Source organism: Dyadobacter crusticola DSM 16708 (genome assembly GCF_000701505.1).
Classification (GTDB): Bacteria; Bacteroidota; Bacteroidia; order Cytophagales; family Spirosomataceae; genus Dyadobacter; species Dyadobacter crusticola.
The window spans coordinates 1-57,076 of sequence record NZ_JNJB01000001.1 but is presented as its reverse complement, the minus strand read 5'-3'; the positions used below and the strand labels follow the sequence as shown (position 1 = coordinate 57,076).

Annotated in this window: 58 protein-coding genes and 2 tRNA genes (1 of these 60 cut by a window edge); 30 read left to right on the top strand and 30 right to left on the bottom strand. The window is 45.4% G+C overall.

Going from position 1 to position 57,076, the window contains the following annotated elements; translation table 11 throughout:
- Positions 1–2,619, bottom strand: the 5' portion of a protein-coding gene (locus Q369_RS0100320) for a SusC/RagA family TonB-linked outer membrane protein (RefSeq protein ID WP_051663852.1). Its footprint begins 363 nt before the window's first position; the window shows 2,619 of its 2,982 coding nt (coding positions 1–2,619); its start codon is at positions 2,617–2,619; the stop codon falls past the left edge of the window.
- 932 nt (positions 2,620–3,551) lie between these two features.
- Here Q369_RS0100320 and Q369_RS0100310 point away from each other — a divergent pair.
- The 6 genes from Q369_RS0100310 to Q369_RS0100285 all read left to right on the top strand — a co-directional run bounded on the left by Q369_RS0100310 (position 3,552) and on the right by Q369_RS0100285 (position 6,592).
- Entirely contained in the window at positions 3,552–4,022 is a 471-nt protein-coding gene (locus Q369_RS0100310; protein ID WP_031525482.1) for an Lrp/AsnC ligand binding domain-containing protein, read from the top strand.
- A 96-nt stretch (positions 4,023–4,118) separates the two neighbouring features.
- The gene (locus Q369_RS0100305; RefSeq protein WP_031525481.1) at positions 4,119–4,472 is read left to right on the top strand and encodes a PadR family transcriptional regulator; all 354 of its coding nucleotides are present in this window, start codon (positions 4,119–4,121) and stop codon (positions 4,470–4,472) included.
- Positions 4,473–4,509: 37 nt separating this feature from the next.
- Complete coding sequence (locus tag Q369_RS0100300) at positions 4,510–5,532, top strand: energy transducer TonB (RefSeq protein WP_051663851.1); 1,023 nt, start codon at positions 4,510–4,512, stop codon at positions 5,530–5,532.
- A 95-nt stretch (positions 5,533–5,627) separates the two neighbouring features.
- A complete protein-coding gene (locus Q369_RS0100295; protein ID WP_031525479.1) occupies positions 5,628–6,152 on the top strand; it encodes a 3'-5' exonuclease in 525 nt (174 codons plus the stop codon).
- Between the two features lie 77 nt (positions 6,153–6,229).
- The gene (locus Q369_RS29230) at positions 6,230–6,406 is read left to right on the top strand and encodes a hypothetical protein (protein WP_169739226.1); all 177 of its coding nucleotides are present in this window, start codon (positions 6,230–6,232) and stop codon (positions 6,404–6,406) included.
- Between the two features lie 112 nt (positions 6,407–6,518).
- Positions 6,519–6,592 (top strand) — tRNA-Ala (locus Q369_RS0100285).
- Between the two features lie 165 nt (positions 6,593–6,757).
- Here the strand turns inward: Q369_RS0100285 and Q369_RS0100280 are convergent.
- Positions 6,758–8,413, bottom strand: coding sequence for a sensor histidine kinase (locus Q369_RS0100280; protein WP_051663850.1), 1,656 nt, complete (start codon positions 8,411–8,413; stop codon positions 6,758–6,760).
- A gap of 354 nt (positions 8,414–8,767) precedes the next feature.
- Between Q369_RS0100280 and Q369_RS0100275 the strand changes: the two genes are divergently transcribed.
- Positions 8,768–9,892, top strand: coding sequence for an alpha/beta fold hydrolase (locus Q369_RS0100275; RefSeq protein ID WP_031525477.1), 1,125 nt, complete (start codon positions 8,768–8,770; stop codon positions 9,890–9,892).
- Between the two features lie 118 nt (positions 9,893–10,010).
- On the opposite strand, the gene Q369_RS28165 is transcribed toward Q369_RS0100275, so the two are convergent.
- The 3 genes from Q369_RS28165 to Q369_RS0100260 are packed head-to-tail and all read right to left on the bottom strand — an operon-like array spanning position 10,011 to position 13,644.
- Entirely contained in the window at positions 10,011–11,891 is a 1,881-nt protein-coding gene (locus tag Q369_RS28165) for a PAS domain-containing sensor histidine kinase (protein ID WP_051663849.1), read from the bottom strand.
- Positions 11,892–11,897: 6 nt separating this feature from the next.
- Positions 11,898–13,052: an acyl-CoA dehydrogenase family protein gene (locus Q369_RS0100265; protein WP_031525474.1), complete on the bottom strand. Its 1,155-nt coding sequence runs from the start codon at positions 13,050–13,052 to the stop codon at positions 11,898–11,900.
- A 16-nt stretch (positions 13,053–13,068) separates the two neighbouring features.
- The gene (locus Q369_RS0100260; RefSeq protein ID WP_157487992.1) at positions 13,069–13,644 is read right to left on the bottom strand and encodes a response regulator; all 576 of its coding nucleotides are present in this window, start codon (positions 13,642–13,644) and stop codon (positions 13,069–13,071) included.
- A 52-nt stretch (positions 13,645–13,696) separates the two neighbouring features.
- On the opposite strand from Q369_RS0100260, the gene Q369_RS0100255 reads away from it, so the two are divergent.
- The 4 genes from Q369_RS0100255 to Q369_RS0100240 all read left to right on the top strand — a co-directional run bounded on the left by Q369_RS0100255 (position 13,697) and on the right by Q369_RS0100240 (position 15,617).
- Entirely contained in the window at positions 13,697–14,122 is a 426-nt protein-coding gene (locus Q369_RS0100255; RefSeq protein ID WP_031525470.1) for a DUF4345 domain-containing protein, read from the top strand.
- Between the two features lie 125 nt (positions 14,123–14,247).
- The gene (locus Q369_RS29630) at positions 14,248–14,889 is read left to right on the top strand and encodes a collagen-like triple helix repeat-containing protein (RefSeq protein WP_157487990.1); all 642 of its coding nucleotides are present in this window, start codon (positions 14,248–14,250) and stop codon (positions 14,887–14,889) included.
- A 111-nt stretch (positions 14,890–15,000) separates the two neighbouring features.
- Positions 15,001–15,306 carry a cupin domain-containing protein gene (locus tag Q369_RS0100245; protein WP_205624295.1) on the top strand — a complete coding sequence of 102 codons (306 nt, stop codon included), beginning with the start codon at positions 15,001–15,003 and terminating at the stop codon, positions 15,304–15,306.
- A gap of 113 nt (positions 15,307–15,419) precedes the next feature.
- Complete coding sequence (locus Q369_RS0100240) at positions 15,420–15,617, top strand: hypothetical protein (protein WP_031525465.1); 198 nt, start codon at positions 15,420–15,422, stop codon at positions 15,615–15,617.
- A 67-nt stretch (positions 15,618–15,684) separates the two neighbouring features.
- Here the strand turns inward: Q369_RS0100240 and Q369_RS0100235 are convergent, their stop codons facing one another.
- A complete protein-coding gene (locus tag Q369_RS0100235; RefSeq protein WP_031525463.1) occupies positions 15,685–16,332 on the bottom strand; it encodes a DUF4919 domain-containing protein in 648 nt (215 codons plus the stop codon).
- Between the two features lie 75 nt (positions 16,333–16,407).
- The gene (locus Q369_RS0100230) at positions 16,408–16,644 is read right to left on the bottom strand and encodes a hypothetical protein (RefSeq protein ID WP_157487988.1); all 237 of its coding nucleotides are present in this window, start codon (positions 16,642–16,644) and stop codon (positions 16,408–16,410) included.
- A 462-nt stretch (positions 16,645–17,106) separates the two neighbouring features.
- Between Q369_RS0100230 and Q369_RS0100220 the strand changes: the two genes are divergently transcribed.
- The 10 genes from Q369_RS0100220 (at position 17,107) to Q369_RS0100175 (ending at position 26,233) form a co-directional block, all read left to right on the top strand.
- On the top strand, positions 17,107–17,511 hold the full coding sequence (locus tag Q369_RS0100220; RefSeq protein WP_031525458.1) for a response regulator: 405 nt from the start codon (positions 17,107–17,109) through the stop codon (positions 17,509–17,511).
- 29 nt (positions 17,512–17,540) lie between these two features.
- Positions 17,541–19,238 carry a circadian clock protein KaiC gene (kaiC, locus tag Q369_RS0100215; protein WP_031525456.1) on the top strand — a complete coding sequence of 566 codons (1,698 nt, stop codon included), beginning with the start codon at positions 17,541–17,543 and terminating at the stop codon, positions 19,236–19,238.
- Positions 19,238–19,558: a circadian clock KaiB family protein gene (locus Q369_RS0100210; RefSeq protein ID WP_031525455.1), complete on the top strand. Its 321-nt coding sequence runs from the start codon at positions 19,238–19,240 to the stop codon at positions 19,556–19,558. The genes kaiC and Q369_RS0100210 overlap by 1 nt, the downstream gene beginning before the upstream one ends.
- A complete protein-coding gene (locus Q369_RS0100205; protein WP_031525453.1) occupies positions 19,555–19,884 on the top strand; it encodes a circadian clock KaiB family protein in 330 nt (109 codons plus the stop codon). The genes Q369_RS0100210 and Q369_RS0100205 overlap by 4 nt, the downstream gene beginning before the upstream one ends.
- On the top strand, positions 19,877–21,160 hold the full coding sequence (locus Q369_RS0100200) for an ATP-binding protein (RefSeq protein WP_031525452.1): 1,284 nt from the start codon (positions 19,877–19,879) through the stop codon (positions 21,158–21,160). Before Q369_RS0100205 ends, Q369_RS0100200 begins: the two co-directional genes overlap by 8 nt.
- A gap of 236 nt (positions 21,161–21,396) precedes the next feature.
- Positions 21,397–22,809 (top strand): NADP-dependent phosphogluconate dehydrogenase, encoded by a 1,413-nt coding sequence (gene gnd, locus Q369_RS0100195; protein WP_031525450.1) that lies wholly within the window; start codon positions 21,397–21,399, stop codon positions 22,807–22,809.
- Positions 22,810–22,821: 12 nt separating this feature from the next.
- Positions 22,822–24,330, top strand: coding sequence for a glucose-6-phosphate dehydrogenase (zwf, locus tag Q369_RS0100190; protein ID WP_031525449.1), 1,509 nt, complete (start codon positions 22,822–22,824; stop codon positions 24,328–24,330).
- Positions 24,331–24,333: 3 nt separating this feature from the next.
- Positions 24,334–25,056, top strand: coding sequence for a 6-phosphogluconolactonase (gene pgl / locus Q369_RS0100185; RefSeq protein ID WP_031525448.1), 723 nt, complete (start codon positions 24,334–24,336; stop codon positions 25,054–25,056).
- Positions 25,057–25,217: 161 nt separating this feature from the next.
- Positions 25,218–25,394 (top strand): hypothetical protein, encoded by a 177-nt coding sequence (locus Q369_RS29225; RefSeq protein WP_169739225.1) that lies wholly within the window; start codon positions 25,218–25,220, stop codon positions 25,392–25,394.
- 5 nt (positions 25,395–25,399) lie between these two features.
- Positions 25,400–26,233, top strand: a complete 834-nt coding sequence (locus Q369_RS0100175; RefSeq protein ID WP_031525447.1) for an SPFH domain-containing protein — start codon at positions 25,400–25,402, stop codon at positions 26,231–26,233.
- Between the two features lie 54 nt (positions 26,234–26,287).
- Here the strand turns inward: Q369_RS0100175 and Q369_RS0100170 are convergent, their stop codons facing one another.
- The 7 genes from Q369_RS0100170 to Q369_RS0100140 all read right to left on the bottom strand — a co-directional run bounded on the left by Q369_RS0100170 (position 26,288) and on the right by Q369_RS0100140 (position 32,087).
- Positions 26,288–26,965: a hypothetical protein gene (locus Q369_RS0100170; RefSeq protein WP_031525445.1), complete on the bottom strand. Its 678-nt coding sequence runs from the start codon at positions 26,963–26,965 to the stop codon at positions 26,288–26,290.
- 9 nt (positions 26,966–26,974) lie between these two features.
- Positions 26,975–27,355, bottom strand: a complete 381-nt coding sequence (locus Q369_RS0100165; protein WP_031525443.1) for a GntR family transcriptional regulator — start codon at positions 27,353–27,355, stop codon at positions 26,975–26,977.
- Positions 27,356–27,366: 11 nt separating this feature from the next.
- Positions 27,367–28,140 carry a hypothetical protein gene (locus Q369_RS0100160; RefSeq protein ID WP_157487986.1) on the bottom strand — a complete coding sequence of 258 codons (774 nt, stop codon included), beginning with the start codon at positions 28,138–28,140 and terminating at the stop codon, positions 27,367–27,369.
- A 57-nt stretch (positions 28,141–28,197) separates the two neighbouring features.
- Entirely contained in the window at positions 28,198–29,034 is an 837-nt protein-coding gene (locus Q369_RS0100155) for an ABC transporter ATP-binding protein (protein WP_031525440.1), read from the bottom strand.
- A 104-nt stretch (positions 29,035–29,138) separates the two neighbouring features.
- Positions 29,139–29,741: a nucleotidyltransferase family protein gene (locus tag Q369_RS0100150; RefSeq protein WP_031525438.1), complete on the bottom strand. Its 603-nt coding sequence runs from the start codon at positions 29,739–29,741 to the stop codon at positions 29,139–29,141.
- Positions 29,741–30,943, bottom strand: coding sequence for an XdhC family protein (locus Q369_RS0100145; RefSeq protein ID WP_031525437.1), 1,203 nt, complete (start codon positions 30,941–30,943; stop codon positions 29,741–29,743). Before Q369_RS0100145 ends, Q369_RS0100150 begins: the two co-directional genes overlap by 1 nt.
- Entirely contained in the window at positions 30,927–32,087 is a 1,161-nt protein-coding gene (locus Q369_RS0100140) for a cysteine desulfurase family protein (RefSeq protein WP_031525435.1), read from the bottom strand. Before Q369_RS0100140 ends, Q369_RS0100145 begins: the two co-directional genes overlap by 17 nt.
- 212 nt (positions 32,088–32,299) lie before the next feature.
- Here Q369_RS0100140 and Q369_RS0100135 point away from each other — a divergent pair, with 212 nt between their 5' ends.
- Positions 32,300–32,935, top strand: a complete 636-nt coding sequence (locus Q369_RS0100135) for a peroxiredoxin (protein WP_031525434.1) — start codon at positions 32,300–32,302, stop codon at positions 32,933–32,935.
- A 74-nt stretch (positions 32,936–33,009) separates the two neighbouring features.
- Here the strand turns inward: Q369_RS0100135 and Q369_RS0100130 are convergent, their stop codons facing one another.
- Entirely contained in the window at positions 33,010–33,738 is a 729-nt protein-coding gene (locus Q369_RS0100130) for a DUF6962 family protein (RefSeq protein WP_031525432.1), read from the bottom strand.
- Positions 33,739–34,065: 327 nt separating this feature from the next.
- On the opposite strand from Q369_RS0100130, the gene Q369_RS0100125 reads away from it, so the two are divergent.
- Together Q369_RS0100125 and Q369_RS0100120 are read left to right on the top strand one after the other, a co-directional pair.
- Positions 34,066–36,579, top strand: a complete 2,514-nt coding sequence (locus Q369_RS0100125; RefSeq protein WP_051663847.1) for a TonB-dependent receptor — start codon at positions 34,066–34,068, stop codon at positions 36,577–36,579.
- Positions 36,580–36,747: 168 nt separating this feature from the next.
- Complete coding sequence (locus tag Q369_RS0100120; protein ID WP_031525429.1) at positions 36,748–37,446, top strand: MCP four helix bundle domain-containing protein; 699 nt, start codon at positions 36,748–36,750, stop codon at positions 37,444–37,446.
- Positions 37,447–37,507: 61 nt separating this feature from the next.
- Here Q369_RS0100120 and Q369_RS0100115 read toward each other — a convergent pair whose 3' ends face one another.
- A complete protein-coding gene (locus Q369_RS0100115) occupies positions 37,508–38,059 on the bottom strand; it encodes a hypothetical protein (RefSeq protein ID WP_031525427.1) in 552 nt (183 codons plus the stop codon).
- A gap of 236 nt (positions 38,060–38,295) precedes the next feature.
- On the opposite strand from Q369_RS0100115, the gene htpG reads away from it, so the two are divergent.
- A complete protein-coding gene (gene htpG / locus Q369_RS0100110; RefSeq protein ID WP_031525426.1) occupies positions 38,296–40,134 on the top strand; it encodes a molecular chaperone HtpG in 1,839 nt (612 codons plus the stop codon).
- An 80-nt stretch (positions 40,135–40,214) separates the two neighbouring features.
- Here htpG and Q369_RS27450 read toward each other — a convergent pair whose 3' ends face one another.
- Positions 40,215–40,547 carry a helix-hairpin-helix domain-containing protein gene (locus tag Q369_RS27450; protein WP_051663846.1) on the bottom strand — a complete coding sequence of 111 codons (333 nt, stop codon included), beginning with the start codon at positions 40,545–40,547 and terminating at the stop codon, positions 40,215–40,217.
- Positions 40,548–40,640: 93 nt separating this feature from the next.
- Complete coding sequence (gene rho, locus Q369_RS0100095) at positions 40,641–42,398, bottom strand: transcription termination factor Rho (protein ID WP_031525422.1); 1,758 nt, start codon at positions 42,396–42,398, stop codon at positions 40,641–40,643.
- A 499-nt stretch (positions 42,399–42,897) separates the two neighbouring features.
- Between rho and Q369_RS0100085 the strand changes: the two genes are divergently transcribed.
- Genes Q369_RS0100085 through lptC form a run of 3 tightly spaced genes read left to right on the top strand, consistent with a single transcriptional unit; the run spans position 42,898 to position 45,482 of the window.
- Positions 42,898–43,620, top strand: a complete 723-nt coding sequence (locus Q369_RS0100085; protein ID WP_031525420.1) for a type III pantothenate kinase — start codon at positions 42,898–42,900, stop codon at positions 43,618–43,620.
- Positions 43,604–44,896, top strand: coding sequence for a BamG family beta-barrel-assembly machinery protein (gene bamG, locus Q369_RS0100080; RefSeq protein WP_229206697.1), 1,293 nt, complete (start codon positions 43,604–43,606; stop codon positions 44,894–44,896). The genes Q369_RS0100085 and bamG overlap by 17 nt, the downstream gene beginning before the upstream one ends.
- A 7-nt stretch (positions 44,897–44,903) precedes the next feature.
- Positions 44,904–45,482: an LPS export ABC transporter periplasmic protein LptC gene (gene lptC, locus Q369_RS0100075; RefSeq protein WP_084165614.1), complete on the top strand. Its 579-nt coding sequence runs from the start codon at positions 44,904–44,906 to the stop codon at positions 45,480–45,482.
- Here lptC and Q369_RS0100070 read toward each other — a convergent pair.
- The 11 genes from Q369_RS0100070 to Q369_RS0100020 form a co-directional block, all read right to left on the bottom strand.
- Positions 45,479–45,904 carry a c-type cytochrome gene (locus tag Q369_RS0100070; protein WP_229206696.1) on the bottom strand — a complete coding sequence of 142 codons (426 nt, stop codon included), beginning with the start codon at positions 45,902–45,904 and terminating at the stop codon, positions 45,479–45,481. The two genes, lptC and Q369_RS0100070, sit on opposite strands and share 4 nt — an antisense overlap.
- A gap of 7 nt (positions 45,905–45,911) precedes the next feature.
- On the bottom strand, positions 45,912–46,571 hold the full coding sequence (locus Q369_RS0100065) for an SCO family protein (protein WP_031525415.1): 660 nt from the start codon (positions 46,569–46,571) through the stop codon (positions 45,912–45,914).
- Positions 46,572–46,578: 7 nt separating this feature from the next.
- The gene (locus tag Q369_RS0100060; protein WP_031525413.1) at positions 46,579–47,013 is read right to left on the bottom strand and encodes a hypothetical protein; all 435 of its coding nucleotides are present in this window, start codon (positions 47,011–47,013) and stop codon (positions 46,579–46,581) included.
- A gap of 37 nt (positions 47,014–47,050) precedes the next feature.
- Positions 47,051–48,706, bottom strand: a complete 1,656-nt coding sequence (gene recN / locus Q369_RS0100055; protein WP_031525412.1) for a DNA repair protein RecN — start codon at positions 48,704–48,706, stop codon at positions 47,051–47,053.
- A gap of 51 nt (positions 48,707–48,757) precedes the next feature.
- Positions 48,758–48,997: an LSM domain-containing protein gene (locus tag Q369_RS0100050; protein WP_031525410.1), complete on the bottom strand. Its 240-nt coding sequence runs from the start codon at positions 48,995–48,997 to the stop codon at positions 48,758–48,760.
- A gap of 1 nt (position 48,998) precedes the next feature.
- A complete protein-coding gene (gene porD / locus Q369_RS0100045) occupies positions 48,999–49,928 on the bottom strand; it encodes a type IX secretion system protein PorD (RefSeq protein WP_031525408.1) in 930 nt (309 codons plus the stop codon).
- On the bottom strand, positions 49,913–51,118 hold the full coding sequence (coaBC, locus tag Q369_RS0100040) for a bifunctional phosphopantothenoylcysteine decarboxylase/phosphopantothenate--cysteine ligase CoaBC (protein ID WP_031525407.1): 1,206 nt from the start codon (positions 51,116–51,118) through the stop codon (positions 49,913–49,915). The genes porD and coaBC overlap by 16 nt, the downstream gene beginning before the upstream one ends.
- A gap of 127 nt (positions 51,119–51,245) precedes the next feature.
- The gene (locus Q369_RS0100035) at positions 51,246–51,560 is read right to left on the bottom strand and encodes a DNA-directed RNA polymerase subunit omega (protein WP_031525405.1); all 315 of its coding nucleotides are present in this window, start codon (positions 51,558–51,560) and stop codon (positions 51,246–51,248) included.
- A 42-nt stretch (positions 51,561–51,602) separates the two neighbouring features.
- Positions 51,603–52,529, bottom strand: a complete 927-nt coding sequence (locus tag Q369_RS0100030; RefSeq protein ID WP_031525404.1) for an outer membrane protein assembly factor BamD — start codon at positions 52,527–52,529, stop codon at positions 51,603–51,605.
- Between the two features lie 75 nt (positions 52,530–52,604).
- On the bottom strand, positions 52,605–53,225 hold the full coding sequence (locus Q369_RS0100025) for a T9SS type A sorting domain-containing protein (RefSeq protein WP_031525402.1): 621 nt from the start codon (positions 53,223–53,225) through the stop codon (positions 52,605–52,607).
- Positions 53,226–53,400: 175 nt separating this feature from the next.
- Complete coding sequence (locus Q369_RS0100020) at positions 53,401–55,011, bottom strand: OstA-like protein (protein WP_035332774.1); 1,611 nt, start codon at positions 55,009–55,011, stop codon at positions 53,401–53,403.
- A gap of 120 nt (positions 55,012–55,131) precedes the next feature.
- Between Q369_RS0100020 and tilS the strand changes: the two genes are divergently transcribed.
- Together tilS and Q369_RS0100010 are read left to right on the top strand one after the other, a co-directional pair.
- Positions 55,132–56,490, top strand: coding sequence for a tRNA lysidine(34) synthetase TilS (gene tilS, locus Q369_RS0100015; protein ID WP_051663845.1), 1,359 nt, complete (start codon positions 55,132–55,134; stop codon positions 56,488–56,490).
- Between the two features lie 78 nt (positions 56,491–56,568).
- Positions 56,569–56,653 (top strand) — tRNA-Ser (locus Q369_RS0100010).
- Between the two features lie 91 nt (positions 56,654–56,744).
- Here the strand turns inward: Q369_RS0100010 and Q369_RS0100005 are convergent.
- On the bottom strand, positions 56,745–57,076 hold a 332-nt coding region (locus Q369_RS0100005; RefSeq protein WP_031525397.1), incomplete at its 5' end, for an integrase core domain-containing protein.

Genomic DNA, 57,076 nt, shown 5'->3' with positions numbered 1-57,076 from the left:
TACGGTCTGGTACCTGCCTGTGTAGTAAGCAAGGCTTTTTGTAAAACCATTCAGCTGTGTTTCAAGACTAAATCGTTTGAAGGCGAAGTTCAAATTGGCAAAGTAACTTCCTTGCGGATTCGGGTTGCCCATGATCAGCTTGTCTTCCTTGTCTATATTTCCGTCTTCATTAATATCCAGGTATTTGATATCGCCGATCTGCTGGCCAGCCAAAAGTGGTACACCGGATTCAATGTCAGCCTGCGTTAGCAGTCCATCCGTTTTGTGCAGATAATAGCTGTTAATCGGCTTGCCAACCGCATTGATTTCCAATCCGCTTGAACTCACATATGGACCGCCCCGCAGTGACTGAATCTTGTTATTGTAGTAGGAAAAACCCGCGCTCCCGCTGATTTCAAAATCTTTTCCCAGCGACTTGGAATAGTTGACCATAAACTCCCAGCCTTTGTTGGAAACCGAACCTGAATTGACCGGAAGTGAATTGACGCCCGATGAAAGTGACAGCGGCGGCGAAAGAAGGATATCGTCCGTGGTTTTACTAAACCAGTCAATGGTAATGCCAAGATTGTCAAACAGGCGGATATCTGTTCCTATATCAAGCATTTTAACCGTTTCCCAGGTAATTTCCGGATTTCCGATGGTGGTCTCCACGCCGTTACCTCCGTCAATCAGGCTCTGGTATCGGTAGCGTTCCACATTCCCGTTATTTCCCATTAATCCATAGGACGCGCGCAGCTTGAAGCTGGTCAGAAAATCAATGTCTTTCAGAAAGCTTTCGTTATGAATATTCCATCCCACTGCAACAGAGGGGAAAGTGCCCCATTTCCTGTTTGGGCCAAACTTTGAAGATCCGTCCGCGCGTACTGTACTTTCAAGCAGGAATCTGTTGTCAAATACATAATTGAACTTAACGAAATAGGACGCGAGGGTCATTTGATCAAAGTTGGAAGGATTGTCAGCTTCCCTCGACAAACCGGCTATCGCATAAACGAAGTGCTTTCCATAGGTTTGAGAAAATTCAAGGTTGGAGGCGAGGTAATTATAGGTGCTTCTTCCAACAGTGGAGCCTTTTGAATTACCATAAGTAAACACCAGGTTTCCGGTATAGTAATCTAAAAAGTTGTAAGAGTTCCGGTTATCTAGGTATCCATTGGAATTAATGCGGTAGAGGTACTGACCACGGATTTTCAATTCAGGGGTAATTTGCCAGGTAGGCTGAAAATTGATATTGATCTGGTCGGATTTGTTCTGCGCGTAGCCGCCTCGTTCCAGTTCAGCCATCGGGTTCATCATTTCTCCGAAATTCCCGTAAGCCTGATAACCATTATCTTTAACCGGATACTTCGGTACAATGTTGGGTGGAGTTGAATAGACTAAGTGCAGTGAATTTCCAAAGCGGACCAGCTCGGACCTGTTCCTGCCGCGGTTCGCTACAAGGTCCAGTAACATAGATACATTTTTGGTGAGCGTTACGCCCGTATTTGCCCGGAAAGAAAATCTTTCATAGTCACGCTTCGGCGTCAAACCGTCCTGATACAAATAGTTGCCGCTCACTGCAAAGCGGGCCAGCTCATTTCCGCCCGAGATACTTACGGAGTGACTCTGGATGATCGGATTTTTGTTCAGCATTAATTCCGACCAGTTTGTATTGGGATAAGCGATGGGATCGTTGCCCTCTCTGGTTTTTTGAATGGTTTCGCGGCTATACGGTTCGAGCCCGCCGATGTTCGCGTAAGCTTCATTCACCATTTCCATATACTTGGGTGCATCCACGAATTTGGGCAGGTAAGTGGCATTCTGTACGCCGCCGTAACCGTCGTACGTAACCGAGAGCTTGCCGGGAATCCCTCTTTTGGTTGTCACCAGAATAACTCCGTTTGCCGCCCGGGCACCGTAAATGGAAGCGGCAGCTGCATCTTTCAGTACGGTAATGCTCTCAACGGTCGTTGGATCGACGGAATTAATATCAAATGGAACACCGTCGACCAGTACAAGAGGGGAGGAGTTACCGATTGTCGAGATTCCCCGGATCAAAATATTAGAACGGTCCTCACCAGCCATTCCGCTTCCCTGCAACACGGTAAGTCCGGTTACGCCGCCTTGTAAAGCCTGAGAGAGTTGGGTGATCGGTTTATTCGCAACCGCTGCCTTCACGTCAAGCTTTCCGATCGCATTGGCCAGGTTACGGGCTTTTTGTTCCGAATATCCCGTGACTACCACTTCATTCAGGGCAGTGTTCTTTTCTTTTAGTGAAACGACCATGTTCTTTGAGCTCAAAACAGGGAGCTCTTTCGGGTCGAGGCCAACGAATGTGAAAACAAGTGTATCGCCAATGTTGGCTTGTATTTCAAAATTCCCGTTGGGATCAGTTGTTACGCCACGATCCATCTTTTTAACCTGGACAGTTACGCCAGGCAATGCAATCGGCGGCTCACTCCCATCGAATACCTGACCTTTGATGTTGATTGTGTCAGCAAGGATGGTTAGATCGGGATTTTTATTAAATGGAAATGGTTTGGAGCGGGCGTTAACTGTACCTGTAAGAAATATAATCAGGCACAAAGCGGGAGTTATACCCGGCAGCAAGCCAGGCAGACTCAGCAGTCGCAGTTTTTTCATACTTTTGATTAAAGGATTGAGCTTGTTTCACAGTGAGTAATTCCTTGTGCAGCTCGGGCCGGTTTACCAGACCGGAAATATCCGAGTATGCAATTCTGACGGTGATGTTACCAGCATCACCGTTTTTTTATTTGTCGATGTGTTTATTTCATAGGCAAGTGGTTTGGCAGGAGACAATGCTTAGTAGCATCAGTGAATTGGACCTGAGTTTGTAAACGATGAGTATTAACTCTACAAAAAGTACCCACGGTTACATGAAAATTTTTAGTTTTTTCTTGCTTAATCTTAGTTGCGGGGGAAAAGGAAGTATTTGAATGGGGCATTAAGTACTAATGCCCGGCGCGGCACAATTTTTCTTGTAAAGCTGATCTGAGGAAGTCAACCTGAAAGAAATGGGGAGAAAAGCGGATTGGCTGCTAAGCGCTGCGGAGGTTTGAGGTGAAGCTTAAAAGGTGTAGAAAAGGCCGATTTGAAACTGATTTGGCCTAAAATGAAAACACGCAGGTTTCAAAATGAACCCGCGTGTCAAATTACACTTCATCAACAAACTAAAAACCAAATAAAACTAATACGAAAAAATTCGCTTGTCAAGTTTTTTTTGCTGTAGGAGGGGGATTCGAACCACCCACGGTGCGGTTAGCTACGGTACAAATACTGTTGGTGGTCCACCCCAGTCGACTTGCGTCGGCATTATGCCGCGTTTATCCCTTATTCACCACCCCCGAGACAGGAGGGCATGGCTGCCAATTTCATCACCCTACAATGTGATCTTCAAACATTCCTGAAATTTTAAAGTTCCATTCCCGTTTGGTTTTGCAAAATTATAGCTTCCAGATTTAATATAAAATATTTTCATTAAAAATTGTCAAAATTTACAATAATCTCATAAATTAGGTCCTTGTATTGCGAAAAATTCAAACATTCAGATAGAAATGCAGAAGTATTCAGATATTGACAGTACCGATCTTCGTATTTTATCCCTTTTGATTGAAAATGCTGCGTTGCCGTACACGGAGATCGGTAAGCGGGTTTTTGTATCTGGCGGTACCGTCCACGTCCGGATGAAAAAGCTGGAACAAATGGGTATCGTTAAAGGATCACAACTCGTGATCGACCCGGCAAAGCTGGGCTGGGATATCAGCGCTTTTCTCGGAATTTATCTTGATAAAAGTTCACTGTACGAACAAGTTGCCACTGAACTGGAAAATATTCCGGAAGTAGTGAACATCCATTATACAACAGGCATATACAGCATTTTTTTAAAGATCGTTTGCCGAGATACCGGCCACTTGCGCGAAATTCTGCACGACAAGATTCAGAAAGTGAACGGTATCCAGCGAACGGAGACATTTATTTCACTTGAAGAGCGCATTAACCGGTCCATTCCCCTTACAGAAAGCTAAATGTTCCCCAGGTATTGACTTCGGAAAACATTTATCCTACATTTGTATTGTATATATAAAAAACTTATATATATTCGCTTAATCAAATTTTAACTCATGGATAACAACACAACAAGTAACGAATATGTCCGGGGCACTTTAAAAACCATCGTGTTGAATTTGTTAGCCGAGCACGACAGGATGTACGGATATGAAATTACGCAGGAAGTAAAGGAAAGAACAGGCGGCGCGATCGCGCTGACGTTCGGAGCGCTTTATCCGGTGTTGCACAAGCTGGAACAGGAGGGATTTCTCATCACAGAGTCTGTGGAGGTGGATGGCCGGCTTAGAAAATATTATTCACTTACCAGTCCAGGAAATGAGGCTGCCCGTAATAAAACCAATGATCTTGAACGTTTTATAGACGCAGTTCGACTATTACTCGCTCCTAAAAATCTGGCCACCGAATAAACGAGTTACATGGTTAAAATCTAAAACAGATTGTCCTATGAAACGCCTTCAGGAACACCGCATTGATTTGATTAAATCATATTTGAAGTCGAGCAAGCTGAATCCGGAATTGCTCCCGGAGATCCTCGATCATTTGGCTTGTGAGGCTGAGGAGCGTCTATGGGACGGAAAACCGTTTGAGCAGATATTCGAGAATATCGTAGAAACAGCGGATACCAGGACACTTCTTGATTTGAGTGTTGACCATAAAAATCTGTTAGCCATGGAAAAATCTTTAAATGACATCGTATTTGAAGGTCGCAACAAGCTTTACGGCGCCTATGATCTGAGGAAGTCTTATAAACAAACGATTCAGAAGTCCGTCATAATGGGCGTGACGCTCTTCGGATTGATCGTTTTCTTTCCCAATCTCTATGCAAGACTGGTGCCTGATCCCAAGCCGGACGACATTGCTTACATTGTTGAAGCAAAGCCGATCGACATTCTCCGGGAGTTGCCTAAGCCGCCGGTGGAAGTAAAAGAGCCTGCGCCGGTTGCCAAAACGGTACGAATGTTGCCACCGGTTGTGATGCAGGATGATCAGGTTTCAATGGAAAACCTTCCTCCTGCGATTGAAGAGCTGGAAAATGCAGTTCCGGCTGAGAAAACCCTGGCGGGCATCGAAGATCTGGACATTATTGTCCCGCCGGCAGCAGAAATCGGTAATGCGAAGACAGCGGCGGCGGGAGTCAAAACGAGAGAGGAAAGCATCTTTTTACATGTAGAACAAGCGCCGGAATTCCAGGGCGGAATGCAGGGGATGGCTGCGTTTTTACAAAAACACCTTAGATACCCTGCTGCCGCGTCAAAGGCGGGAATCGAGGGAAGAGTGTTCGTGCAATTTACAGTTGGATCTGATGGAAAAATTGAAGATGTATCTGCAATCAAGGGGATAGGATTTGGCTGTGATGAAGAAGCGGTACGGGTTGTGAAATTGATGCCAGGCTGGACTCCGGGTCGTCAGGCGGGAAATCCGGTACGTGTGAAGTTCACATTGCCGATCGCATTTCAGTTAAATTAACCGTCTTCTGGCATTGCGTAAATGCCTCCTGTTATTCAGAAAATCCTCGCTTCGGTGAGGATTTTTTTGTTTTTTTGTAGTTCGAAAATGACTTGATGTACGCAATTGTTGATATAGAAACCACCGGAGGAGGGAACGCCGCGCGAATTACCGAGATAGCAGTTTTCAGGCACGATGGCCTGAAAGTGGTTGACTTCTTCCATTCCCTCATTAATCCCGGAGTTTATATTCCACCGTTCATCACCCGCCTCACAGGCATTGACAATGCGATGGTGAAAGACTCGCCTACATTTTACGAGGTGCAGGATGCAGTACGTGCGGTTACCAAAGATGCGTGGTTTGTGGCGCACAACGTCCGGTTTGATTATGGCTTTATCAAAAGAGAATTCGGCGCATTAGATGAGTACTTTCAGCGCGATGTATTGTGTACCGTTCAATTAAGCAGGAAAATTTTCCCCGGCCTCAAATCTTATAGTCTCGGCAATCTTTGTCAGAGCCTCGAAATAGGTATTGAAAACCGCCACCGGGCTCACGGTGACGCAGAAGCGACTGTCCGTCTGTTCGAAAAGCTCCTTGTTCACGATCGCCACAAGCTGATCCCACTTGACGTTTTCGTATAGCTATTATTTTGCCAGACCGTTTTGGAATGATTTTTTAAAGTACAGGTTAAAAGTTTTTAACCTAAAAATCCTTTCCAATGAAAGCCTATTTGAATTACCTAATAGTTCTCCTGCTATCATTTACACTAGCAAGCTGCGAAGTGGTTGGTGATATTTTCAAAACAGGTATGTGGACAGGAGTGATCTTGGTTGTCGCAGTTATTGCGGTGGTCATCTGGCTGCTTGCCCGGGTATTTGGCGGCGGCAGGCGATAGTCCCTGCATTAAAAGCGTAATTAACTGCCGCGATATAAATTGCCTTACGGGCTTGTTTATAAAGATTCTCCGTTTCATCTTTGCACTCCCTGAACGTTTGCTCAGGTAAAGCGGGGGATTAGCTCAGTTGGCTAGAGCGCTTGCATGGCATGCAAGAGGTCGTCGGTTCGAATCCGATATTCTCCACATTGAGGTTGATAATCAATAAGCTATGAGATATCAACGATTTGTTACACTCAGAAGGGCGTTCAGCATTATTGTTGAGCGCCTTTTTTTGTACTGTTTAGTATTCCTTTTTAGATAGGCCATTTATCAAACTACATCATTCGGCTCGCGTGACAGCAATGGATTTCAATCATCAACCGGAAAGAAAAGGCTAAATGTTGCGCCATGTCCGGGTGTGCTGCTGGCAGTAATGGCGCCACCATGGTTGGCAACCACTTTCTCGCAAATCGCTAATCCTATGCCCGTTCCGGAATATTCGCTCTTTCCATGCAGACGTTGAAATACCTGAAAGATGCGATCTGCGTATTTTTGGTCAAAACCGATCCCATTGTCAGCTACGTCGATTTGATAATACACAGGAGATTCTCTGACAAGGTTGATTGAAGCAGGCAAGTTGCGGGCTGGAATAGTCACTGACGAAATGCGGATCAAAGGCGGAACTTCGGCGTTTCTAAACTTTAAAGCATTGCCAATCAGATTCTGAAATAATTGACCCAGCTGCGTTTTATCGCCATCAATTGTGGGCAGCGGCCCAATGATAATCTCTGCATCTGTCTCTTGGACAGCTAGGTCCAGGTCGCCTAAGACACCTTGTACAACCGCTTCTATCGCTACGGGCATAGTAGTTTGCTGTCGGGTGGAAATCTTGGCAAAGGCCAGGAGGTCCTGAATCAGAGCAGACATGCGGGCAGCGGCGGAATGCATTCGATGAAGGTAAGTCATACCCTCGCCCAACTGGCCCGCATACCGTTTTGTTAAAAGATCACAAAACGCCTGGATTTTTCGAAGCGGCTCCTGCAAGTCGTGTGAGGCTACGTAGCCAAACTGTTGCAGGTTGTCGTTGGAGCGCTCCAGGTCGGCAATAGTTTGTTTTAACGCAGCTTCATTGTTTTTATAGGAGTCGATATCCATAAATACCCCTCTGATGTGGGTCATTTTTCCGTGCTGGTCATAGAACGGCTCCCCGTGAGAGCGTACCCATTTTCTGTTTTGCCTTCCTGTAATCAGCTGGAGTTCGATGTCCCATCCTTTACCTTCGCTGTAAGCACCATGAAGTGCATCTTCCATTATCTTTTTATAGGGCCCCGGGAAAAATTCCATGGCTTCCTGCGGTCTGATCTGATAGTCATATGGGACTTCATATATTTCGTAAATAGTTTTTGACCAGGATGACTGCTTTGTCTCTACATCAAGTTCCCATCCACCCACACGTGCTATCCGGCCCGCCTCAGAAAGCAAAAACTCACTTTCGGCCAGTTTCTGTTCCACAAGCTTTCGTTCATTGATCTCTTTTTCAAGCTCATCTACCGATCGAAGGGATAAAATCTGAGGTAAGATATTATAGAGGCTGAACACCGTAAATATGGAAACCAGGGCGGTCAACAATCTTATCAGCACATTAAGCCGGTAAGCGGGCCACCAGAACATGGCTGCATCAGTTAAATGAGTCAGCCCGCACAGAATGATAAATGCCCCGAAAAGCCAAATGATTTTAGAGAAAGGCAAGTCCTTTCTTTTAACGACCACCCGTATTAGTAGTAGCGGTATAGCAAAGTAAGCGGCCCAAATAAAAAGATCGGATACAATATAAGTCCAGCCATGCAGATCTGACCAGGTTCCGCAGTTCCAGCGTGCAGGCCAGTTTGCGGTTGACAGCAGGTCGCCAAAAAATTCAGTTGCCTGGTGAGCTACTGTGGCAGTTTGTTTCTGGTGCAAGTGAGGCTTGGCGCCGCATACCGGGCCGCACTCGGCCGTGGCATTGAGGATCTGTCTAGGTTCCAATGGTCTATATTATATAACCTGCCAATATTAAGTAACATTTACACAAAGTTAGATCTAATACTCCTGACATTTTTGTGGTTACCACCTGCTTGTGTAAGGTTGCATTGATTACGCTGCAGATTCGAGATTTTCAAAGTCCTTATGCTCCTAAATGTGGTTTTAGAAGCATCGTTTCGTTTACCGGGTTAGCCGTAAGTCTTTTATACAAAACCCTGCTCGCCGGGTTGCAGGCCATGCATCATGTACCAGATTATAAATCATAACGCAATGATAATTTCGATCCGCTAGCCATGGAATGATATTAGTTGGTTTGACAGTCATCATCAGCCGAGAAGCGGCTTAACCTGGTTCCATATGCCAATACTATTACTTGCCCTGACTGTTGCCAATTTTTTTACGATCGCTTTTTTAGGCCTTGAAGTTTACTTATGGCGACAATGGTATTTACATAAAGATGTGGTTGGCGATCACGACTATGCCCAAAGGTGTTTGATTGGAGCCCTGGCCCTGCTTGTCTTCCTGTCATTTGGGAAGAGCCTCATTCGCATTCTGTTCAGTAAGGGCGGCAAGGGGACGGAAGAGCCCGATGCAGAGCGTTTTGAAGATCAGATAAAGCTTTCCAGGCCGGATGGAAGCGTGATCAACATTGAGCAGGGAGGTGTTAAAGGCAATCAGACCATTGTTTTTATTCATGGCTGGAATTCCAACAGCATGCAGTGGTTTTATCAGAAAAAATACTTCAGCAGTAAGTATCACCTTGTGCTAATGGATCACCCCGGTCTGGGTAAGTCAAAACGCGCCCGAAACAAAGATTTTAGCCTGGAAAAGTTGGCGGCCGACTTGGATGCAGTCATCGATAAGTCCGGTGCGAAAGATCCGGTACTGTGGGGACATAGCATGGGCGGCATGACCATCCTGACCTTCTGTAAGCTTTACAAACATAAAATGGCCAACATCAAAGGGATTGTTTTGGAACATACCACTTTTACCAACCCTACCAGGACATCTATTCTAAGCAAATTATTGACGACTATACAAAACCCGGTACTGAAACCAATCTGTTGGATCATGATCATCTTTTCTCCATTACTGTGGCTGAGCAGATGGATCAGTTATTTTAACGGTAACTTGTTAATCATGACCAGGTTTTTGACGTTTGCAGGGACACAGACGGGCAAGCAACTGGACTTTGCCAGCAGGCTTGCAGCCATGGCGCCGCCGTCAGTTACTGGAAGAGGAGTTCTGGCTATGTTCGAATATGATGCTACTTCTGCTTTTAGTCAGATCGGAATACCTACCCTGATCATAGCGGCTAATAAGGACCGGCTGACCAAGCCGGAAGCAAGCATTAAAATGAACCAGGCGATATCTGGCTCGAAGCTGGTTACCTTAGCGCCGGCAGGGCACATGGGATTTGTAGAACGTCATGGGGAAGTAAATCAAGCAGTAAGCCAATTCATTATCGCAGAAGCTACGTGAACCATACGCCGCAAGAGATCCTGCTTCTGACGGATCATTAGTTTACAACAGGTATACAGATTGCTGGATTTAAGCGCTGACTGGCTGGTGAAGCAATATAGTTTCCAAGATACCACGGCTAAGCGGGCAGGATGATAGTGAACCGGCTGCCGATTCCTGGTTCAGAGTCAACAGAGATCAATCCACCATGGTTTGAGACCACTTTCTTACATATCGCAAGTCCAATCCCTGTCCCTTCGTAACTAGTGGCTGTATGAAGCCGTTGAAATACTGAAAATATCTGCTCGGCATATTTCTGTTCGAAGCCAATCCCGTTATCCCTGATTTCGATTTGAGCGTAAGATTTAAAAGCGTCAAGTTCTGGATAGTCAACAATCTGGTGGGCTGCCAACGGTTTTGATATTATGGAAATAACAGCCGCCTGGTCTGCTTTTGAAAATTTAAGTGCATTGTTAAGCAAATTATAAAAAAGCTGTCGCATTTGGGAAGGCGCTGCCGCCAGGACCGGGAGCTCAGAAACGTGTATGGAAGCCGCTTTTTCACTAATTACTAGCTCTAAATCCTCAATCACTTCGGCAACAACCTTTTTCAGGTCAACCATTTCAAACTCTTCGGTTTTGTCTAGATGGGCAAAGCTCAGGAGGTCGCGCAAAATCTGGGCCATCCGTGTGGCAGTGCCTATAACTTTGTCCAGGTATTTTAAAGCACTTTCATCAAGACTTTCCAGGCTTTGATCTCTGACCAGTTTAGCGAAAATGCTGATTTTGCGGAGTGGCTCTTGAAGGTCATGGCTGGCAACACGCGCATACTGTTCCAATTCGATGTTGCTTGCCAACAGTTGCTGAGTTCTTTGAGCAACCTTGTGTTCCAATGCTTGGGTCAATGAGACCTGGTCATGTATATCTGTTAAAGAGCCTGTCCATAGCTGGACCTGCCCATGCTGCTTATCCACTGCTACCAGTCGAAAAAGGTGCCATCGGTATTGGCCCGCCGCACTGCGGACCCGCGCAGTATCCTGAAAGCCCTGCCCGGTCCCATACCCTTGGCGCCATTTGACCTTTAAACGCCCTGCGTCCTCGGAATGGATGCACTCCAGCCAACCACTCCCGAGTGAAGCGGGTGCAGACTGGCCTGTGTAAGCATACCAGGTCTGAGTGAAGAAGTTAGCTTCTCCTTTAACATCAAGAGTCAACGCCATTTGCGGCAGGGATTCAAGAACAGTCCTTATTTTCCGTTGCTCGTCTTTTTGACTGCTTATATCCGAAATGAAAAGCATGATGTACTTGCCATTTCCTTCGTCAGCTGTTTGCGAAGCTGTCACCTCAATGGTTTGGCTCGGGCTTTCTAGTTCGACGGGCTCATTGGTTGGATTGTCAAGCACATCTTGTATTCTATCAAAAGCAAATCCTTGAAAGAGCGTCGGAAGCGTCATTATATTTAGATCCTTTTCCTCTGCCCTCAATATGTGCCTCGCCTTAGCGTTCAAAGCCTCGATTTTACTACTTTGAGGGTTGATAAGCACTACACCGAGTGGTGCCTGATCTAAAAAGCTACCCAAATGGACGCCCTTTACAGCAGCAAAAGGCTGTCTCACAACCAGGCTTTGCATAGAAAGGCCTATTTTGCGAAAGCTTCTTTTCTGCCTTGTCCGCAATGCTGCGTTTAGAACGACAGGGGTTAAATCCAGCGAGTTGGTGTAAGAAATAACAGTGGTATTGACTCCAACCTGGGCAGCGAACTGTATTGATTGCTTTACGCTACTAAATTGCGAAGGATCTGCAAGCAGGAGCACTGATAACAAAGGCTCAGAAGAGGATATCTTTTGCACCAACCGGACAGGCTGCGGCTCGGCAGGTCCTATAATGAGTACTTCTGCACGTGCAAGCTCAGTGCCAGTCTCTTCGTAGGCCGCCAAAAATATATCGCCGTTGGCACCAAGCTCACCTTTGATCGGCCCTTCGTACGTACCTAATCCGGTATAGATCACCAAGTCGGCCATTTGTCGTTATTCAGAGAGCAGCGGGAGCTCCAACAAGGAACGTCCTATCCAGGTATAAAGCAAGTCCGTAGTAGGCGACATCACATCAGCCGCCCTGGCGTCTCTTAAAAGAAGGCCCAGCCTGCCGTTTTGCTGATATCCAATCCCTCCTGCAATGGTCATGGCTTCATTCACAGTATCTACCGCACATTTTGCTACTTCTGCCTTTGCAGCAAGGATATTTAAAACAGCGTCTGCCGCACCACTGTCCCCGGCCATAGCGGCATGGTATATAAGTCGGCGCGTACTTTCCACTTTGGCCCATAAAGTTCCAAGGCGGTGCTGCAAGATCGAAACATGCGACAGGCTGCTGCCATTGTATGTGTAATATCTTGTAAGCAGAACGCTCTTAGCCTCCTGAATTGCACTTTCAGCAATGCCAAGATAAGTCCCGGCCATTGCCATCAAAAAATAAGGGGCCACTACATTGAATATATACCAAAGCTGATCTCCTTTTTCTCCAAGGATGTGCTTACTGGTAATATGAATGTTGTTTAAGTTTAATGCGATAGAAGAATTCCCTCTCATTCCCAGGCCGTCCCATTGTTTGCCCCACTGCATTCCCGGACTATTTTCATCCAGGACAGCGCATGAAAATTGCCCGGGACCAGCGTCGTCACTTGCAGCCATTGTTGATATTACATACGAATGCGCTTTACCTCCATTTGTTACAAATGACTTTGCGCCCGTAATTAGAAATTCGTCATTCGTAAGGGAAAGCAGCGCTGTTTGGGGAAAATAGAAATGAGAGCCAGTTCCTGGTTCGCTTAATGCCAATGTCGTCAGGTGCTTCCCTTCGGCAATCGGCCGCAGATAATTATCTTTTTGCCATGGTGTTGCCTTCGCAGCTATTACAGCAGTACCTACACAATGCATCCCGAAGCATAGGCCGGCAGAAGCATAGGCTTTTCCCAGTTCCTCACAAACGCGTGTCAATGCAAACAAGCCTTGCCCCATCCCTCCAAGCTCACTCGGAACGACCAACCCAGTAAGTCTGGATTGCATGAGGGCTTCAATTGTGTTTTGTACCCATGTCCCGTTCGCATCCGCAAGAGCTGCCTCATTTAAGGTCACTTCAAGGGCTATCTCACGGGCTTTGTTTATAACCGCATTTACATCCATTTGTAAGAGTTGTATTTCACTTGTCTCTGCAATTGTCAATCATCTTGTCCAGGCAAATGACCAACTCATCGAAGGAGTATGGTTTGACAATATAATCCTTGGCACCGCCAGCCAGACTTCTTGCTTTATAATCTGCACTATCCGAGGTGGAAAAAATTACTTTTGGTATTTGCTGGCACCTATCCTGAGCGTTCATCAGTTCAAGCGTTTGCAGACCATTGAGTACAGGCATGTTCATATCCAGAATAGTCATACAGGGCAATTGCTCATCAGTTAAACCACTAAGGTAGTCTAGCGCCTGCTGACCATTTTCTACCATTTTAACTGCGATATCGGCGTTAATGTGACCAAGTGCCAGCTGGATCATTTCCTGATCATCCTGATCATCCTCGGCAATTAGTATATGCATGAAAAATGTGGGCTGGTAATTGTAGCTGTAATTAACAAAAATTTTTCCAATTGCCGGTTGCAAGCTCTGATCCTTATGGCGCGATGGATTTAACACCTTCCGTGTTTTTAATTGAGGCGACACCCTCCCCATTTCAGCAAATTGCCAAACAGCATCAAATCTTAAAATGTTGGTAAATACCAATATGCGTGACCATTGTACATCCCAATTTTGCAACGTACTAAACAACAGTTACATGCAAACGCAATCTATCTTCAAAAAAGCAGCGCAGGGTTTTATTCTTGTATCTGCGCTTGCCCTGCTTTCAGTCAGCATCATGGCATTTGGCGATCCGCAATCGGTCATGGACCTGGTTCGTGTCAAGCTGACCAATACAGACGCATTCAGCTCTATCCGGGGTGTTTACGGAGGTGTAGGAATGAGTCTGTTTATCACGCTGATCTATTTGATGTTCCGTGACATTGTCGGCGGTTTGGCTTTTCTAAGCTTGTTGTGGGGCTTTTATGCATTGTCCCGAATCGTTACCATTATTTCAGAAGGCGACCTCGGTCCGTTTGGCCAGCAGTGGCTGGTTATTGAGTCGAGTTTGTTCTTACTGGCCGTACTACTATTGTGGGTTAACAGGAAAACGCTAACACATTCCGTGAATGATATCAAATGATAAGCGCCAATGGCTGCCGGTCTGAAATCCGTCGAAAGTCAAGGACGGGCAAAAAGGAATATGCAATCGGGAATTTAATGGCTTGTCACCAGTGAGAAAAAATGTTAAACTATAATTACTTGAATATGAAAATGAGTTTGATGGCGCTTGTACTTTTTTTAAGCTTGCTTTTGTCTTGTGCCAAGGATGGAGAAATCGGTCCACAGGGGCCGAAAGGTGATACGGGAGCCACTGGTCAAAATGGCCAGGACGGACAAGATGGTGCAGATGGTGCGCCAGGCACTCCGGGAGCTCCCGGTACATCAGCCAATGTCTGGACCTACATTTACAACAATCAGCGGATCAGCGCACAAACCGCTGGTCATTTGGATCCTGCAACCGGCAAATACATATTTTCCGGAGTAAAAAAATATGCTCCCGAAAACTATGAAAGAGTTCAAAATAGCGGTGTCGTCTTAGTCTATTTCAGGATGAGTGGCATTGGAACCTGGAAATTAGGCTCATATCAAATCAATGTGGGAAGTGAAGGTACAGGCAATAGCGGGGACGTACGCATGACATACGCTCAGGATCTTCAATCTCTAACTGTCCGGAGTGAATATGCAGCCTCAAAAGATAATGGCGCTGAAATGCAGCAGGCACAATTTGATTTGAAGATTATCCTGATAGAATCCAGTACAGTAAACATGTCTGCCCTGAGAAAAAGCGCACCCAACCTGGAAATCACTGCGGTCGAACAATACTTGAAAGCAGTGAAAATCAACTGAGTTTGCTCTGATAACGCCATGAAAACTTACCAGTCATTTTTTACGACAATCTTTCTTGTTCATATGTGGTGCTCATCAAGTGCTCAAATCGGCCCGTCGCGCAAAGCGTTGATGAACGTTATGCTATCCAATCAGCAACTATCTCAAATAGAAGTCAAAGAAATAACGATGGCCGCGGGGCAGGCAGCGCCCAGGCATAGCCATCCTTGCACAGTAGTGGGCTACGTGTCTTCCGGCCGGGTGTTGTTTCAAATTGAGGGCGAAGAGAAGCGGATCATAGAAGCAGGAGAAGCCTTTTACGAACCTAAAGACAAGGTGATCCTGCACTTTGATAATGGATCTTCGGAGCAGCCGCTGACATTCATTGCCTTCTACTTAAAGCAAGCTGACGAAGAGTTGGTGAAGATCATCAAGTAGGTCTTACTAGTTCGTTCCGCTACATGCCTCATTTGGCAGGCAGATAGTGTCACCTAAATACACAACCTACTCGGAATGGCATTGGTTGTGCATAAATAAGGTTACCTTAGAGGATGAAAATCAAAATATTAGCAAAAGAAGATCTCCCGCCGCCAAATTCTACATTGAAGTTCCGGATTAAAAATACAACCAACTGGCGCGTTGGTTTTACCGACAGCAAAGCCGGTGATTTTGTCCAAGAAGTAGGAGGAATTACTTATAGCTATTCCTGGAACCAGATTGACGAGTATTACTTGACTACGCCCATTTGATGATCAACTAACGGTATTTACCTGCCGTTCTGGACACGGATGTTTTATAGAAATGTCGTGTCACCTTTTACTTAGGGAAAACAAACTTTTCCGCATTGTAAAGAACCTCAAAATACAATGTGGAATTGTTCTCCCCTGATTCCCAGATATCAAAAACGGAACTCTCCATCTGTTTCGATGTGCGGGTCTTGCGCTTCCAGTTGTTCTTATCCATTATGACATATTCATCAGTTACAGAAATAACCTTGTACGCCTTCTCGGCACTGCTACCATCGCCGCTTGATTCAATTGCACGGATAAGAACGGCTGCCATCTCTCTTGTAAGTGTCTCTTTTTCAGGTTGTTTACTTTGCTTGTAGCAGAATCCCAGTCTCAACAACAAACCAAGATTGACCGGATTTTCCTTGAAGAGCTCTTCGCCTACGAGAATTGCTTTTTTCAAACGACCTTTCTCAACAAGCGGCGCGAACATCGTTATAGTCTTGAAATCTAAACTTTTATAATCTGGTGAGTAAAGATTGCCATAGTACAGGTAAATTCCTTTTTCCATGGAAAAGTACTGTGGCTGGCTGACAAACTCTGCAATCAGCTTTGGATAATGATATTGATGAGCTGTATCGTTGATCACAGTTTTGATGCGATTTATATCAACATCCTGCGCGTGACAAATCTTAAAAGTCACTATCAGCAAGGCCAGTAATTTTGCTTTCAGCATACAACTATTTTTTGGGTAAAAGTAAGGCAAATTCTAAACCGATTTACCTCTCTTTCGTCGCAAATAACCGGGGCTTCATTCTTTCTTCTTGAAATAGTACCGCATAACCGGCCAGTTCTTGTTCTCGTATGTCAAAAGCGAATTCAGGTAGGTCCAGCCATTGTTTTCCATGTGATTCAACAGCTGGGCAATGGAGCGAAACTCGATGGCCACATTGCTCGAATCCTTGATGATCCGCTGGTTCTTCGCATTGGTCCCATATTCCAGAAAAACGTCCAGCTTCGTCGACAGACCACGTTCCTCAACTTTCACTTCACAAATTTTGACCGCCGGCATTTTGTTAATGTTTGCTTCGCCGACGAATATCTGGGCCTGAAGTTGTTGGCAGGAAAGTAGAAGCGCAATCGTAAGTAGTTGTTTCAGAAATGTTTAAACTTATTTGTGGTAAAGATCCGGTTAAAGTATCGCAGCATTTAGTGCCATTTCATTATAATATACAGAGCGAAAACTTTACTATGATATTAGTCGCTCACACATTTCGCAGCAGGCTTTTATTTTTGGTAAAATGCATTTGTCAAAATCCAGAACCGGCTTTTTTTCGTAAACTTGGGATCGACAGTTTGACTGTGTGTACGGGCAGGTTCAATGCCGCACATTCCGTTGATAGCAAAGGTTGGTTCAAATAAAGAGATTAAGTTTGCACTAATGCGGCGACTTGTACCTGCCGATAGAATTTTTTAATCAAATAAGCAGCAGCATTTCGCAGGTAAAGTGATGAGTGATCCAACTTCCAGTAAGGCAATTTTCATAGCGGACGACGACAGTGACGACAGGTTTTTTATTAAACATGCCATTGTTTCGTCAAAAATAAATGCAGAGCTCATCGAGGCCGAGGACGGACTGTATCTTATTGAGCTGCTTAAAAATACTGCATTAGAAGTATCTCTGATCATCGTCGATATGAACATGCCGAAGATGAATGGAATAGAGACAGTTTCACACGTTCAGAAGCTTCCCGCTGCAAATGGAGCTCCGATTGTGATCATGTCGACTTCGCCGAGTGAGCAGCTTGCCAGCGACGCGGAACGCGCAGGCGTGGCCGCTGTTTACAAAAAACCTGATTCCATTGAAGAATTTGAGCAGCTCATTCAACAACTTCAAAGAAAATATCTACTTTAAGCTACTAAACACTCCCATCAACAGGCATAATGAGTCTTGATCCCACCAAAATAACCGCACATAAGTTGCCGAAAGCACCGACCGGCATCAATGGTCTTGACCAGATCACATTAGGTGGGTTCCCCAAAGGAAGACCTACGCTGATCTGCGGCGGGGCCGGATCCGGAAAAACATTGATGGCAATGGAGTTTCTGGTGCACGGTGCGCAGAAATTCAATGAGCCGGGTGTTTTTGTAGCTTTCGAAGAGAAATCCGAAGAACTGGCGCAGAACGTCATCTCTCTTGGATACGACCTCAAACAACTGGAACAGGATAGGCTGATCAAAATAGATCATGTGCATGTAGAGCGGCATGAAATCGAGGAAACCGGCGAGTACAACCTGGAAGGACTTTTTATAAGACTCGGCTACGCAATCGACAGCATCGGCGCAAAAAGGATCGTCTTGGATACACTGGAAAGTCTTTTCTCGGGACTGGGTAACCAGGCGATATTGCGGGCCGAACTTAGGAGATTGTTTCAATGGCTCAAAGAAAAGCAGGTGACCGCGGTGATCACCGGAGAGCAGGGCGACGCAAACCTGACGCGGCAGGGATTAGAAGAGTATGTGTCTGATTGCGTGATCTTGCTTGATCACCGCATTGAAAATAAGGTATCTACCCGCATTCTGCGCATTGTTAAATACCGGGGTACCGTACACGGTACAAATGAATACCCTTTCCTGATTGACGAAGAAGGTATTTCTGTGCTGCCGGTTACTTCTCTCATGCTTAACAATGATGTTTCTTCCAATAGAATATCCTCCGGCATACCTACGCTGGATAAAATGCTGGGCGGCACCGGATTTTACGAAGGAAGCAGCATTCTGGTATCTGGAACAGCGGGTACCGGCAAGACGAGTATTGCGGCCAATTTTGCAAATCAGGCCTGCAAAGATGGACTGAGGTGTATTTTCTTTGCATTCGAGGAGTCGCCACAGCAAATCATCCGGAACATGCGCTCTATTAACATGGATTTGCAAAAACATGTGGATGATGGGCTGCTTTATTTCAAGGCATCGCGCCCAACGCTCAATGGTCTTGAACTGCATTTGCTTGCGATGACGAAGATGATAGAAGAGGTGAAGCCTCAGGTCATTGTCATGGACCCGATCACGAATCTTATCACAGTTGGCTCTACGAGCGAGGTAAAAAGCCTGCTGATCAGGCTCATTGATTACTTGCAGTCTAAACAAATAACGGTGATGTTTACGGCCCTGGCGCTGAAAGATAACCGGTCGGAGCAATCTGACGAGGGAATTTCTTCTTTGGTGGATACCTGGCTGCTGGTGCGGGATATTGAATCGAATGGAGAGCGGAACAGGGGAATGTATGTGATGAAATCACGCGGTACAAGGCATTCTAATCAGGTCAGGGAATTTTTGATATCGGACACGGGCATCCAGTTAGTGGATGTATTTCTTGGGCCGGGCGGCGTACTGACTGGCTCCGCGAGGGAAGAGCAACAGTTGCTTGAAAAAACAGGTATCGCCCTGCGTGATCACGCTGTTACGAGAAAGGATCGTGAAATTGAGCGGAAGAAACTTGTACTTGAATCAAAAATTGCCTCCCTTAGGGAAGAATTTGAGTCGATTCAGGAAGAACTAAACAAGACTTATATTGAAGAAGAGCTTAAAAAAAATATCCTCGATGAAAACCGACAAGAGCTCACTCAAAAAAGAGATAAGTAATGATTTCTGATCAAGTGAATACAGAACCCACGGAAGGAGTTTGGGAGCTAAGACTTTACATTGCCGGCCAGACACCCAGATCTGTGGCGGCACTTACCAATTTGAAAAAGTACTGCGAAGAACACCTGAAAGGTAAATACACCATAGAAGTCGTCGATTTGCTCCAACATCCGCAACTGGCGGAAGGTGACCAGATTCTCGCGATTCCTACCCTGGTCAAAAAAGTGCCTGAACCGATCCGTAAGATCATCGGGGACTTGTCGAATGAAGAAAAAGTGCTTGTTGGTCTGGATATTCGTTCGACTGGCAAGCAACAATGAGCGAAAACCAATCGAATATACCGGAAACAGGGGACGAAAGCATTGAACCGTATGTGCTGCGGCTCTATGTTGCAGGTGCATCGCCCAATTCTACGCGGGCAATCGTCAACACCCGGGAAATATGTGACCGGTACCTCAAAGGAAATTACAGCTTGCAGATCATTGATGTGTATCAGGACAAATCACTCGCTTCGCAGCAGCAACTGCTGGCGCTACCTCTGCTTGTAAAAATCAGTCCTTATCCTGAAAGGAAATTCATCGGGGATATGTCCGATACGGCAAAATTATTACACGGCCTCGGACTATCTCCGGAAAGCAATGGATAACAGGAAAACATACGAGGAGCTCCTCGCAGAAGTGCAGCAGCTTTCCAGGCAACTGCAGGAATCAAATGACACGATCCATGCGATCAGAACTGGCCAGGTTGATGCCATTATCGTGAACGATCCCGAGGCAGGCGACCAGCTTTACACATTGAAGTCAGCCGACCATACCTACCGGATTTTCATAGAAAAAATGAACGAAGGCGCGGTTACGCTCAACCGGGAAGGGACTGTGCTGTACTGTAATTCCATGTTTGCCGAAATGGTGGGAATGCCTCTGTCTAGTGTCGTGGGTTCCTCATTGCATGTATTTATCGCAGCAGATTTTCAGGAAGCTTTTGAAAATCTCATCAGCAACGGGTGGAAAGAGGATACCAAAATGGAACTCTGCATTCAGCAAAATGATAAAAGCATTCCGTGCCAGTTATCCGTTGCCACGCTTGACCTCGATGGGCGCGAATCACTCAGCGTGATCGTAACCGATCTTTCCTTTCAAAAGCATACACAAAAACAGCTGAAAGAAAATTATAAAAGGCTGGAAGAAACGAATGCGCAACTGGAAGCAAGTAATCACGACCTACAACAATTTGCTTCCGTAGCTTCGCACGATTTGCAGGAACCACTGCGTAAAATCCTTATTTTCTCCAATCTGCTCGCGACTACTTACGGGAAAGAAGCCAACCCGGAAGCAAAACAATATCTCGAAAAGATCTCGGCGTCTTCGTTGCGAATGCGGAATATGGTCAATGATATCCTCAAATATTCACGGCTTTCCAGTGCCCAGATTAATCCGGAGCTATTTGAGCTGCGGGAGTTGATCAGGGAAATTGAGGATGATTATGAGATTTTGATTGAAGAAAAAAAGGTTAGGCTGGTAGTCGGAGAACTGCCGGCTATTGAAGGTAACCGGGCCCAGATCAAGCAGGTTTTTCAAAATCTGATCAGTAACTCCATCAAATTTGCCAACCCTGCCGCAACGCCGGTCATTAAAATAAGCGCCACTTCGGAAATAAATAGTAGCACTCCCGACCAAGCCGAAATACCTGTTTGCTGCATAGTTGTTGAGGATAATGGGATTGGATTTGATATGCAGTACCAGGAGAAGATATTCTCTCTTTTTGAGCGACTTAACACCAAAGAGAGCTACGAAGGATCAGGTATCGGGTTATCAGTGACAAAGAAAATCATCGAAAAGCACGGCGGCCAGATTTCAGCAGAAAGCAAAGAAGGGGCAGGCGCCAGGTTTACTATTGTGCTGCCTCAGCGGCAGAGTTCTTAGGTTCGTTTCTCATTCGTATTCACTTCCTTTAAAATCCTATCCTAGTCGTGCCATAGGCAACTACTTTCTTGTGGTACATCCGACTGCTAAGGATACATTTCATTCCATTACTCCGCATTCAAACGCATTTGTACGGGTAAGTAACAAAAACGTCAGTCAACAAAACTGCATAAAAGCTCACCCCGCAGGCTATTTTCACTTAATATTGCAGGGACTTTATATTAGACGAATTTATCATGGCAGAAAACATATTCGATTTTGGAATGATCGGGTTGGGCGTTATGGGCCGCAACTTCTTGCTGAATATGGCCGACCACGGCTTCTCGGTTATCGGTTTTGACAAAGATGCGGTGAAAAACTCCGCGCTGGAAGGAGCTGCTACGCCCGGAACTACTGTAAAAGGTGTTTCAGAGCTTGCAGAAATGATCAGCCTTTTGAAGCGCCCGCGCAATGTAATGATGCTCGTGCCTGCTGGCCAGCCTGTGGACGATGTGATAGCTTCTTTGCTGCCTCTGCTTGAAAAAGGAGATGTGATTATCGACGGAGGAAATTCGCATTACACCGATACACTCCGCCGCGTGAAATACCTGCGTGAAAAAGAGATCCACTTCATGGGAATCGGGGTTTCCGGTGGTGAAGAGGGCGCACGCCGCGGACCAAGTATTATGCCGGGTGGTGATTTGCTGGCGTATGAGAACGTAAGGCCGATGCTCGAAGCAGTAGCAGCGAAAGTGGATGGTACTCCCTGCGTAGCTTATCTTGGGAAAGAAGGCGCGGGGCATTATGTCAAAATGGTGCATAACGGTATAGAATACGCCATTATGCAGCTGATCAGTGAATCCTATGCTATTCTTAAAGCAGCCGGTTTGAGCAACCAGAAGATCCAGGAGACTTTTAAAACCTGGAATGAAGGCAAGCTTAAATCATTCCTCGTTGAAATCACTGCTGATATTTTCCTGCAAAAAGACGATAAGACTGACGCTTACCTGGTAGATGTGATCTCTGACAAAGCGGGTTCAAAAGGAACCGGTAAGTGGACTTCGCAAGATTCGATGGAGCTTCCTGTAGCAGTGCCGGTGATCGATACCGCAGTAGCAATGCGTACTTTGTCGGGTTATAAAGATGAGCGTGTGCAGGCAGCTGCGTTATACAGCCAGTCGGCAGCGGTGGAACTACCCGAGCAGGAATTGGTTGACCTGGTTTACGATGCCTTGTATTTTGCTACTATCCTGAGCTACGCACAGGGATTGGCGATGTTGTTCCAGGCTTCGAAAGACCTGCAAATGGATATCCCGCTTCCTGAGGTTGTAAGTGTGTGGCGCGGCGGTTGCATTATCCGCTCCTCGTTGCTGCCGGTATTTGTAGATGCTTACAAGCAGAACCCGGAATTGTCCAATATATTACTGAACCAAGAGGTCGCTGCACTCGTTAAGTCAGCAGAAGGTAAGACGCGTGAATTGATTGCGTATGCGGTGAAAGCGGGTATTCCGGCGGCAGGTCTGATGTCAGCGCTGGGCTACTTCGATGCATATAAATCTGAACGGATGCCGACCAACTTAATCCAGGCACAACGCGACTATTTCGGCGCGCACACTTACCAACGTATCGATATCCCCGGTACTTTTCATACAGAGTGGGGTCAACAATAAAATCGAAGTTTTATGCAAAGCAATAAACGTCCTCCTGCCTCGGTACTCTTCATTTTCGGCGGAAGCGGAGATTTGAATTACAGGAAGTTAACTCCGGCACTTTACAATTTGTTTCTGGACAACTGGATGCCGGATCAGTTCGCGATCGCGGGAATCGGAAGAAGTCCGTATACAAACGAAGCTTATCACGCGCATTTGCTGGATGGTGTAACCAAGTTTTCCCGCAGGAAAGGAAAGCAGAATGGTCACTGGACGGAATTCAGTCAGCATGTTTCGTATCTGCAAATGGACGGCGACGATGCCGCCGCTTACCACAAGATCACGGACCTGGTAAAGCAGAAAGAAGAAGAATGGGGTGTTCATCCCAATGTAATTTTCTACCTGGCAGTCGCTCCGCAGCTTGTACCATCAATCGCACAGAAGCTTGGCGCGTTGAAAATTTGCTCTGAGAAAAGTACAACAAGGATTGTAGTTGAAAAGCCATTTGGTCACGACCTGGCAAGTGCACACGAGCTGAATATCTTGCTTTCTGAAATGTTCGCTGAGGAACAGATTTTCAGGATTGACCATTATCTGGGAAAAGAAACCGTTCAGAATATCCTCGCATTGCGTTTTGCGAATGCATTGTTCGAGCCGATCTGGAACCGCAATTACATTGACCACATACAAATTACCGCCGCCGAAAGTGTGGGCCTTGAAGGCCGCGGCGGGTATTTTGAGCATGCAGGTGCATTGCGTGATATGGTGCAAAACCACATCCTGCAAATCATGTGTATGATTGCGATGGAACCGCCCGTTTCATTTGACGCAAACGAAATCCGTAACAAAAAAGTAGATGTACTGAATGCGATCCGACGGATTACGAAGGAGCAGGTACACGACTACGCTGTCCGCGGACAATATTCCGGCGGCTGGAAAAAAGGTGAGAGGGTAGTAGGGTACCGTGAAGAGCACGGGGTTAACCCGCAATCCAATATCGATACCTTTGCCGCTGCCAAATTTTACATTGATAACTGGCGCTGGCAGGGAGTACCATTCTACGTAAGGACTGGTAAGTACCTCAACCAAAAAGCCACGCATATTACGCTGCAGTTCAAGCCTGCGCCGCACTATGCATTTCCTTCGGAAGCAGCAGAGACCTGGCGTGCCAACCGGCTGACCATCAGTATCCAGCCCAATATGGATATCAGCATTCGTTTCCAGTCTAAACGCCCGGGACAAACGATGACGCTTGATCCTGTTGACATGACATTCGACTACGACACTGTTGCAGGAGAGCATTTGCCCGAAGCTTATGAAACCTTGCTTTTGGATGTAATGGAAGGCGATGCAACATTGTTTATGCGGAATGATCAGGTAGACGCAGCATGGAAAGTGATTATGCCGATTCTGGAAACCTGGGAGGCAAGATTGCCTCAGGATTTCCCGAATTACGCACCAGATTCGTGGGGGCCCGATGAAGCGGACGCATTGATTGCACGCGACGGCCACACCTGGATAAACCTTCCACCTGTACCCTGATATATGGAAATCCACATTGCAAAAGACGGGAAGCAACTCAGCGAGCAGCTTGCTTCCTGGCTTGTAACTTACATCAGGGAGGTACTTTCCACGAAGCCGCATTTCGCATTCGTTCTTTCGGGAGGAAGTACTCCAAAGCAGCTTTATTCACTGCTTGCACAATCGCCGTACAAAGAGCAGATCCCCTGGGAGGATATCCTGTTTTTCTGGGGAGACGAGCGTGCTGTTCCGTTTAAGGATTCGCGAAATAACGCCAGAATGTGCTTTGATGAACTGCTGAACAAGGTTCCGGTAAAGAAAGAAAATATATTCGTTATGCGGACAGATATGTCGCCGGAGGAATCCGCCGCCGACTATGAGTATATTCTGCGAACGCACTTTGAAGGAGAGGAAACAACTTTCGATTTCGTGTTATTGGGAATGGGCGACGATGGACATACCCTGTCACTGTTCCCCGGGACCGACGTAGTACTTGAAGAGAAACGCTGGGCTACTTCGTTTTTCCTTCCTGCACAGGACATGTACCGCATTACGCTCACAGCCCCGATTGTCAACCAGGCAGCCGCGGTTGCTTTTCTGGCAGTTGGAGAAGGTAAGGCGCAGACCTTGCAGCATGTTTTGCAAGGAGAAAGGAACATTGATCTGTACCCTTCCCAGATTATTCAGCCGAAGGGACAATTGCATTGGTTTGTAGATGAGCCTGCTGCGGCATTACTTTCCAGATAGAACCTGATTTTAGATAGAGATGAAAGGCGACCTGACAGACAGGTCGCCTTTTTTATGTGGCAAAATCTTGCGTTTAAAATCTCTGCAAACCATTGGATAAAAATAATCCGTCGTATGGAAGCCGCAACCGTATTTTTAGTCCAACAAACCTCAACCAAACTATGCAACATCTCCTGAAAGTGCTAGCGGCGATCATCGTGATTACGTACTCGCTGCGCCTCGTCAATGCACAAAATGATCTCCTGGTTTTCAGCGGTCTGGCCGTAATCCTGGCGGCGCTTTACTATGTTTTTCAGGAGCTTGATCACATTCTCGAACAACTTAAATCTAAACTATAATCAAGATGAGAAGGAACATTATCATTGGCTTAATCGGATTTATTCTGCTGACGATTATTATTACGGTACAACCTTTCAGTTTCGAGAATATAGACGCGGGCAATGTCGGTATCCGCATTAATCTATACGGAACTGACAAGGGAGTTGACAATATCACAATGGTAACCGGGCGCGTGTGGTACAATGCGTGGACTACTAAGATCATCGAATTTCCCACTTACACGCAGAGTGTCGATTACGATTCATTTGTGATCACGACCAAAGATGCGGCGGAATTCAAGGTAGATCCGAAGCTGAATTATCACATTAACCCCGACAAAGTACCGCAGATATACCGCCAATACAGGCGGCCGTTAGCTGAAATCCAGCAGGGATTTATGAAAAACACCATTTATGATGCCTACCGGATTGTGGCCAATTCATTCACTTCCGACAGCGTGATGTCAAACCGGGAAGTTTTTGAAGACCGGGTACAAAACGTTTTAACAAAAACCCTAGGCAAAGACGGCTTCATCTACGATCAGCTGACTTCTGCTATCACACCGCCACCTTCACTGCGGCAAATGATCGATGAGAAAAATACGTCTATACAGGCGAGGCTGAAAGCGGAAAACCAGGCGAAACAGGCAGAAGCAGAGGCAAAAGTAATTATTGCGCGGGCGGAAGGTCAGGCAAAAGCAACATTAATCAAAGCCAGGGCGGAAGCGGAAGCAAACCAGCTGCGCCAAAAAACACTGACGCCGCTGCTGATCCAGCAGGAGTGGGTGTCCAAATGGAACGGTGTGCTGCCGACCACGAATGCAGGCGGCAGTACGAGTTTGATGCTGGGTGTTAAGTAGTTATTAATTTGCATCCATTTCCTAACCATTCAAGGAAATGGATGCATTAATGTATTAAAGAGCGGATTTGTTGATCAGGCTACCTGGCAAACTAATATGTGCCGAGCTATCGAGCTTCATTTCCAGCGATTTAATAACATTCTTTTCAATGTTAAAAGTGCTGCTTTGCTTTACCTGCGCACCCGCCTTTCCTATTTCATTTGTAGAATCAATCTTAGTCAAACCGGCTCCTTTCAAATCCAGCTGCAAATGCTCAATCTTATTCGCGGAAAATAGAATAGCTCCGTCGGTTTGGTTAATCACCAAATGATCAGACTTCCAATCAGTAACTTTACAAATCACATCGCGTGATTCAATGCCTGCCAAATTGGGCGCAGTGATATAAAAGGAGGGAATTGCGCGTAACGCATATTCCGTGGGCATATTTTCTTTCGCCCAGTCGCGGTGGTAAGTGAAAACAATGGTATCCGCTGACATTTTCCATGTCAGATATTTCGGGTCGGCAATGGTTCTTAGCTCGTGGTTTTTGGCAGGCCGGATTTGTGTTACACCAAATGCTAGCCCTTCCAATATGATGTATTTAAAGGCAGGCAATGCTTCGTTGCGATAGCCTGCAAGCGGATCGGTCTTATCGATTTTATCATATTCGGCTTTCAAAACAAAGTTGGCGCCCACAGTCACAAGCAAAATGAGAACGAGCAGACATGTAATTAGAATATTGCTAGGTTTCATAATCGGATTCTATTTTGTAATAGGAAAGTTTTCGGCGATGAATTTGTCATAACGTGCACCCAGCTCTTCTAAACTGATATCAAGTATATAAAGGGTGCGAAAAATATCCGGCAGTTCGATTTCAAGAAACCGTTCTTTCCGGTAAGCCAGGATCCTGACACGCGCATTTTCGTCTGCCGAATACCCGATCCCTCTTTTATTGTAAATAATTTCTTTGTTCTGGAGAAAATCATATGTGCGCATGACCGTGTTAGGGTTTACTTCGAGCATAGCGGCCAGATCTCGCACAGAAGGTATTCGCTCGCCTGGCGGCCATTTGCCCAGCAGGATCTGCTCGCACAGGAAGTCGGCTATTTGAAGATATATCGCCTGTTTATCTTTAAATTCCATTGGATAGTCGTTTAAATTTCCTTTTCACGAAGCCGGAGAAAAGTTGCAATCCAGAGTACAAGCACAATGAATGCGGGAAAGCATTGAATAAGGAGCGAGAATGGAGAGGGAAAGTCCAGATTATAATAACTTGCTGGCTTTGCTCCCGGTCCGCTCGTCACCGCGTGCGTCCAAACCTGCCATCCCGTAATTGGAAATGTAACTACTTTGGCAGGGTAACCCGTAAAATAATTGGCTAGACACAACTGGATAAGCGCGGTTACCAAAAACACACCGATCAAAACCGACGCAGTTTTCACATAGGATGTTTTTTCAAAATACAGGGAACCGAGGAACACAGCTCCGTGAATAATAAAGTAGTAAAGGATTGAGTACCGCAGCACCATTTTAGGTAAAGTATGGTATTTGCGCGCGCCCGCTGCAATGTTTGTATTGGCATATTCCATTGTCCCCGAATGCAGCTTATAAAAGAGAAAAACAAATGGAATGATGAAAATTAAATTCAGCAGTAACGACGTGAAAAACTTTTCGGCGGCAGAGGCAGGAACCATAACGGCAGCTATCCCGGTAGAAGGTGGTCCGTACTGGCTGAATGCAGAGCTGGTATACAAGCTTGATCCGAAAAGCACAATCATGAAAAGCGCAAGTATTTGTAACAGCTCCTTAACAGTACTGTATTCGGTGGAAAGTCCCACAGGCACCATTAGAAGTAGCAGCAAAACGAGCAGGAGAGAAGCTATAAAAAGGTAATTTCTGCCTTTTTCAGCAATTTCTAATTGTACCATAAGTACAAACCGGTGGAGGTCAAAAGTCTGATTCATTTTGTTAAAGAGTTTCCAAGGCTAATAGTTGAATATTTTCTGAATGCGTCCGGGATTTTCCATTACCGCATTGAACAGCTGTTCCAGATCTACGCGGCTTTCTTCTTGCTCCGAATTCTCGAAAACCGCTTTATAGCCTCGTAGTGAGGGCTCTGAGTAGATCACCCTGTCATCATAAGCCACATTGGAAAGTGTGCCAAAACAAAGTCGCTCGGTAACCACGTCCAGGCTGTGTTTAAGCAAAATCTGGCTGTCTTCCAGAATGATAATGGAATCGATCAAGTTGTCCAGATCACGTACCTGGTGTGTGGAAATAAGGATCAGCCGGTCTTTGTTAAGGGCGCTGGAAACGAGTTTACGAAATTGACTTTTGGAGGGAATATCAAGTCCGTTTGTGGGTTCATCCATGATTAGCACGCGGGTATTGGCTGACAATGCAAATGCGATCAGAAACTTCTTTTTCTGGCCAAAAGACATTCCCGTAAGCTTATTATTTTTTGGCAGGTCCATTTCTGAAATATGCTCGCGAAACCGGTGTTCATCGAACTTTGGATAAAACGGTGCAAGCATTTGCAGGTACTTTTCCATGGTCACAGCAGGCAGGTAAATTTCCTCCGGAATAAAGAAAACATCTTGCAAAAAAGCAGGTAACCGTTTTCTGGGCTCATATCCAGCCACTTTGATCTTTCCCTCCAATGGAAAAAGCAGCCCGACCATATTGCGGAGCAAACTTGATTTGCCCGCTCCGTTCTTGCCCAGCAACCCGTAAATGTGTCCGGGTAAAAGCTCCATACTCAGGTTCTCGAACAGTTTGTTCTTTTTACTATAACCAAATGAAACTCGGTCCAGCTCGATCATATTATAGTTGTTTAGTGTTCTAGTAATATAGTACACTGTAAAAGTATAGATCTGTTTTGATTTCACAATACCTGGCTGGAAATATCTTTAATGTAAAGAACAGGTTAGCTGTTCCTGAGCAGCTTCTGGTAATCTTCCTGTGTGTCGATGTCGACTTTGCCGAGGGGAAACGACAGGGGGTGAACTTCGCTGCGGTGGGCTAATAGCAACTTTTTTGCGCCTTCGCTGCCTTTTAGCTGCAGCAGCTGGTCGAAATATTTGGTAGTGAATAAAACAGGAGTGCCGATGGTATCTTCATAAGAGGCAGCTACAATGGTTGCGCCTGCTTCGGCTTTGTCGATGAGACTTTGCAGGATTCCGGCAGTAACAAAAGGCTGGTCGCTTACCGCAAGTATGCAGCCGGCGATATCCGGTAATTTTTCTTTCGCCAAAGTAATACCCTTCACAATGGACGATGCCATTCCTTCTGACCAATGCGGATTGAATACGACCTGACAGGAGAGCCCGGCAAGTTGATTTTCAATCAATGCAGCTGAGGAACCTGTGACAACGATTACTTGCCCGCCCGCAACTTCCATGGCAACTTCGGCAACGTGGCGTATGAGGGTTTTGTTTTGAAATGTCAGCAGCTGCTTAGGTTCGCCCAACCTGGAAGAGTTGCCTGCTGCCAGGATAACAACCGCATACGCGTTTTGCGCTTTTTTCATTACTGATGCGCAGTTTGGATCGCACAGAGAAATTCATCCTTTTCCTCCTTGCTGTATTCCATTGTTTTCTGCGCACGATTGTGGATCGGCTCTATCTTTTCTCTCAGCGAATTACCCGTTTTTTCGTTCAGCACAGCCTTGATTTCTGCAAGAACCGACAATGCAATTTCTTCTGAGGTCTCTGCACCGATATCCATTCCAACCGGACCGTAAATCCGGGACTTCTGTGATTCAGTGACTTCGATACCTTCTTTCAAAAGCTCATCAAACATCCGGTTCAGCTTCTTTTTCGGCCCGAGCGCACCTATGTACCTGAACTGATCTCTTAACAGGAGGGATTTCAAAAGCGCCAGATCGTAGTTGTAATTGTGCGTCATGAGCAGAAAGAATGTCCTGTTATCCGTAGGTATGTGGTTCAAAAGTTCTTCTGCTTTGCTGACGATCACCCGGTTTGCTTTTGGAAACCGCTGCCGGGTCGCGTGGCCCGTCCGGCCATCGGCGACGGTAATATCCCAGCCCAGCACAGCCGCCATATCGACCAGCGGAATGGTATCATTGCCAGCACCGGCGATGATCAGAGCGGGTGGGGGATTGAAGTATTCTACAAATCCGGTGACTTCCTGTTTTTGCAGCGTGAAATTTTTAAAGAAAGAGTCGCCAAGCTGATATGCATTCCCTGATTCTTCCATCAGAACCGTGGATGCGAGCAGGTCTTCACAGTTATTGAAGATCAGATTGTCATCTTGCAAATGCAAAAAACAGGTACCAGGCTGTACTCCGTTCCGGGCATTCAGTGAGAACAATGTAATGGCGACTGCGTGCTGTCTTTTTGCCAAAACCCTTTTTAATAACTCAACCGGATTGTCGGGCTGCGTGGGTTGAATGGGTTCGAACAGAATGTGAACTATGCCGTTGCATCCCAGCTGCACGCCCAGTGTTGTGTCATTTTCGTCTGTCGTATCGTAGGTAACCAGCTTATTTTTCTGTTGTGAAATGGCGAGGAGCGCTTTTCTGAGCGCATCTCCTTCAAGGCAGCCGCCGCTGATCGCGCCGGTAAGCTGTCCGTCGTCGGTCACGAGCATGCGTGCGCCCGGGCGTCGGTACGATGAACCTTCCACGTGCACGACAGTGGCCAGAGCCATTTTCTTGCCGGTGGCAATCGCCTGGTCGTATGATTTGATGATTTCACTGATCTCTTTCACCGCGGTGCGCTTTTACAATTGTCGATAATACCTTAACACTATGCGCAACGTGCTCCTCTGTCGAAAATCGGCCGAAACTGAAACGGAAGGAATTATGGATCGCTTCGTCCGATAGCCCCATTGCCTGCAATACGTAGCTGGGCTGTAATGTAGCCGAGGAACAAGCCGAGCTGCGGGAGAATGCAACGTCGCTTCCCGCTTCAAATATCAGCCTTTCGCCGTCAATTCCTTCAAATGCAATATTGGTGGTATGCGGGAGCCGGGAGTCCGTATTTCCATTGATGGTAATGCGGCCTGTTGCGGTAAGTTCCGTCTCAAACCGGTCGCGCAGCTTCGCCAGCCGGGTTGATTCCGTGTTCATTTCTTCCATGGACAGCTCACAAGCTTTCCCGAAGCCCACAATCGCGGGTACATTCAGGGTGCCGCTGCGCATGTTGCGCTCGTGACCGCCGCCGTCAATCTGGGCTGTGAGCATCACCGCCGGATTCTTTTTTCGGACGTACAATGCGCCAACTCCCTTCGGTCCGTACAACTTGTGGGCACTGAAAGCCAGCAAGTCGATACCGTCTTCCTGAACGTTCACCGGGACTTTGCCCACCGCCTGCGTGGCGTCTGTGAGCAGGAGTACCTGGTGTTGCTTCGCGATCGCCGCAATTTCACGGATCGGGTGCACGACGCCCGTTTCATTATTGGCATACATCACGCAGATCATGACGGTACTTGCGGTGATTGACTTTTGTAACAATTGCAGATCGATGGTACCGTCGCCCGCAACGGGTAAGTACGTAACCTGCACTGCATTGTTCTCCACGTGCCGGCAGGTATCCAACACCGCCTTATGTTCGGTTGAAACAGTAATAATGTGCTGATGCGGCCGCTCATCTGCTTCCAGTACTCCTTTAATTGCGAGGTTAACTGCTTCCGTAGCGCCAGAGGTGAACACTATTTCATTGGGATGAGCGCTAATCAATGCGGCTACCTGCTCACGTGCAATATCAACAGCTTCTTCCGCTTCCCAGCCGTATGAATGCGTTCTGCTGGCTGCATTGCCGAATTTCTCGCAAAAATAGGGCAGCATTTCTTCCAGAACCCGCGGGTCCATGGGAGTAGTAGCATTGTTATCGAGGTAAACGGGCAGCTTCACGGCCATAGTTTTCTTTGATCAGGAACCAGATATTTCCTGTTTAACCAAAATAAACAAAAAAGCGTCTCATTTTATGAACAAGATGACTTCCTTAACTTCAATAAGAGGCGGATTGAGGTATGCGGCACAACAATGAAACTATTTATTTATTTTTGCGTTAAACTCTACAACTTTGGTAGATTATCATTGTTCCACTTTAAACATAAAAAAGTATGTCACTCAGACTTGGAGATATTGCCCCTGATTTCGAGGCAAATACTACACAGGGACCCATCAAATTCCATGAATGGCTCGGCGATAGCTGGGGATTGTTGTTTTCTCACCCGGCGGATTTTACGCCTGTTTGTACAACGGAGCTTGGCAAAACCGCACTGTTGCAAGGAGAGTTCCAAAAACGCAATGTGAAGGTACTGGCAGTAAGTGTGGACGATCTTGACTCGCATAACCGCTGGATCCCCGATATCAATGAGGTAAATGACACAGAGGTGAATTTCCCGATCATCGCAGATGAAGGCCGGAAAGTAGCTCAGCTTTACGATATGATCCATCCGAATGCAAGCGAGAAGTCGACGGTGCGCTCAGTATTCGTGATCGGCCCTGATAAGAAAATCAAACTTACATTGACTTACCCGGCTTCTACCGGACGTAATTTCAATGAAATCCTGCGCGTGATTGACTCGTTACAGCTAACAGCCAACTACTCGGTAGCAACGCCAGCAGATTGGAAAGACGGAGAAGATGTAATTGTAGTTCCGGCCGTAAGCACCGAAGATGCCGAAAAGAAATTTACAAAAGGCCTGAATATCGTGAAACCTTATTTACGGTATACTCCGCAGCCTAATAAATAAGGGAGATGGAGGAAAGGGAGGAAGGAGGAAGGATCATCCTCCCTTTCCTCCATCTTCCCTTTCCTCCGTTTACGTTACTCTTCTTCCTGAATAACCTTCTCAGGAACAATCATTTCTTCGCCATAATAAATCATGTGGCGGGCTCCTTTGTAATAGTACCAAATGGAGGTTGCCATCGCGATGTGGCTGATATCATTATAGTTGAACCACGGGCCGAAGCTGAATTTCAATGCATGTAACCCGGCTGCGATTGCTCCCCAGAGTGTCGCGATGAAGATATTGACACTGCCAGGATCCTTGCGTTTCTTGTATACATATATCTCAATCAGGAAGAGCATCAGGAATAACCCGTAAAATGCGTGGATCTCCACAACGACAAAGTTGAGGGTTACGAATGTCAGTACAAAGAATACAGCCAGCTCCACATAATTCAACCAACCCAGGATTAGTCCGTTCCTTCTCTGCAACAGCGGCTTGATATGCCAGATTGCGGCACGCTCAAATAGTGCCACTGCGATCATACTTGCAAACCAGCCCGGAATTTTACCTCTCTGTCCGGTAAGGTACAAAAATCCGTGTCCCAGCACTCCGCCGATCGCAGTCGCGATCGCCATAAAAAGGAAGAAATACTGTATTTGTTTATACATCCGGTGCGCTCTTCCCAGTTTGTTGAGGTGGAAAAACGCGTAAATGCAAATGACCGTCATTGCGAGGCTCGATAACACAGTAGAAGGTTCCAGAATGGTAATACCGAAGACCTGGACCTGGTGGACTTTTGAAAAGTCGATTGCAACATCATTCATGAACAGAAGAGCGTTTAGTCGCGGAAAAATGGGAAGCTAATTCAGATTTCATGGCTAAAAGTAAAATACAAACGGCTAAGTAATGGCAATAACTTATCCTGAGAGCTCACTTTACCAAAATTATACCAGCTCTGCTTTGCATTCTCCAAAGTCCGCGCACCTCTTATTCTCCGTCGCAACGGCCAAAACCGGCAATTGGAAGACGAAAACAGCCCGGCTGTCTATTATCACTTTGGAAGTGCATACAATATTTTTCTTTTGTATCAGGAATTGTATTTAAGCCAGGACAGGTGAACTGACCCTCTTTTTATCAAAGTAATCAAGATCATGAAGAACACATTACCATTTATTTTTCGAAGTACCTCTTTGATTCTCCTGACCATTATTTGCCTCCAAAATGCAAACGCACAAGCTCCCGCAGCAGCTTCGCAGGACGTTGTTGAAAGTACTGCCAGAGGTAACTCTAAGATCTCCGGAATTGTACTTGATTCAACAGCGGCGAAGGGTGTGGAGTTTGCGAGCATTGCATTATTCAGTGCCGCTGAAAACAAGGCAGTCGACGGTACAACTGCGGATGAAAACGGCAAGTTTGTTATCCCGAAAGTAGCGCCGGGAAATTACAAGCTGCTGATCTCTTTCATTGGATTTAAAGAAAAAACCATTGGCAACATCAGGATAGAAAAGGGCCGGGATATCGAGCTCGGTTCCATTCAGCTTGCTTCGAGCATCCAGAATTTGCAGGAGGTGACGATCACCGGAGAGAAATCGCTGGTGGAAGAAAGAGTGGACAGGCTCGTTTTCAATGCAGAAAAGGATATTACTTCCAAAGGCGGCGACGCTGCGGATCTTTTGCGGAAGGTCCCTATGCTGTCTGTCGACCTGGACGGAAACGTGTCGCTCCGTGGGAGTTCGAATATTCGCGTCCTGATCAATAACAAACCTTCTACCATCATTGCGAGCAATGTGGCTGATGCATTGAAGCAGATCCCGGCTGATATGATCAAGACTGTGGAGGTGATCACTTCGCCTTCCGCCAAGTACGATGCTGAAGGATCGGGCGGGATCATTAATATCGTGACCAAAAAGAATAACCTGCAAGGTTTGACCCTCAATATCGATTCTGGCGTAGGTAACCGGGGTACCAACCTGGGTTTAAATGGAAGCTACCGCAAAGGTAAGATGGGCTTTACCCTGGGAGGATTTGGCCGCGCATTCTATAACAAAGCCACTTCTTTGCTTGATCAGACTACCTTTTCGAGAGAGGGCTCTTTCCTGACAAAGCAAAGTTCTGATGCCAAAGACCGCGGATTATTTGGTCAATACACACTGGGCTGGGACTATGATCTCGGTAAGAACCAGGCGCTTTCTGCGGGGCTCCGTTATGGGACACGGAATTTTATACAAAAACAAAACCTGACAATCAATCAGTTTGAGAATGACGTGCCCGACCTTACTTCGCAGCGGAAAGTGAACAGAAAGGATTTATCCGGTACAGTGGATTTCAATATCGACTATATCCGCACTTTCAAGCCTCAGCAGGAATGGAGCGTTTCGACACTTTACAGCCGCACAGGTTTGACAAATAACTTCAACACCGATCTGCTGACGGAATCCAATGCAGTAAGCAGCACCTTGAAAAATGAAAACAAGAACCACAACTCTGAATTCACATTACAGACAGATTATCAGACGCCAATTGGCAAAAATCAGCTCTTCGAGTTTGGTGCAAAAGGCATTTTCAGGACTGTCGACAGCGATTTTCGGTACTTAGCCTCTACAGAGTCCGGAGATTTTGTATTAAGTCCAACCAATCCGTCGGGTACCTTGAATTACAGCCAGAATGTAGCGGCGGGCTACTTGTCTTATACGCTGACCACCAAGAGCAAATACACTTTCAAGGCAGGGACGCGGTATGAATTTACGGGCATTACTGCCGATTTAGGTGATGCAGGCGAAGTGTCGATCCCAAACTATGGTAACCTGGTGCCCAGTATCAATGTTTCGAAAGCACTTTCGGGAAGTACTACTTTAAAAGCGGCTTATAACCGCAGGATCCAGCGCCCTGGTATTCAGCAGCTGAACCCGAACGTAAATCTTTCCAATCCGCAGAGTATCAGCACAGGCAATCCTGCATTAAGCCCCGAACTGACTGACAATTTTGAACTCGCATTGAGTACTAACATTAAGAAAACATACCTGAATGTTTCTGCATTCGCACGACAGACCAATAATTCGATCACACAGGTGAGAATGGCGGTAGATACATTGCAGGGCGCAATTGTAACTACATTTGAAAATATCGGAAAGCAGCGGGTTTATGGGATGAATGTGTATGCAAATGTTTACCTCACTCCCAAATGGACTATGAATGGAAGTCTGGATATTTTGCACACTTACCTCGAAGGACAAACCACGAATCTGGATGGAGTTTCGGAGTCGGCCAGTAACTCAGGATTCAACTACGGCGGGAGGTTAATGTCGCAAATCCAGCTTCGTCAGGGTTGGGGCTTGCAGGCTTTTGGTTTTTACCGCGGCAAAGAGATCCAGCTGCAGGGAACGCGCACCGGATTTTACATGTACTCGCTGGGTTTCAAAAAGGACCTGGCCAACAAAAAGGGTAGCATTGGTTTCGCAGCCGAGAATTTTATGACAAAAGGGGTAAGGTTCACTTCTGATCTGACTTCGCCCCAATTTAACCAGAGCGCGCAAACGCAGCTTTACAACCGTAACTTCAAGATTACATTCAATTACGCGATCGGGAAAATGAGCTTTGACGCACCTAAACGCAAGACCAAGTCAGTCAATAACACAGATGTAATAGGCGGAGGCGATCAGAAATAAGAGTAAGAATACCTTACAGAGAACCGGTGTGCAGCCTGCATACCGGTTTTTTATTTTGACACCTTCTAAAAATATAAAAGCGATTGGTTATTACGTTACTTTGACAAGATATTTTATCATTTTTGATATACAGAAGAGAGAGGAAGAGACCGGATTAACCTGCACAATATGAAATGGACCTATTTGATTCAAAGGAAATTACGGGCAATGTGCTTGCTGGCGGGTATTATGCTGGTGATCATTCTGGGTACGGTGCTGTCGCAGCATAATGTGGAGGGAATTGATCATTCTTCTGCGTCCATTTACAATGACCGCCTTATACCTGCTACCACGATTATTTATATCACGGAAAATCTATATAGCAAGCGGCTGTCGCTGGAAAATCACCTGTTCAGCAGTAGTGCCGGGCTTTCAGCAGGCGTGGAAAATCAGCTGAAAGCTTACGATAAAAGCATTGATTCGCTGCTGCGTCTTTTTGAGAAAACTTACCTGGTAGAGGAAGAAGCAAAAAGTTTAGCAGCATTCAAAGACCAAAACAACCGCTATGTGCTGCTTGAATCTAGGATTCTGGCGCTTTGCTCCGCCGGCAATGTAGATGAGGGAAAGAGGATATTTGCCCAGCAGGGTGCATTAAAGTTCAGGGAGGCGGTAACGAGCCTGAATGAATTGACTGACATTCAGTCCAATGTAGGAAAAGATCTGATGAAGGAATCCAAAAGCAATATGGCCAGTTTCGGGGTGATTACTTCGTTGCAGCTCGGGCTGGCTGTGGTAATCGGGTTGATGATTCTTGCATTGATTTACGAGTCACGCATAGTTGAAAAGCCCGTCCTGAAAGATAAAAGCCAATATTTTAACCTGAACTGATGATTAACAGAAAGGCCGGAAGAATCAAATCTGCCGGCCTTCAATTCTGTTCGGATCTTTTTTATTGCCCTACTTTACGGCCTTTCAGTGTTTCACGCTGATTTTTCACCTGCTTTAATAGATCCTTCTTCACAAATAAGCGGGCTCCATTGCCATTTTGCAGATCGAATGTGCGCTCTTTATAATCGAATTTGTTATTGGGCAAAACGTCCAGAAAGTAGTTCTGTCCGCTCAGGTTGAACTTCATTCCTTTGGTATCCTGCTGCGTATCGTCCCAGGAAACATTGATCGTCCCGCTGGCAGAGCCTAATGCAACGCCTGGCGTAAAAGGCAGTACATTGATCGTCTGAATGCTTTTTCCATTGCTCATGGTAATCTGACCTTCCGGATTCACTTTAATATCATTAGGATCCGACACTTCTCTTCTGATGTTGATCGCTTTGTCATTGAAAAACTGCACTTTTTCCAATGGTATATTGGCTGCTTCCAGATCGCGGCGTAAATCCTCTGTAAACACGGTGTAGTTGGAGAGTGGTACCGAGTTCATGGTGGTACAAGCCGAGATCGTGCCGAGGAAAAACGCACCTGCAATTACTTTCTTAATCAGATTCATGTTAAAAATTGGTGTTCGTATGGAACAGGTTTGAAATTTTAGCTGGGTTGCTTACACTCGCAATATTAAGAAAAAAGCCTCTCACATGCCAACCGTCTGCTGGCGCCCTTCTCAATGCGTAATCTGACAATGTGTCAGCCGAAGTGTGTTTTGATTGTAATTGGAACGCATATTTGATTCGGGTATTGCAAAAGCCGAAAAACAATTGTTAAAAATAAACAACTAAAAAACAGACTATGGAATCAGTGATTCAGGAAAAAGGAAATCTTAGCATCCACACCGAGAATATCTTTCCGATTATCAAAAAATTCCTTTATTCGGACCACGAAATATTTTTACGAGAATTGGTTTCCAATGCGGTCGACGCTTCCCAGAAAATTAAAAAGCTGGCTTCCTACGGCGAGTTTAATGGAGAGCTGGGCGAGTTAAAAGTCGTTGTGAAACTGGATAAAGAGGCGAAAACAATCACTATTAGCGATAATGGTATTGGTATGACAGCCGACGAAATCAAGAAGTACATTAACCAGATCGCATTCTCCGGTGCGACCGAGTTTGTTGAAAAATACAAAGACAAAGGGGAAGACGGTAAAGGCGACAAGGGTATCATCGGACACTTTGGTCTCGGGTTTTACTCGGCTTACATGGTCGCTGAAAACGTTGAGATCCTCACCAAATCATATAAAGAAGGCGCAGAGGCAGTGCGCTGGCAATGCGACGGTTCGACAGAGTTTGAACTTTCGCCGGCAGAAAAGGCAGAGCGCGGATCAGATATCATTCTGCACATTGCGCCTGATTCCGAAGAATTCCTGGACGAACATCGTCTGCGCGGAATCCTTGAAAAGTATGGCAAGTTCTTGCCGATTGAAATTGAGTTTGAAGAAAAGATAATCAACAACCCAAACCCAATCTGGACCAAAAGCCCGTCGGACCTGACAGATGAGGATTATCTTGCATTTTACAAGGAGCTTTATCCGTTCAGCGAAGATCCGCTTTTCTGGATCCATTTAAATGTTGATTATCCATTCAACCTGACCGGTGTCCTGTACTTCCCGAAATTAAGGAACGATTTCCAGGGACAGCGCGAGAAAATCCAGCTTTATAGTCGCCAGGTATTCATTACCGACGAAGTTAAAGACATCGTTCCTGACTTCCTGCAACTGCTGCACGGCGTGATTGACTCTCCGGATATTCCTCTGAACGTATCCAGAAGCTACCTGCAAGCCGACGGTAATGTGAAAAAAATCAATGGATACATTACCCGGAAAGTGGCAGATAAGCTCTTGGAAATCTTCAAAAATGACCGCGAGGGATTTGAGAAGAAGTTTGACGATATCGGTTTGTTTGTGAAATACGGAATTATCAGCGATGATAAGTTCTACGAAAAAGCCAAAGACTTCTGTCTCGTAAAAAATACAGATGGTAAATTCTTCACTTTTGAAGAGTACCGCCAGCACGTAGGTGAAAACCAGACTGACAAGCATGAAAATCAAATCTGGCTTTATACCACTGACGAGAAGAAGCAGGATGCATTTATCCAATCTGCCAAAAAACGCAGCTACGACGTCCTTGCGTTAACCAGCGTAATCGACTCGCATTTTATAAATACATTGGAGCAAAAGCTTGAAAAGGTAAATGTAAAGCGCGTTGATGCGGATACACTTGACAAGCTGGTTGAAAAAGATGTGAAGCTGGAAAGCATTCTTTCAACGGACGATCAGGATAAGGTGAAAAAGATTTTTGAGGAAGTTACCGGCAGCAAAACTGCCAATGTGCAGGTTGAAGCAATGCCGGTGGACGAGCTGCCCGTGGTTATCACGTTTCCGGAATTCATGCGCCGCATGACAGATATGCAGGCCAGCTCAGGTCAGCGCTCTATGTTCGGAGATATGCCTCTAATGTACACGGTTTCACTAAACTCCAACCATCCGATTATTGGACGTATCCTGCAAACAGAAGATGAAACTGCTCAAAAAGCATTGGCGAAGCAGGTTTATGACCTGGCATTGCTGTCGCAGGGAATGCTTTCAGGAAATGATCTGACACAATTCATTCAACGCACAGTTACGACGCTTTAATGCATAAAGTGCAGTTGTTATATAAAAGTAAAAACCCGCTGGAAGGCGGGTTTTTTATGCTCAAAAATCAAGCAATGCTGTTATGAAGGTTTGCCAGTCATCAGGCTTGCTTTTAGCTGAGCCAGTTCTTCCCATTTCTGATCCCGGGCAAGCTCTGCCTGTTTTGGCCAGGAAGAAGGATTTTGGATCTGAAATCTCGGTCCTGCTTTTTTGAGGATACCTGCCATTCTGATCACCGAAGCTTCGGCCAGCTGCTCATAAGTGTATATGCCTTCTTTGTTTAATAATTCCTCGATCTTAGGGCCGATGCCGTCAATTATTTTGAGATTTTCCGGCTCATTGTTCGGGCTGGTTGTCGGATAAACAGTTTTGGTAGCGCTTGTTGCGATAGGCTGGTTGGTATTATACGTCATGGAATATGGAATCGGCGGGTAAAAGGTTTCTTCATTCAGGTAAAGAGCAGGAATGAAAAAAGCCTGAACGTTTAAGTCCAGGCTTTCTCTTCATTATCGGTTCATAGAAATAAGGAACTCTTCGTTGTTCCGCGTCCCTTTCATGTGTTCGAGCAGGAAGTCCATTGACTCCATTGCATTCATATCCGACATGTGTTTACGCAGGATCCACACTTTCTTCAATGTTTCCTTGTCAAGCAGCAGATCTTCGCGACGCGTACCGGAAGCCATCACATCGATAGCAGGGAACACGCGCTTGTTGGAAAGTTTGCGGTCCAGTTGCAATTCCATGTTACCGGTACCTTTAAACTCTTCGAAAATAACTTCGTCCATTTTAGAACCTGTATCGATCAACGCCGTAGCAATGATAGTCAGAGAGCCGCCATTCTCAACATTTCTTGCCGCTCCAAAAAACCTTTTAGGCTTGTGCAATGCATTTGCATCCACACCACCCGAAAGAATTTTACCGGAAGAAGGTACCACTGTGTTGTAAGCACGTGCGAGACGCGTAATAGAATCCAGCAAAATCACGACGTCGTGACCGCATTCTACCATTCTTTTTGCCTTTTCCAAAACAATGCTCGCCACTTTCACGTGACGGTCCGCTTGCTCATCGAATGTAGACGCAATTACTTCGGCACGTACGCTGCGTTGCATATCGGTAACTTCCTCTGGACGTTCGTCGATCAGCAGGATCAGCAGGAACACCTCGGGGTGGTTACGTGTGATTGCATTCGCTATTTCCTTTAATAAAACTGTTTTACCAGTCTTCGGCTGCGCCACGATCATCCCACGCTGTCCTTTTCCGATTGGTGCAAAAAGATCAAGGATACGCGTTGAATATTGATCAGGACGAGAGCTGAGTTTCAGACATTCGTCAGGAAACAATGGGGTCAGGTATTCAAAAGGAATACGGTCCCTGATTTCTTCGGTTGTTTTACCATTTACAGTCTCAACACGAAGCAGGGCGAAATATTTCTCGCCTTCTTTCGGTGGACGGATTTGACCTTTAACAGTATCTCCCGTTTTCAGACCAAAAAGTTTGATTTGAGAAGGGGATACATATATATCGTCGGGACTAGCAAGGTAGTTGTAGTCCGCAGATCTCAGAAAACCATATCCGCCGTCCTGCATAATTTCGAGGACACCTTCATTGATAATCAATCCGTCGAACTCCCGGACGTAGTTGTTGTAGTTGCGTTTAATTTTTGATGAAGGATCTTCACGCTGCTGTTGTGGCTGTGCCTGGCGCTCTCCTCCTTCATGCTGCTGTTTTGCAGGCTTTTCTTCTCTGGCAGGGGCATTTCCGTTGTCTTGAATCGCTACTGCGGGTTCATCCTGCGTTTCTGTATGAGATACTTGTTCTGTCTCAACCGGAGCAGTAATTTCTTCCCTGCCGAGATCATTCAGTGTGTCGTTATCTTCGTCTGCTTCGTCAGCAATGTCAATATTTTTCGGAAGTTCATCGAACATGGCCTGGGCTTGCGGCTTCGGGCTATCGAAAAGTGGAGCTGCCGATTTGCCGGCATTCTCTTTCTTGCCTTTTGAGCGGTTACCACCCTGTTTTACAGCTACGGGCACAGGCTCAGCCGGGCGACGTGCGCGTTTTTTCTTTGGCTCGTCATCACCTTCTTCAGCCACAACTTCGGAAACTACGGGCTGAGCAGCAGCACTTCCATTTCCCTGGTTGGCGAGAATGCGGTTAATTAATTCTTTTTTCGAGAGTTTAGTATGATCAGGTATTCCGAGAGAACCTGCTATTTCTTTAAGCTCCGAGAGAAGCTTAATGTTTAATTCATCAATTGTAGGCATAAAGAGAATGGAAAGTAAAGTAAGACTTTACCGATGGGATAATAAGTTGTGAATGTTATTGATATAAAATTTGGGCCCGACCCAAAGCCGTGTGATGGTCATTGATATTGAAATAAAAATTTATCGAAGAAGCGGGAATCATTGACCTTACTAGCTGAAAAACTTGAATGGATCAATGGTGAATTTCTGCAACTTGATACAATGGAAGTATTGACAATAAATCGGCAAGATTTTTTAAACCTAGGTAACGTTGGGAACGGAGCTACCGATAGATGGATTCTGGATTTATAAGTCGATACTGACTTAGATGGACGAAGGTGCAAAATTTGTTTTGTATTTCCAAACTAATGTAGTTAAAAATCTTTGTTGTTCCCCATTTGCCAGAAAATGACCGTTTTAACTTTATTTAAGATGCCAGTTTCTCTCGTTTGTTTGCCTGTACCTCATAAAATCGGGATATTTGTTGCGGTTCAATTACGGACCAGGTTTTCCGATTAACATGAATATTGTCATTGATTCCGGCAACACTTATTCCAAAATTGGCTGGTTCCAGGGGGAAAAACTATTACGCTATACGACGGGGTTGAATTTTGAAGAATTAGTTAGGGCTGTTCGGCGGGATAGTCCGAATTACATTCTCTTTTCCTCGGTCAGCTACACTGAGGAAGAGTTCAGAAAAGCACTTCAGTTGCCCATTTCAGTGATGGCACTTACTCCCCAGTTGCCTCTGCCGATCACGAAGGTTTATGATACGCCGGAAACACTCGGCGCGGACCGGATCGCTGCCTCTGCAGGTGCGAATGCATTATTTCCGGACGAAGATTTGCTGGTTATAGATATGGGAACGTGCATTACCTATGATCTTATCGATCAAAATGCAGCTTTTCAGGGCGGGTTGATTTCTCCCGGCGTAAGAATGCGATTCAAGGCGATGAATTCGTTTACCAAAAGACTTCCCCTGATCGATCCGGAAAAAGACCCGCAGCTCATTGGCAAAAGTACCAGAAATGCCATGTTGAGCGGGGTCATGAATGGAGTGCTTGCAGAAATTGAAGGAATAATTAGAAGGTACCGACACAAATTCCCGGCATTGCGCGTAGTTATGTGTGGCGGAGATGTTACTTTTTTTGAAAGTAGCCTGAAACCGCCCATCTTTGCGGTGCCGGAACTGGTTTTAATAGGCTTGAACAGAATTCTAACTTATAATGTCTCAATACAATAAAGTATTACTACTTACATTAACAATAACACTGGGGTGGAGTTGTGCAAATCTCAAAGCACAAGGTCTTGGCAACTCGCCTTATTCTTCACTCGGGATAGGGGAGTTCTACGGCGAGGCATACTCCGATAACTCGGGAATGGGACAATCAGGGGTAAGTACTGCAAGTGGCTTCCAGATCAACAACCTTAACCCGGCACTCTGGGTTCGAAACCGTTTTACAACATTGGATGTGGGCCTTGTTACACAATACAAGGATATTACGGCAGGGTCTGACAAGCAAACCAACTTTGGCGCAAACCTTGCTTATCTTTCACTCTCATTTCCTGTAAAACCACGGTGGGTGATCGGAGTTAATCTAAAACCTTACAGCTTTATTGATTATGAAAATAAGGCTACCAGGCCAGTGGTAGGAACGGATTCAGAGGCGGAGTATTCAACGTCTGGAAAAGGTGGTATAAACAAGGCTTCTATCACAAATTCGGTTCAGATCAATAAGTATATCAGTGTTGGGCTGGAAAGCAGCTACCTTTTTGGCAATGCCAGGAAATCCTCAGAAGTTTTTCTTAGAAGGCCTGGTGAAAATCCTGCAAACAATTACCTGGTTAGTTTGAATCAAAGGACAACTTATTCCGACATAGCTTTCAGAGCAGGAGCAGCAGTAAGGATCCCCATTAAAAAAGAAAATAAGCTGAATCTTAACCTGGGAGGTGCATATAGTTTTAGCACCAGCCTCAATTCTGAAAATACAACGACGTTCGAGCTGACCCAGGATTCTTTCCCGGTTACACTGCCTGATACACTTGAAAATAACATTTCGGGTAGCCTAACCATTCCTGAACAATACCAGGTTGGTGCTAGTCTCGAATGGCCTTTCAAGCTGATCCTTTCAGCAGATTACAGTCGCCAGTCCTGGTCGCAGTACCGTAATTTCGCCAATGTAAGCGAATCACTCAGGGATGTTAACCGCATTCACCTTGGTGCTGAGTACCTGCCACGATTTACTTCTCTTAACTACTTTAACCTGGTAAGATACCGCCTTGGGTTCAGCTATGGTAATACGCCATACGTAGTGGCCGGGCAGAATGTAAACGATGCAAACATCAGTCTCGGATTTACATTCCCGATGGGCCGCGGCTATCAGAACTTCCTTTCGGTTTCTTTAATCGGAGGACAAAGAGGGAATTCGGGGGTGGGACAGATCAAGGAGCGCTATGCCCGTGCTGTTCTTGGCATTACGTTGTTGGAAAGGTGGTTCATCAAACAGAAACTAGATTAATCATGTCATGAAAGCCGTCATTTTCATTTGGAACATAATTACGGCAGGTAAGCTCATTCTTCCTTTTTGTATTGTAAGCCTACTGGGAATACTGCTTTCATCTTGCGAAGACAAGAAGAATAAGGTTGGCGCATTGTATACCGGACCTGTCGAAGTTATCAATGAGGTACAGGTAAAATACAGTGAGCAGGGAAAAATCAAAGTGCTGATGAAAACACCCAGATCCCAGCGCTTCCAAAATGACAACCAGATCTTTCCGGATACAATCAACATCAGTTTTTACGATACGCTGGGCCAGGTTGTTACCCGTCTGCGCTCGGATTCCGGCAGATACGATAAATCCTCAGATGTTTACATTGTGAAAGGGAATGTGCGGGTTGTAAAATCCGAGACGCAGGAGATTATGACCACATCTGAGCTTAGCTGGAGTCCGCGGACCAGGAAAGTGTTCACAGATAAGCCACTTGCGGTTCGTAACAATCGTACTTCGGAGGTAACCAATGCGATCGGGATGGATGCAGAGCAGGATTTTACCCGGATCAAGTTCAGAAAGGCAACCGGAATTTATAAGTTCAGCGGACCTTAGCGGGTTTTGCAATTTGCAAGTGCCTGCTCTACAAAGGTTATCGGGGTGTAAACACTATCTTTCCCCCACTTTACAGACACAAAGGTTACTATTTCAGCTATTTCGATATCTGTAAGTTTCGGATTTCCCGGCATTGGCCGGTTGAATTCCTTCCCATTTACCAGGATAGTACCTTCCATTCCATTTCTAATAACACAGGAAACGAAAGCTTTATCTTTAAGCAAATCAGAGCCTTTGATGGGTGGATAGAGATTAGATAATCCTTCGCCGGTGTTCTGGTGGCAGTTTGAGCAATGCGTCGTATACAATTGCATTCCTTCTACGAAATACTGCTCCGTTTTAAGTTCTTCCTCGTTCTTACACGATATGAAGGCAATGCAGCAAAACAGGAATGCAATCCGGATCATGGAGGATATTCTCAAAGCAGTATTAACTTTCGTACTCTTTCAATAGCTTCTTCATATCCCGGATAAGGCGTTCTGCTCCTTCATCAGTTGTACCATCGTACATTCCTCTAACATGCTTCTCCTTGTCGATCAGGATAAATGCGCCACTGTGCAGGAAACCGCCCGCTGAGCCACTGTCGGTCTCAACTGTAACCATGTAGTTCGTTTGTCCGATCTTGAAGATCTTCTCCTTTTCACCTGTCAAGAACTGCCACTGATTTCCTTCAACGCCTAAATCCTTCGCATATTTATTAAGTACCTCTGGCGTGTCGTGTTCAGGATCGATGGAATGGGAGAGGATCATTACATCCTTATTTCCTTTGTATTCGTTGTAGACCTTGATCATCTGCCGCTTCATTACCGGACAGATAGTAGGGCAGGTAGTAAAGAAAAAATCAGCGACATAAATTTTGTTCTCGACTGCTTTCTCCGTGATGGTTTCTCCATTTTGGTTTACAAAAGAAAATGGCGGGATTACATTGTAGATCGTATCCACCACCTCTTTTCCATTCACCGTCTTTGTTGTCCAGTCGCGCTCACCGAGTATGGGGAGTTTATCATTGTTGTTACAGGATGACAATGCAACACAAAAAAGTAATAGGGAGGCGCAAGCGTTGAGTAGATAACTTTTATTAAACTTCATAAAATCTTTACTGTAAGAATATTGCGGCTTCCTGCATTGATCTCAGGGTGAGCTGTTTCACCTGCAGGATTTTGTCTCTTTCACTTTCAAAATAGGTAACAGCCTGTTCCGGTTTCAGCTTTTTAGCCGAATCGCCTCTGTACTCGTGCATCCAGTCCATCATCAGCTTATCAGATTCATTCAATTTCTGGTTGAGATCCACTGCCTTGATGCGCTGTTCCGCCATTGTATTGCTGCTCACGCCCACATTACTCAGGCTATCAATCTCCTGGATTTTCTTTGACAACCTGGATTTCAACAGCATAATGCTATCCATTTTAGGCATTACTTCATCGTGGATAGCCAACACCTCATTTTCAAGTGTGGCTACTTTGTCTTCTTCTTTCTTTGTGCAGCCGGCTATAAGGCTGATCAGGATTGTTAATGCAAAAACTTGTTTCATGAAGGGAGTAAGTTTTACGTGGTAATTAAATGGACTTTTAACCTTTTAAAATCAACTCCCGTGCATTGAGCAAAACAGCCTCGGAAGGGTTGTGCCCACCGATCATCTGCGCGATTTCCTGCACCCGCTCATCAATGGACAACTTCTTGATTTTGCTCACCGTCCGATCCGATGAATGGTCTTTATAAACAAAGTAATGCGCATCGCCGCTGCTGGCAATCTGATGCAAGTGGGTAATTGCGATGATCTGATGTTTTTCGGCCATATTCTGCATCATTTTGCCCATTTGCTTGGCTATTTCGCCAGAGACGCCGGTGTCAATTTCGTCAAAGATAATGGTAGGAAGCTTGCGTTTATCGGCAAGTATGTATTTAATTACCATCATAAGGCGGGAGAATTCACCGCCTGAGGCTACTTGCCTCAATTCCTGCGGAGTAATTCCTTTATTGCCGCTGAACAGGAATGTGACCGCATTCGTACCGGTAGGCGAGGGGGCAGTCTCTGCAAATTGCACCGAAAGACTTGCATTCGGAATGCCCAGTTCGGCCAGTCTTTGCAGAATAAGCTTTTCAATGGCAGGCGCCACTTTTTTCCGGCTTTCAGACAGCGCAGCCGCACTTTTCAGCATTGCTTCCCTGGCCTGGGCAGTGGCGGTCTCGGCAGCTTGCAGATCATCGTCCAGGTTTAGGACAACTGTCAGCTTGTTTTGCAGCTCTGATTCAATGGCGAGCAGCTCGTCCACTGTCGATACCTGGTGTTTTTTGAGCAGATTATAGATCAGATCCAATCTTCCCTGTACTTCCTCGCTCCGTCCTGCATCGACTTCAACAGAACTGTTAACCTGATCTATTTCATCGGCCAGGTCGCGCAACTCGATCAATGCGCTTTGCGCACGCTGCCGGAGTGTTTCGTAACCGCCGACCAGCCGTGCAGCCTGGCCCAATGCATTGATTGTATTTTTAAGAAAATCCAGTACCGAAGCCTCCGGATTATCAAGGTAGGTGTGAGCCAGCTGCAGCCGCTCCTTTATCTCAACAGCATTTTCGAGGATCGTCAGCTCTTCTTCCAGCTTCTCCTGCTCGCCAGACTTCAGGCTCGCCGTGTTGAGTTCCTGAAACAAAAACTGATCGTAATCAAACTCCTTTCTTAGCTGCCCGGCTTTTTTTTGTAGTTGGTCCAGCCTGGTAGCCGCATCCCGGAATGTTGTGTAATGCTTTGAGTAGGTTTTTAGAAGATTTGAATTAGTCGCGAAAGAATCAATCACTTGTAACTGGAAATCATTGCTACCCAGCAAAATGGAATCGTGCTGCGAATGGATATCCAGCAACTGCCCGCCAATTTTCTTTAAAGTTTCGAGATTAACGGGTGTATCGTTGATAAATGCACGTGATTTGCCAGATACAGCGATTTCGCGGCGGATTATGCATTCGTCAGTAAAATCGAGGTTTTCCTCTTCGAAATTCGGCCCAAGATCATAGCCGGCCAGGTTGAAGCTACCCTCAATCACACATTTTTCAGAAGAATCATAAAGTGATTTGACGTCCGCCCGGTTGCCAAGCAGCAAGCCTATCGCACCCAGCATGATGGATTTACCCGCGCCGGTTTCTCCTGTTATAATATTTAGGCCCTGATCCGGCGACATTTCCAGTTGCTTGATCAGCGCGTAATTTTTGATAAGTAAATTAGAAAGCATGTCTGAATATACTTATGATATTCACAATACGAAAATATAACCGGTGAGCGGCTATGAATTAATGTTCAACGCTGAATTAGCGTCGTAGACAACTTCATATAGTTCGGAAATCGCCAATGTATGCGGGTGACTTCGTGTATCTTCGATAACCAGGTTACTTTCGTTAAAGCTAGCCAGTGTGCCGAAATAAGTTTTACCATTGTTCAAAACCGCTGTAATTTCTTGATTTAAGAGCGATTGAAGTTGCGCAGGAAGCTGCGGAGATGATATGCGACCCAGTCTTTTACTCATTTTATAACGAAAGCCGCTGGTATAGTTGTGTTTTGGTAGGATCCAGGCTCACCAGTAAATTGTAAGCCTGCGCACGCTCCTCGGGCTGCGCTTCAATCAAAATTCTGAACAACTCGTCCGATTTTGCGTCAAAGAATGCATTGACGACGACACTTGCAGGTCTCAGCTGATTTACTTCCTTTATTGTTGTTAGAAATTCGAGAACTTTGGCGCGTGTCTCTGCGGGATTTTGTGTCGCCACATCCAGGCCCTGACGATAGTACTTGTACATACCCTCCCGGAACGGAGTAAACTGCTGGCTCATTAAATTTTCAATTAGCCAGTACCTGTTCCTCGAATCACCACCTGAGTCCCAACCCCGCTTATTGGGCGACGCATTACGTGCCTGGTTAACCAGGTTAAATGCTCTTTGTACGTATGGAGCTCCACCCATTCTGCTGAAAGAATCGTAATCAAAGATTAGTGCCACATTGGCGTAAAACGCCAGAATGTAGGGTAGTTCTTCCGTATAGCTGTTTTCATTAAAATAAAGCTGCGTGTTTGGCAGATAAGTAAAGGAGAAGTTCTTATCTACGTAAGTGAGCAGCACAGTTTCATAATTGGAATTATAAACCGGTCTGGAAACCACCAGCTGCGCGTTTCCTTCATAACTGCCCTGAGTTAATGAGCGCGTAAGGTTTACATTCAGCTTGCACTTGATCTTCTCTTCCTTCGCGAACTGGTCATTTGTCCACCTCGTATTATTAAGAAAATCGTTCATATAGGTTTGCAGCTGGTTCATTGACTGCGGATCCGTTTTCTGCTGCGCCACAAGCTGCTCATAGTTCAGGTTCACGGTAAACTGAAACTCCTGGGCAGAGGCATTATTTGAACAGCAACAAATCAGCAACGCTGCGAAAAACGATAAAATACCTTTCATGCTTCGCTCCATTTATCAATCACAATTTTTAAAATATCCCGGGCAACTTCCTCTTTAGATTTCAGCTCAAAGAGGCGCTTGGTACCGTTCCTTTCAATAACGGTAATTTTGTTGGTATCGTGCGCAAATCCAGCACCTGCATCATTAAGAGAATTCAAAACTATGAAGTCGAGGTTTTTGCGGGCCAGCTTTTCTGCTGCATTCTGCACTTCATTCTCGGTTTCAAGTGCAAAGCCTATCAATATTTGCCTGTCACTTTTTGCCGGACCGAGTGTTCCTGCGATGTCCTGCGTTTTAGTCAGTTCTAAAAATAGCTCAGTACCCTGCTTTTTAATCTTCTGGTCTGCGACGTATTTAGGCGTATAATCAGCTACTGCGGCTGCGAAAATGACAAGATCCTGTTGCGGAAAATGCTTTGTCGTCGCTTCCAGCATTTCGCTCGCAGTAATTACCTGAATGCGATTTACGCCAGCTATTTCTTTCATTTGAGTAGGTCCGCTCACCAGCGTAACCTGTGCTCCTGCCGCTGAGAATGCCGCCGCCAGCGCATAGCCCATTTTTCCAGATGAATGATTGCTGATGAACCGGACTGGATCAAGCGGCTCGACAGTAGGTCCCGCAGTAATCAATACCCTTTTATTTTTGGCTACCGGTTGCTGTGCAAAGTGATTGCCAAGGCGCAAAACGATCGTTTCAGGCTCGGCCATTCTTCCGTCGCCTGTAAGCCCGCTCGCTAGTTCACCGAATTCAGGTTGGATAAAAATGTTCCCGAATGCGGATAGCGAGCTAATATTTTGCTTTGTTGACGGATGGTGAAACATATCCAGGTCCATTGCTGGCGCGAAAAACACGGGGCAGCGGGCTGAAAGGTAAACAGCAGTGAGGAGGTCGTCGCAATTTCCGGTTGCGCATTTCGATAGTGTTCGTGCAGTAGCAGGAGCAATGATTATCGCATCCGCCCAAAGTGCGAGGTCGACGTGGTTGTTCCATTCACTGCCATCGCCGCCTGTGAAAGCGCTGTAAACCGGATTTTTGGAAAGAACCGAAAGCGTGAGTGGGGTAATGAATTCCGTGGCAGCTTTTGTCATAACTACCTGAACTGCCGCTCCGGCTTTCACCAGAAGTCTGACCAGCAAAGCTGATTTATAGGAGGCGATGCTGCCCGAAACGCCAACCAGGATCTTTTTGTCTTTGAGGTTCAAAGGCTAAGAAGTTAAAATCGGAATAGAGATCAGGCTTCTGCAAACCATTGCAGAAGTTTCCGCAAGGTATAAAATAAGAAACCAGCCACAATCTATATTGGGGCTGGCTTCTCAGTGTCAATGCTTGTTATTCTTCGTCGGAGCTGGTACGGTAGCTGCTGTAAGTTTTGCCTTCAATAAACTCATCGATTGCAATACTTCCGGCCTTCGGCATACGCTCGTAGAACTTAGAAATCTCTATCTGCTCTCTGTTTTCGAAAACTTCTTCCAGATTGTCTACACCTGAAGCAAACTCGGCAAGCTTATTGTTAAGCTCTTCTTTCATTTTGCTTGAAATCTGGCGCGCCCGCTTTGAAATAACGGATACGGATTCGTACAGGTTACCGGTAACGTCAGCTATTTTATCAGTATCCCGTGTAATGATCGATGGATTAGTTGCCATTGTCTTATATAGTTTGAAAAATTCTAAATCTGTTAATGTATTCTACTGTCCTTTTGGTTCCGCAATTGCAGGAGTGGTAACCCTGGTCGGTGCATTTGAAGGCTCTGGCTGTGTTTCTTTCAGTTTCTGTCTTTCTTGTTCGAGCTTTGCGATTACTTCGATTTGCTTCTGACTGTCATCAAACATCTTCTCAGCATCGCGATTATATCTGCCGGTCGGATACTTGTCGATCAATTCCTGGTAAAACTTCACAACATCCTGATAACGTTCCCTTTGTTTATCAATAAAGCTGTTTGTGGCAAGATTATATTGCGATTCTACCTTCAGGAATGCTAGCTCTTCATTGTATCGGGAATCGGGAAAATCCCTTTTGAAGTTATCAATCGAGATTACCGCCGATTTAAGAGAAACAATATTGAAGTCACTGATTTTGTAATACAACTTCGCACGCTCATAGGCTTTTCGTTCGAGCTTTGAGCGCAGTTCAAGAATGTACTTGGTACATTCATCCCGGAACTCGCTTTCAGGATAAGTGTTGATAAAATCCTGCATGGCCGAAATCGCAGTATGCGTGCTGGCTTGATCCAGGTTGTAAGGCGATGAGTCCTTGTATAGCGAAAATGCGTGCATATAATACGCTTCTTGCGCATAGTCGCTGCGTGCGTAAGTATCGTAGAATTTCTTAAAAAGAAATTGAGCGGTATTATATTGATTCTGGTGGTACTGCGAATACGCGTAGTAAAACTGAGCGAGCTCAGACTCTGTACTACCTTTCAGCAGAGGGATCAGCTCTTCAAAAAGGAGTCCCGATCTGTAGAAATCCCCTTTTTTGTAGTACGCCATTGCTGCATCGTATTTCTCCTGGTCAGTACCTGTTTTCTGTAATCGAGAGAATTTGCTACAAGAAGTAGTGAGAAGCAGAATTGAAATGAAAAGCAAGAAATAGCTTGCCGGACTGTTTTTTCGCATATTGGCTGCAAAGGTAATAAAAAAAGCTACACCATTCATAACGAAAGCGTAGCTGATCTAGTGTTAATTAGTAACCTATTGCTGATGGCGAACAAGCATTTTTTTAGTGGCTACTTTCTTTCCATCAACAGACAGTTGGTAAAAGTACAAGCCGGTTGGCATGTCTCTAGTATTTACCCGAAGCTTTCTGTCATTTTTGTTTAATGTAAACTGATCCATCTGCGATCCTAAGACGTTGTAGAAGATCAATTTAGCCTCCCTTACCGAAGGCGAAATAGTGAAATCAAGTTCTGCATATTCGCTGGCTGGGTTGGGATAAATATTAGATACGGAAATTTTATCATTTACGTAAAGCAACTCTTCTACTTTCGCCTGTGCTTCTACCGCATTAGACTTTCTTTCACCACTTTTTTCAACCGTTTCCGAAGCGAGTAAGTTGTTGCTATCCGAATTCGTAGAACTTGAAAATAAGAAGGAAGTGTAAAAGTTGTTCAGTGCTTTTGGATTTTGTAGAGAAAGTGGCTTGTAACTGAGACCGTCCGGCATAACCGCGAACTTCAAGTTGCTGGAAGTGACTGGTTTCTTCTTTCCAACAATATTCAGTCGGCTCCCTCCGGATACTGACTGTGCATTTAGACCCTCAAAACAGAGCGCAAATGCAATCACCATATGTAAACAAAGTATATATCTTTTCATAGCTGGTATTCAGATACTTATTGACTAATTTTTTAGAATTTAGTTAAAAAGTACACTACAAAAATATAGAGAAATAATTGTATATTCAATATATATTGTGTGAACGGCTAACTTTATTTTTTTAGCGTAAAAAACCGTGCCGCACACCTCACCAACTTCTCTCTGCACTACTTTTTTATAACTCTGCCCAGGTTGTCTTCTCCCGGGTCGGCTTTTCTTTGATCCGCCAGCTGAAACCATCCAGTTGCCGCTCTGCCGGCTTGATCTTCGCCGGCGGGATCAGCTTACCGTCAGGTTTGCCGATGAATGAAATTTTCTGGACTCTATTATCTTCGAAAAGCAGGTTCATTCGTCCGCATTCAACCCTGTTGAGACCAATATTCTTTTGCTTGTCGTCCACCGCGTAATAAGCACTTTCGCCATTTCCATCCACCAAAACCTGTTTCAGTTTATTTCCCTTGTCAAAGAATGCATTAATCGTACGTCCTTTCACCTGGTTGAACTGCCGAACCAGGGTATCTTCCGTAATCACAAATGATTTCCCCTTGAGCAACATCCTGTTAATCTCATTGTTGACCAAAAACGCAGTGATCGAATCGGCTTCCATTTGGTAATATTGCTGGCTCCACAAAATCGGTTGTCGAAAAAACCGGATCACTGAGTCAGCGGTATTATAACTTATGGAATCGCATTTACCCTGAAAATCAGCTTTGTAAATAAAAACATTCTTATTTCCAATCAGCTTCCGGGTTGAATCAGCTGCGTTTTCGTACGAGTAAAGCGTATCTGCCCGGATATAAAGCGTATCGTCCGAAACCACATTCCTGACGTAAGCGTGACCAAAAATCTTCGAATAACCTTTTGATTTCCAGTAATAGCCTTCGTCACCATTCAAAACTGTTTTGTCCTTTTTGGCAACAATCACCACATTTCCTTTCCCCTGTCCGTTGTTAGTTTTCCCATCAACCACAAGCGAGTCTGCGGTAAGTGTATACGTTTCATTGTCAACAGTTGTTCTTTTATGAAAAGAAGATTGCGTCGACTCAGTATTATACTGCCCCTTGGTTCCCACCACCGTACCATCCTTATTGACAATCTTTGTAGGCCCGTTGAAATAGGACCACTTGGTGAGGGAGTTGTAAAGCAGCGTATCCGTTGTGAGCGTATATTTTTTGTTGACGAGCTTTACATTCCGGTAATAGGTAAATTCCTTTGTCGCGGTGTTGTAAAAGCCTTCTTTACTCGTCAGGACGTTCTCTTCGTCAACTGTGCGCCCCGGTTGCTTGTAATAGGCAATCCCATTCGCCATTTCGTACTCGATCTTGCGAGTCGTTAATGTGCGCTTGCTATCTTTCAAAACAGTTTTCCTGCCGCTAACAATGGCAAGTCGCGTGTTTCCGTAGTAATAGAGTGTATCTCCTGTTACGGTGACGGTATCTCCCTGCACAATTTTGACATTTCCAAAGGCCTCAATGACATTTGTACTGATATTCTGAATCGCAAGGTTACTATATAAAAGAGCACCTTTGTGCTTAAAAACACCATTGGTAACCCGTCGTGAATCAACGCCATTTGCATTGATTATTTCAAGTTCATCAGACTTCAGAATTTCAACCAGATCCTCACTGGAACCGGTGTTATTCTGGGCCAATGCATTGATGGACAGTAGACTTGATAATAAAAACAGTAAAGAAAAGAACGTTCGGTTATTGATATTGTCTTTGATATTGATGACGCGTGAAAGTTTAAAAGAGTTGCAGCCGCTGTTGTAATTTTTTTTCTTCATGTTACTGTTCTTTCCTTTACCTTTGAATTTACCGCAGTTGCTTATAATGAGGCATCCCAGGCGAAGGTTGATCTATCTGGTTGCTTCAAAAGTACATCAAATACGTTTTTGAGGTTCAACGTGGATTCTTTTTTAACTTTTATTAACCAACAAGGCTGGGACTTCAATGCGCAGCGATCCTTGCTTGCGGTGAGTGGCGGTGTGGATTCGATGGTACTTATGCATTTGTTCCACAAACACGGATTCCAGGCCGGAGTAGCGCATTGTAACTTCGGTTTGCGTGGGGAAGAATCTGATGAAGACGAGCGTTATGTACGGCAAAAAGCGTATCAATATGGTTTCGAATTTTTTGTAAAAACTTTTGACACCAAGGCTTTCGCAAAACAAAAGTCAGTTTCAACTCAGATGGCAGCAAGGGAATTGCGGTATAAATGGTTTGAAGATATCAGACAAAATGGCCAATATCAATGGGTTATAACTGCTCATCATGCCAATGATTCCCTCGAAACAGCTTTGTTGAACCTGACGCGAGGAACCGGGCTGTCTGGTCTGAAAGGTATTGCTCCGCAGGCCGGCAACATAATTCGACCATTGCTGCGAATGACGAGAGGGGAGGTACTCAGATACGCAGAAGACCATAATATTCATTGGCGCGAGGATCGATCAAATGCTTCCTTGGATTATCAGCGCAATAAGATCAGGCATGAGGTGGTGCCCGTTTTGAAAACACTAAACCCGGCGCTGGAACATACCTTCGTGACCGTTTCTGAAAGACTGCTTGCGACAGACAACTTGCTTAAAGAGTTGATGAATGCATGGAAAAGAGAAGTTGTAAAAGAGTCTGATGGATTGATCTATATTAATAAGGAGAGGCTGCTTTCTTCTAGCGAACCGTTTTTCAGGTTATCCTCACTTCTGCAGGATTATGGTTTCGCGTATAGCGCAGCAGGTTCAATACTGAAAGCTGTTGCTGATATTCCTGGCAAGATCTTCCTTTCGGCTTCACATGAGTTGTTGATCGATCGGGAATTTATAATCCTCAGGAAAAATGCACATCTCCAAACCAGTGCGGTCACGATCTCCGAAGTTGGATATTACACTTTATCAGGGAATACTTCATTATACGTAGGAGAGGCGCAAAGCTGGGATTTGGCGCAATTAAAAGACAAAAACCTTGCATTCTTCAACGCGGCGCTTGTCCAATTTCCTTTGCAGCTACGGGATTGGGCAACGGGCGATACCTTCTGTCCTTTCGGAATGGGCGGAAAGCGAAAGAAGGTAAGCGATTTACTTACTGACATGAAGCTGGATCGGTTTCAGAAGCAGCGAGTAAAAGTGCTTGTAAATGGGAACGGGGATATCATTTGGCTAGCTGGAATCAGGTCGGACGAACGCTATAAGGTTGACGCAGGCACCAGGAAGGCTATCTCCATTCACTTTTCGGATGATAGTAACAAGCAGGAAGATCAAATTTATTAAAAGATTTTCCACTCACTTATTGCGTTAAAACATTTTGTTTTTACATTTGCACCACGTTTCGGATACGCCGAAACATTTAGAGAGATGGCAGAGTGGTCGATTGCGACGGTCTTGAAAACCGTTGACTGTAACAGGTCCGGGGGTTCGAATCCCTCTCTCTCTGCAGGAATATAAAACCTCGTTTAATCATTAAACGGGGTTTCTTTTTTTATGCTCGTCAGGACATCAAAAGACTCTTGTAAGTGCCCCGTTTTTCAGACAGTCATTTGTTGTTGAATTACTTTTTTCACCAGCAACTCCTTCCACTCAAATGGGGTCAAATTGCCCAGTCCTTCGTGCGGCCGTCGCTGATTATATTCTTCGATCCACTCAGCTGTTAGTTGCCTGACCTGATCCAGGTCAAAGAACAAATATGCGTCTAATACTGCTTCCCGATACAGTCGGTTAAATCGTTCGATATAGCCGTTTTGAGTTGGCTTCCCCGGCTGTATATACCTAGTTTCAATGCCTTTCTCCTCACACCAGATTGCAAAATCTTTGGAGGTGAATTCCGGCCCATTATCGGATCGGATTGCTTTTGGGAAGC

Excerpts from the sequence above, each read along its gene's own strand:
- Q369_RS0100310 (WP_031525482.1), top strand. The coding sequence starts at position 3,552 with ATGCAGAAGTATTCAGATATTGACAGTACCGATCTTCGTATTTTATCC.
- Q369_RS0100305 (WP_031525481.1), top strand. The coding sequence starts at position 4,119 with ATGGATAACAACACAACAAGTAACGAATATGTCCGGGGCACTTTAAAA.
- Q369_RS0100300 (WP_051663851.1), top strand. The coding sequence starts at position 4,510 with ATGAAACGCCTTCAGGAACACCGCATTGATTTGATTAAATCATATTTG.
- Q369_RS0100295 (WP_031525479.1), top strand. The coding sequence starts at position 5,628 with ATGTACGCAATTGTTGATATAGAAACCACCGGAGGAGGGAACGCCGCG.
- Q369_RS29230 (WP_169739226.1), top strand. The coding sequence starts at position 6,230 with ATGAAAGCCTATTTGAATTACCTAATAGTTCTCCTGCTATCATTTACA.
- Q369_RS0100275 (WP_031525477.1), top strand. The coding sequence starts at position 8,768 with ATGCCAATACTATTACTTGCCCTGACTGTTGCCAATTTTTTTACGATC.
- Q369_RS28165 (WP_051663849.1), bottom strand. The coding sequence starts at position 11,891 with ATGGCCGACTTGGTGATCTATACCGGATTAGGTACGTACGAAGGGCCG.
- Q369_RS0100265 (WP_031525474.1), bottom strand. The coding sequence starts at position 13,052 with ATGGATGTAAATGCGGTTATAAACAAAGCCCGTGAGATAGCCCTTGAA.
- Q369_RS0100255 (WP_031525470.1), top strand. The coding sequence starts at position 13,697 with ATGCAAACGCAATCTATCTTCAAAAAAGCAGCGCAGGGTTTTATTCTT.
- Q369_RS29630 (WP_157487990.1), top strand. The coding sequence starts at position 14,248 with ATGAAAATGAGTTTGATGGCGCTTGTACTTTTTTTAAGCTTGCTTTTG.
- Q369_RS0100245 (WP_205624295.1), top strand. The coding sequence starts at position 15,001 with ATGAACGTTATGCTATCCAATCAGCAACTATCTCAAATAGAAGTCAAA.
- Q369_RS0100240 (WP_031525465.1), top strand. The coding sequence starts at position 15,420 with ATGAAAATCAAAATATTAGCAAAAGAAGATCTCCCGCCGCCAAATTCT.
- Q369_RS0100235 (WP_031525463.1), bottom strand. The coding sequence starts at position 16,332 with ATGCTGAAAGCAAAATTACTGGCCTTGCTGATAGTGACTTTTAAGATT.
- Q369_RS0100220 (WP_031525458.1), top strand. The coding sequence starts at position 17,107 with ATGAGTGATCCAACTTCCAGTAAGGCAATTTTCATAGCGGACGACGAC.
- kaiC (WP_031525456.1), top strand. The coding sequence starts at position 17,541 with ATGAGTCTTGATCCCACCAAAATAACCGCACATAAGTTGCCGAAAGCA.
- Q369_RS0100210 (WP_031525455.1), top strand. The coding sequence starts at position 19,238 with ATGATTTCTGATCAAGTGAATACAGAACCCACGGAAGGAGTTTGGGAG.
- Q369_RS0100205 (WP_031525453.1), top strand. The coding sequence starts at position 19,555 with ATGAGCGAAAACCAATCGAATATACCGGAAACAGGGGACGAAAGCATT.
- Q369_RS0100200 (WP_031525452.1), top strand. The coding sequence starts at position 19,877 with ATGGATAACAGGAAAACATACGAGGAGCTCCTCGCAGAAGTGCAGCAG.
- gnd (WP_031525450.1), top strand. The coding sequence starts at position 21,397 with ATGGCAGAAAACATATTCGATTTTGGAATGATCGGGTTGGGCGTTATG.
- zwf (WP_031525449.1), top strand. The coding sequence starts at position 22,822 with ATGCAAAGCAATAAACGTCCTCCTGCCTCGGTACTCTTCATTTTCGGC.
- pgl (WP_031525448.1), top strand. The coding sequence starts at position 24,334 with ATGGAAATCCACATTGCAAAAGACGGGAAGCAACTCAGCGAGCAGCTT.
- Q369_RS29225 (WP_169739225.1), top strand. The coding sequence starts at position 25,218 with ATGCAACATCTCCTGAAAGTGCTAGCGGCGATCATCGTGATTACGTAC.
- Q369_RS0100175 (WP_031525447.1), top strand. The coding sequence starts at position 25,400 with ATGAGAAGGAACATTATCATTGGCTTAATCGGATTTATTCTGCTGACG.
- Q369_RS0100170 (WP_031525445.1), bottom strand. The coding sequence starts at position 26,965 with ATGAAACCTAGCAATATTCTAATTACATGTCTGCTCGTTCTCATTTTG.
- Q369_RS0100165 (WP_031525443.1), bottom strand. The coding sequence starts at position 27,355 with ATGGAATTTAAAGATAAACAGGCGATATATCTTCAAATAGCCGACTTC.
- Q369_RS0100160 (WP_157487986.1), bottom strand. The coding sequence starts at position 28,140 with ATGGTACAATTAGAAATTGCTGAAAAAGGCAGAAATTACCTTTTTATA.
- Q369_RS0100155 (WP_031525440.1), bottom strand. The coding sequence starts at position 29,034 with ATGATCGAGCTGGACCGAGTTTCATTTGGTTATAGTAAAAAGAACAAA.
- Q369_RS0100150 (WP_031525438.1), bottom strand. The coding sequence starts at position 29,741 with ATGAAAAAAGCGCAAAACGCGTATGCGGTTGTTATCCTGGCAGCAGGC.
- Q369_RS0100135 (WP_031525434.1), top strand. The coding sequence starts at position 32,300 with ATGTCACTCAGACTTGGAGATATTGCCCCTGATTTCGAGGCAAATACT.
- Q369_RS0100130 (WP_031525432.1), bottom strand. The coding sequence starts at position 33,738 with ATGAATGATGTTGCAATCGACTTTTCAAAAGTCCACCAGGTCCAGGTC.
- Q369_RS0100125 (WP_051663847.1), top strand. The coding sequence starts at position 34,066 with ATGAAGAACACATTACCATTTATTTTTCGAAGTACCTCTTTGATTCTC.
- Q369_RS0100120 (WP_031525429.1), top strand. The coding sequence starts at position 36,748 with ATGAAATGGACCTATTTGATTCAAAGGAAATTACGGGCAATGTGCTTG.
- Q369_RS0100115 (WP_031525427.1), bottom strand. The coding sequence starts at position 38,059 with ATGAATCTGATTAAGAAAGTAATTGCAGGTGCGTTTTTCCTCGGCACG.
- htpG (WP_031525426.1), top strand. The coding sequence starts at position 38,296 with ATGGAATCAGTGATTCAGGAAAAAGGAAATCTTAGCATCCACACCGAG.
- Q369_RS27450 (WP_051663846.1), bottom strand. The coding sequence starts at position 40,547 with ATGACGTATAATACCAACCAGCCTATCGCAACAAGCGCTACCAAAACT.
- rho (WP_031525422.1), bottom strand. The coding sequence starts at position 42,398 with ATGCCTACAATTGATGAATTAAACATTAAGCTTCTCTCGGAGCTTAAA.
- Q369_RS0100085 (WP_031525420.1), top strand. The coding sequence starts at position 42,898 with ATGAATATTGTCATTGATTCCGGCAACACTTATTCCAAAATTGGCTGG.
- bamG (WP_229206697.1), top strand. The coding sequence starts at position 43,604 with ATGTCTCAATACAATAAAGTATTACTACTTACATTAACAATAACACTG.
- lptC (WP_084165614.1), top strand. The coding sequence starts at position 44,904 with ATGAAAGCCGTCATTTTCATTTGGAACATAATTACGGCAGGTAAGCTC.
- Q369_RS0100065 (WP_031525415.1), bottom strand. The coding sequence starts at position 46,571 with ATGAAGTTTAATAAAAGTTATCTACTCAACGCTTGCGCCTCCCTATTA.
- Q369_RS0100060 (WP_031525413.1), bottom strand. The coding sequence starts at position 47,013 with ATGAAACAAGTTTTTGCATTAACAATCCTGATCAGCCTTATAGCCGGC.
- recN (WP_031525412.1), bottom strand. The coding sequence starts at position 48,706 with ATGCTTTCTAATTTACTTATCAAAAATTACGCGCTGATCAAGCAACTG.
- Q369_RS0100050 (WP_031525410.1), bottom strand. The coding sequence starts at position 48,997 with ATGAGTAAAAGACTGGGTCGCATATCATCTCCGCAGCTTCCTGCGCAA.
- porD (WP_031525408.1), bottom strand. The coding sequence starts at position 49,928 with ATGGAGCGAAGCATGAAAGGTATTTTATCGTTTTTCGCAGCGTTGCTG.
- Q369_RS0100035 (WP_031525405.1), bottom strand. The coding sequence starts at position 51,560 with ATGGCAACTAATCCATCGATCATTACACGGGATACTGATAAAATAGCT.
- Q369_RS0100030 (WP_031525404.1), bottom strand. The coding sequence starts at position 52,529 with ATGCGAAAAAACAGTCCGGCAAGCTATTTCTTGCTTTTCATTTCAATT.
- Q369_RS0100025 (WP_031525402.1), bottom strand. The coding sequence starts at position 53,225 with ATGAAAAGATATATACTTTGTTTACATATGGTGATTGCATTTGCGCTC.
- Q369_RS0100020 (WP_035332774.1), bottom strand. The coding sequence starts at position 55,011 with ATGAAGAAAAAAAATTACAACAGCGGCTGCAACTCTTTTAAACTTTCA.